The sequence below is a fragment of the Pseudomonas sp. MIL19 genome (genome assembly GCF_028680365.1).
Taxonomy (GTDB): Bacteria; Pseudomonadota; Gammaproteobacteria; order Pseudomonadales; family Pseudomonadaceae; genus Aquipseudomonas; species Aquipseudomonas spirodelae.
In genome coordinates this window covers 1-56,551 of record NZ_JAPPVG010000018.1, presented here as the reverse complement: position 1 = coordinate 56,551, position 56,551 = coordinate 1, and the positions used below count along the sequence as shown (strand labels likewise).

Genomic DNA, 56,551 nt, shown 5'->3' with positions numbered 1-56,551 from the left:
AGGGCAGGGCAATGAAGTTGTGGCTGCTGCGCCACGGTGAAGCCGAACCGACGGCGCGTACTGATGCCGAGCGCAACCTCACGGCCCATGGCCGGCGACAGGTGCACGATGCAGCTGGGCTTCTGCAAGGCCGCCCATTGCAAGCGGTACTGGTCAGCCCTTATCTCCGTGCTCAGCAAACGGCCGATGTACTGTGTGAGGCGCTGGGGTTTAGCGGCAGTCGAGTAACCGTGCCCTGGCTGACGCCAGACAGCGATCTGCGGCAAACCCTGCGTGAGCTTGATGGTTATGCGCTGCAGGAGTTGCTGCTGGTGACCCATCAACCGCTGGTAGGCGCCTTGGCGGGGCTGTTGCTGCACGGCCACCGTCAGCAGCCCCTGGCAATGAATACTGCCAGCCTGGCGCTGCTTGAGGGCGATGCGCTGCTCGCTGGGCTGATGAGGTTGTCTGTACACAAGCACACCGCGGTGTTCTGACGCGGTACTACACACCGAAACATTTCTCCTCTTGCGGCTCGCCTTTGTGCGTGGAATAGTCCAACCAAGCAATTGCTTGGTTGGCTCCACAAAAATAACAAAGGAGGAAGCCCTGTGGCTGAAGAAATCCGATTGCCGCTTGAAGTGTTCTATGAGCGTGAGGCTCGGCACCCGAATAAACCTTATATGGTGCAGCCGCTGCCGGGCGGTCAGCTGCTGGAGCTGAGCTGGGCTGATGTCGGCGAGCAGGCTCGGCGTGCGGCCAACTGGCTGCGTAGCCGCGAACTGCCGCAGGGCAGTCGCATTGCGATCATTTCCAAAAATTGTGCGCATTGGATCATTGCTGACCTGGCGATCTGGATGGCCGGCCACGTCTCGGTGCCGCTCTATCCCAACCTCACCGCGGAATCAGTCGGCCAGGTGCTGCGTCACTCCGAAGCGGCGCTGGTGTTCGTTGGTAAGCTCGATGACTGGCCGAGCATGGCACCGGGTGTGCCGGAGGATATTCCGACCATCGGCCTGCTACTGCGTCCGCAGGGTGAGTTCAGCTTTACCTGGGATGACCTGCAGGCTTGTACACCGATTCAGGATAACCCCGCGCCAGCCGCCAATCAGCTCGCCACCATCATCTATACATCCGGTACCACGGGCACGCCGAAAGGGGTGATGCACCACTTCAGCAATTTCGGCTTTGCCGCCAGCCGTGCCACTGAATTATTCGGTGTAGGTGAAAATGACCGGGTGTTGTCCTACCTGCCGCTTTGCCACGTGGCCGAGCGCATGTTTGTTGAGCTGGCGTCGATCTACGCCGGGCAGACGATCTTCTTCGCCGAGAGCCTGGACACCTTCCTCGAAGACCTCAAGCGCGCACGGCCAACGGTGATGTTCGGTGTGCCGCGTATCTGGACCAAATTCCAGATGGGTGTCTACAGCAAGATGCCGGCTGAGAAGCTGGATTTCCTGCTCAAGCTGCCAATCATCGGCCGTATCGTCGGCAAAAAAGTACTGGTCGGCCTGGGCCTGGATGCGGTGCGTTATGCGCTTTCTGGCGCCGCGCCGGTGCCTGAGGCGCTGCTCAACTGGTACAAACGCCTGGGCCTAGATGTGCTGGAGGTCTACGGCATGACCGAGAACTGTGGTTACTCACATGTCTGTCGGCCTGGTAAGTTCCAGCAGGGCTGGATCGGGCAGAACAGCCCAGGCGTTGAGGTGCGGATCGCTGAAGATGGCGAGGTGCTGGTGCGCAGTGGTGCGACCATGCAGGGCTATTACAAAGACCCGGAAAAAACCGCAGAAACCATGACCGCCGATGGCTACCTGCGCACCGGCGACAAAGGTGAACAGGATGCCCAGGGCAACCTGCGCCTGACCGGGCGCATCAAGGAAATCTTCAAAACCAGCAAAGGCAAGTACGTCGCCCCGGCACCGATCGAGAACCGCCTGGGTGAACATTCGCGCATTGAGCAGGTGTGTGTGGTGGGCGATGGCATGACTCAGCCCATGGCCTTGTGCGTGCTCTCCGATGTGGGGCGCAATGAAGCCGTCAATGGTGGTCGCGGCGAGCTGCAAAGCAGCCTGGAAGCGCTGCTGGTGCAGGTCAACCAGAACCTCGACAAGCATGAGCGGCTGCAGCGTCTGGTACTGGTTAAGGATGTCTGGGCGGTGGACAACGGCTTCCTTACGCCAACCCTGAAAATCAAACGCGCGGTAGTGGAAGGCGCCTACGCTGAACGCTTCGGCGAGTGGACCGAACGCAGCGAAGCCGTGCTCTGGCACGAGTGATCACGCGCGTGGCCGGCTTGTCTGCCGGCCACCTTCTCACGGCACCTACCGTTAAGGACTGTTTATGGCCCTCTGGCAGCAAACCCCCAACCTCGAACAGCTCAATGCGATTCTGAAAAACACCATCGGCGAGCAACTGGATATCCGTTTCGAAGCCTTCGATGATGAATCGCTGACCGCCAGCATGGTGGTCGATGCACGTACCCATCAGCCCTACGGCCTTCTGCATGGCGGCGCCTCCGTGGTGCTGGCGGAAACCCTCGGTTCCACCGCCAGCCACCTGTGCATCGACAGCAGCAAGTTCTACTGCGTCGGTCTGGAGGTGAATGCCAACCACCTGCGCGGCCTGCGCAGTGGTCGGGTCACCGCGGTGGCGCGGCCGGTGCATCTGGGGCGCACCACTCACGTCTGGGATATTCGCCTGAGTGGTGAAGATGGCAAAGCCAGCTGTATTTCTCGGCTGACCATGGCCATCGTGCCGCTGGGTGAAAATGCTCCTGCTCAACGCTAAGCACACACCCCGTCAGTGCGACTGCGGCTGACGGGCCTACCATCAGCGTTGGCGACAGTGCCGTCATTCACTGGCCGTTTTGTCATTGCTGCCTGGCGAACACTGCCGGACAATCAGTCCAATTTCCCTGATAAGCCCCTGCCATGACTCAGTCTGTGTTCTTCGCCCATGCCAATGGCTTCCCCTCTGCCACCTACGGCAAGTTGTTTAGCGCGCTGGCACCTGATTACCCGGTGCAGCACCTTGACCAGCATGGCCATGACCCGCGCTTTCCGGTGAATGACAACTGGAGCAATTTGGTTGATGAGCTGATTCATCATCTTGAGGCCAGTCAGCAACCGGTATGGGGCGTCGGGCATTCATTGGGCGGCGTGCTGCACTACCACGCCGCCTTGCTGCGACCTGAGTTGTACCGTGGGGTGGTGATGCTCGATTCCCCGGTGCTGACCCTGGCCGACAAACTCGTGATCCGCGCTGCCAAACGCTTTGGTTTTATTGACCGCATTACTCCCGCCGGACGCACTCTGGGTCGGCGGGAGGAGTTTGTCGACCTGGCCGAGGCGCGCGGCTATTTCGCCACCAAGAGTCTGTTCCGCCGCTTTGATCCCGAATGTCTGGATGCTTATGTTCAGCACGGCCTGCAGGCGAGCCCGAATAGCCTGCGTCTGCGCTTTGATCCCGCCACGGAAATCAGCATTTATCGCAGCGTGCCGCACACCAGCCCTGGGCGCCCGCAGCAGCTGCAAGTACCGCTGGCCATGGTGCGTGGACGGCACAGCCGGGTGGTCATGCCCCACCACACGCACCTAGTGCGGCGTGTACCGAAAGGTGAATACCTGACGCTGCCGGGCGGCCATATGTTTCCCCTTGAGCGCCCGCAGGACACCGCAGAGCTGCTGAAAAAACTCTTCCAGCGCTGGTCCGGCCAGCCCACAAACGAGCAAAGCGCATGAGCCTGAATTTCGAAGAGGTGCGCCTGCGCCTACCGCACATTGAATTAGCCGCCCATCTGTATGGCCCCGAAGATGGCCAGCCAGTGATCGCCTTGCACGGCTGGCTGGATAACGCCGCAAGCTTTGCCCGGCTGGCCCCTTTGTTGCCTGGGATGCGCATTGTGGCCCTGGACTTTGCCGGGCACGGCCATTCCGATCACCGGCCGCCCGGCGGCAGTTATGCCATCTGGGATTATGCCTACGACGTGCTGCAGGTCGCCGAGCAGTTCGGCTGGCAGCGCTTTGCTCTGCTGGGGCACTCGATGGGGGCGATTGTCTCGGTGCTGCTGGCGGCGGCCATGCCGGAGCGTATCGAGCGCCTGGCGCTAATTGACGGGCTGATTCCTTACACAGGTGAAGCAGAAAGCGCGCCGCACAAGCTCGGTGAAGCGCTTAAGGCGCAGCTGGCGCTGGCCGGTAAGCGTAAACCGGTATACGGCGAATTTTCCCGCGCAGTCGAAGCACGCATGCGTGGCGTTGGCGCGGTTAGCCGTGAGGCGGCCGAGCTGCTCGCCCAGCGTGGCCTGATGCCTGTGCCCGGCGGTTACACCTGGCGTACCGACAGCCGTTTGACCCTGCCATCGCCACTGCGCCTGACCCATGCTCACGCCCTGGCATTTGCGCGCAGCCTGCAGTGCCCGACTAAGTTGGTGATGGCGCAGCAAGGGATGTTGCTGGCGCAACCGGATATCAAAGTGTTGCTTGCGGGGCTGGCTGTCGAGGTGGCGCAATTGCCTGGCGGCCATCATCTGCACCTGGATGACGACGTAGGTGCGGGCTTGGTAGCAGACTGTTTCAAAGCTTTCCTGGGCGCGGCTTGACTTGCTGAAGGCAACTGGGGAAAGGTGTGGCGATAGCCACGGAGATTCGCATGATCGACCTGTATACCGCCGCCACCCCCAACGGCCATAAAGCGTCCATCGCACTGGAAGAGCTGCAGCTGCCGTATAACGTGCAGGCATTGAGTTTCGACAAGCAGGAGCAGAAGGCTGCGGCCTTCCTCAAGATCAATCCCAATGGTCGCATTCCGGCGATTGTTGACCGCGACAACGATGATTTCGCGGTGTTCGAGTCCGGCGCCATTCTGTTGTACCTGGCCGAGAAAACCGGTCAATTGCTGCCCAGCGATGCCAAAGGTCGCTCGCGGGTGATTCAGTGGTTGATGTTCCAGATGGGGGGCGTCGGCCCGATGCAGGGGCAGGCCAATGTGTTCTTCCGCTATTTCCCGGAAAAACTGCAAGGCCCCATCGACCGCTACCAGCGTGAGACACGTCGTCTGTATGAGGTGCTCGATACGCGCTTGAGTGAAGCGCAGTACCTCGCGGATGACTACAGCATCGCTGATATCGCCACCTATCCCTGGGTGCGGATCCACGACTGGGCTGGGGTCTCGGTCGACGGGCTGGCGCATTTGCAGCGCTGGATGGCTGAGCTGGCCGAACGCCCAGCGGTGCAGCGCGGCTTGTTGGTGCCGCCGCGCGAAGAAGATGGCGAGAAAATCGTCAAAGCCGCCCAGTCGATGTTGATCAAATGAGCCGGCTTAATTCTTATTGCCTCGGCCTAAGCCTGCTGCTGGCCAGTGCCGTTGCGAGCGCAGATGTGCCGGGCAGTCATGACCTTGAGGTGCTGCCGCGTTTTGCCGGGAGCACGATTGTCAGCTTCAAGGATGTGGCCGATCAGGAGCGCATCTACCCGCAAGGCTCGATACGGCGCATCAGTGGCACCTTGCGCTATGAGCGCGAAGTCGCCGCTCAAGGCCAGCTAACCGCTGTGACCTATGAGTTGCCGCGCACCCATTCGGCTAATGAGGTGTTCGCCAATGCTCGGGAAGCCCTGCAAGCGCAAGATGCTGAGCTGCTGTACTGGTGCGTGGGCCGTGAGTGCGGCTCAAGCAGCCTGTGGGCGAACGCGGTATTCGACAACACTAAGCTAACGGGTGCGGATGACGAGCAAACCTATGTCTTGATGCGCCTGGCTGAACCCCGCCAAGACAGCCTGTTGGCGCTGTACAGCATCACCCGCGGCAACAAACGCGCCTATCTGCATGCCGAGTTACTCACGGCCAATGCCGCACTGGGTGAGGTCTTGCCATCCCCTGCGACGCTGCAGCGCCAGCTGAAAAGCACCGGTGAACTGCGCCTGGCCAAACAGGTCGAACCCAGCGCGGCGTGGGCTGAATTGCTGGCGCGTAGCCTGCGGCTCGACAGCACTTTGCGTGTGAGCATCAGCGGTGCCCAGGCTGAAGCCTGGCGTGAAGCGCTCGTTGCGCAACGTGTACGTGCCAGCCGTCTGGAGTTGGGTGAGCCTGATGTCAGCGGTGTACAACTTAACGTGCTGCGTTAGAACCTGAGTGGCGTAGGCTTGTCGCACTAAAACCTTCCGGCTCTGCCCTTATGGCAGAGCCTTTTTTGTTGTGCAGGGAGCAGGGCGAATGGCCAATAACGATCGGCTGCTGGTGCAGATACTGCTGCTTTTCTTATTAGGCGCGAGCCTATGGGTGTTGGCGCCGTTCTGGTCGGCGCTGTTTTGGGCCGCGGTGCTGTCGTTTGCCAGCTGGCCGGTGATGCGCGTGCTGACGCGTTTGCTCGGCGGGCGTCAGGCGTTGGCGGCGGGGCTGCTGACGCTGGTTTGGACCGTGGTGGTTGCCGTACCGCTGGTCATGCTTGGGTTCAACCTGGCGGATCACATCAAGGATGTCACCGCCTTGCTCAAGGGCTTTCAGGTCGAAGGATTACCGCCGGCGCCTGTTTGGCTGGCCGGCGTACCGCTGGTGGGGGACCGCCTGGTGAGTTTCTGGCTGACCATCGACCAACAGGGCGCCGCGTTTTTCGCCACGCTACGGCCTTATCTCGGGCAGGTGGGTAACTGGCTACTGGCACGCAGTGCGCAGATTGGCGGTGGCATGTTGGAGCTGGCGCTGAGTTTGATTCTGGTGTTCTTTTTCTACCGTGATGGGCCGCGCCTTGCCGCATTTGCTCAAAGCCTGTTGCAGCGTTTGATTGGTGATCGCGCCGACCACTACTTGGAACTCGTGGCCGGCACGGTGCAGCGGGTGGTTAACGGGGTGATCGGTACGGCCACCGCGCAGGCCATTCTGGCTTGGGTTGGCTTTACCATTGCGGGAGTGCCCGGTGCGTTGGTGTTGGGGATGATGACCTTCGGCTTCAGCCTGATCATGGTGCCACCACTGATCTGGGGCCCCGCTGTGGCCTGGTTGTTCTGGCAGGGCGAAGTCGGCATGGGCATCTTCCTGCTGATTTGGGGCGTCTTTGTGATCAGCGGCGTCGACAACATCCTCAAACCTTACCTGATCAGCCGCGGCGGCAACTTGCCGTTGATTGTGGTGCTGCTTGGGGTGTTTGGCGGCATCCTGGCGTTTGGCTTTATGGGCCTGTTCCTTGGCCCAACGTTGCTGGCAGTGGCCTACAGCCTGCTGAGTGACTGGGTAGGAACTCCCGTTTCGAGCACCAGCAGTGCTGAGCCTGCCGAGCCGCCGCGCAGTTAGCTGCTCAGTGGCTAGCGCTCACCGCGCTCGTATTTATCCAGCGTGTCGCTGGCTATCTGCCGGCCGAGCATGATCAGCTCCGGGGCCTTGTAGAACTCAAAGAAACGGCAGACCCGCTTGGGCACGTTGATCAGGATGTCCGGCGGGTAGCCGGCAATCTTGTACTGTGCCAATGAAGTCTGCATGACCTCAAAACTTTGGTTGATCAACTCAAGCAGCGAGGCAGGGCCGCTGAGATCGGCAACTCGCGAGCCGCTGGCGGATTTTGGTGCGGCGGGCTTGTTCAAGCTGCTTCGGGCATTCTGCTGCCAAGGATTCATGGCTTCCGGTTGCACGCTGCTGTCGCGCTCTTCGAGCAAGAGCATTTCGTCATCTTCGCCGTGTTTGCGTTTGAACGAAGGCAGGTGCGAGCCCAATGAACTCATCAGCAGGTCGAAACGCCCTTTGAGTGCGGGTGTGCGCTCGATTATCGGCAGCTCGTACTGGCGCTGATTATTCGAGTTGAGGTTGACCGCGACAATCAAATCGCAGTGGCTCGACACCACCGGCACGATGGGCAGTGGGTTAAGCAGGCTGCCATCGACCAGCATCCGATTGCCCTGAATAACCGGGGTGAACAAGCTGGGAATTGCCGCCGAAGCCCGCATGGCCTGGTGCAGGCAGCCTTCCTGAAACCAGATTTCCTGCTGATTGGTGAGGTCGGTGGCCACTGCAGTAAAGGGGATCGACAGGTTTTCGATGTCGATCTCGCCGACCATTTCGCGAATCTTGCCGAAGACTTTTTCGCCGCGAATCGCACCCAGGCTAAAGCTCACATCGAGCAGGCGTAATACGTCCAGATAATCCAGGCTTTGCGTCCATTCACGGTATTCATTGAGCTTGCCGGCGGCGTAAATCCCGCCGACCACCGCCCCCATGGAGCAGCCGGCAATGCAGGCAATTTCATAGCCACGGGCTTCCAACTCTTCGATGACACCGATATGCGCATAACCACGCGCACCTCCGGAACCCAATACCAGCGCAATACGCTTACTCATCAGCCTGTCCTCCGTAACTCGTTATGCAGTGAACATACGCGCGGTAGAGCGCGCCGCCAAGGCGCGATTTGCTAGTATCCACGGCATTCACGCGTGAGTGCCGGTTGCATGAGGTGTGGGCACTTTTATCTGTTTTGTGCGTCTGAAAGGCTGTGTGAATGCGTGGCGATCAGGTGTGGCTACGCGTCCTGATACGCAAGCAAAGTATGTCTCTCTTCCTGGAGTTAGCTGATGAAACTGTGGATTGTGTTGCCTATGGTGTTGCTGGTGCTCAGCGGCTGCGCCGGAAAAACCGCTTATCGCGACAGCTGTGCCAACCAGTTAGATGCCGCCTGGCGTGAACTGGACCTGGCCAAGGCCGAGGGTTTTGCCGGCACCGTGAGTTATTCCAAAGCCTTGTCGCTGCTGACCGCGGCGAAAACCCAGCAACAATTTGAAGCCTACGAAGGCTGCACCGCGAAGTCTGAGCGTGCGCGTTTCTACATCCGTGAATCGCGAGCGGGGCGCTAATGCAGCTTAATTTCAGCACCCTTGAACCGCTTGACCGTTACCGCTGGTTAGCCTCGACCATCACGCCGCGCCCTATTGCCTGGGTCTCCAGCCTGTCGGCAGACGGGATCAGTAACCTGGCGCCGTTCAGCTTTTTTACCGTGATCAGTGATGACCCCGCGACCCTGCTGATCAACGTCAATCACCGGGGCGATGGCAGCCTGAAAGATACCTTGCTGAATGTGCAGGCAAGTGGCGAGCTGGTGATTCAACTGGTGTCTTTCGAGCAGGCCGAGGCGATGAACGCCAGCGCGGCGCTATTGCCTCACGCCATCAGCGAATTTGAACACTGTGGCATCGCCAGCCTGTCGTCGGTGCAGGTTAAGCCACCGCGCGTGGCCGGGGCGGCCGTGGCTTTCGAGTGCCGTTTGGTTGAGGCCATGCCTTACCCAAAGGCGGCACCTAACTGCCACCTGTTGTTTGCCGAAGTGCTGTTGGCGCATATCGATGAGCGCGTGCTCAACGAGCAGGGTCGCATTGATGCCGGCAAGCTCGACTTGATTGGTCGCCTCGGCGGTGCGGCCTACTCACGCACCACCGAGCGCTTTGATCTAAAACGGCCGTCCTGAGCTGTTCGTGTCACAAGTTCGTCAGTAAAGGTTTCCAGTGGCTATGCCCTGGCCGCATCGCGCAGTAGCATCGTCCGCTAGCCTTTAGGAGTGGTTCATGCGCGCCAAACTGGAAACTGTGCTGCAGACGGTCAATCACGTGCTCTTGGGCAAGGAGCCGCAGGTACGCCTGGCGCTGACTTGCCTGTTAGCCCAAGGCCATTTGTTGATTGAGGACTTGCCCGGTATGGGCAAAACCACCCTCAGCCATGCCCTGGCCAAAGTACTGGGGCTGAGTTTTCAGCGTATCCAGTTCACCTCTGACCTGCTGCCGGGGGACATCCTTGGCACCTCGGTGTTCGACAAGGACACTGGGCAGTTCATCTTCCATCCGGGGCCGATCTTTGCCGAGCTGGTGCTGGCCGATGAGATCAACCGCGCCACGCCGAAAAGCCAGAGCGCATTGCTTGAGGCTATGGAAGAGGGCCAGGTGACCATCGAGGGCGCGACCCGACCGTTGCCTGAACCGTTTTTTGTCATTGCCACGCAAAACCCGGTGAGCCAGGGCGGCACCTTTGCCTTGCCTGAGTCGCAGCTGGACCGCTTTCTCATGCGCTTGTCGCTCGGCTACCCCGGCAAAGCAGCGGAAAAAGCCCTGTTGCTCGGTGATTCGCGACGTTCCTTGTTACCCAGTTTGCCGGCGCTGCTGGATCATGCTGAATTGGCGCTGATTCAGGCTGAGGTGCCGAAGGTGCGCGCCAGCGATGCGTTGGTCGATTATGTGCTGCGTCTGGTCGATGCCACCCGCACCCAGCCGCAATTTGCCTGGGGCCTGTCCCCGCGGGCCAGCCTGGCACTGCTCGCCGCGGCGCGGGCTTGGGCGTTTCTCGCCGGGCGTGATTATGTAATTCCGGAAGATGTGCAGGCGGTGTTGCCTTCGGTGGTCGGCCATCGCCTGCGTGAACGTGCCGACCCGGCCGGGCATGGGGCGGGCAGTTTGGTGCAGTGGCTGCTGCGTGAGGTGCCGGCGCTTTGATTGCTCAGCTCAGGCCACGCTGGAATCGCTGGCTGACTCGGCGCATTCCGCCCGCCGCCAGTGTGCGGCTCAACCAACGGCGGATTTTTATCATCCCCAGCCGGGTCGGCGCGGCCTTTATCTCGGCGTTGCTGCTGATGTTGCTGGCCGCAATCAATTACCAGAACAGCCTGGCTTACGCCCTGACGTTTTTGTTGGGCTCGGTGTTTGTTGTCGCCATTCTGCACACCTACCGCAACCTGGCAGGGCTGATCATCAAGGCCGGCAGCACCCCGGCGGTGTTTGTCGGCGAGCCCGCCGGTTTTCGTGTACGCCTGGAAAGCAGTCAGCGGCCGCATCAGGCCGTCAGCCTGGGTTGGCCACCGGCCGAGTTGCAGACCCTAGACGTGCCGGCTCAAGGCGTGAGCGAGTGTCAGTTGAACCTGCCTGCGTTGCAGCGCGGCTGGCTGCGGCCAGGCCGTTTGCGGGTCGAAAGCCGCTTTCCGTTGGGGATTTTGGTGGCTTGGAGTTGGCTCGACCTGGACCAGCGCGTATTGGTCTATCCGCGGCCCTTGCCGGGTGAGTTGCCGCTGTCCGCCGGGGCCAGTGACGATCAGGACGAGGAGGGCAGTCGTGCACATGGCCAGGGTGTCGATGATTACCAAGGGCTGAAAAACTATCAGCCGGGTGATTCCAAGCGGCGTCTGCACTGGAAGGCCTATTCCAGAGGCCAGGGCCTGTTGGTCAAGGATTTTGCTTCGATCAGCGGGCGCGATCTGCATCTGGATTTCGACGCCATGCCCGGTGATGTTGAAACGCGCCTGTCATTACTCTGCCACTGGGTGCTGCAACTGGCCGAGCGCCAGCAGCCATTTGCCCTGAGCTTGCCGGGCCAGCTGTTGAGCGCCGACAGCGGCGAGCTGCATCGTGATGCCTGCTTGCGCGCGCTGGCGCTGTTTGGCCGTGCGTCATGAGCCGAGTCATGACAATTCCCCGGGTCAGCCTGACGTGGCTGCTGGTGGCGCAGCTGCTGGTAATTATTCCGCACCTAAGTCATTTGCCGTTTTGGATCATCGGCCTGTGGCTGGGCAGTGCGGCTTGGCGGATTCAGATATTCCGCATGCGCGCGCGCTACCCGAATGCCTGGGCCAAGGGCGCGTTGATGCTGGCGGCAGCCGTGGGGGTGCTTGTGTCCCGCGGCAGCCTGGTCGGACTGGATGCCGGGGTGGTGCTGCTGATCGCCGCGTTTGTGCTCAAGCTGCTGGAAATGCGCACGCGGCGTGATGCGCTGGTGCTGATCTTCCTCGGCTTCTTTGTGGTGGTCACCGCCTACCTGTTCGATGACAGCATGCTGATGGCCTTTTACAGCCTGTTGCCGGTGACCGCCTTGCTTGCCGCGCTGATTGGCCTGCAGCAGAGCAGCCTGGCCGCCCAACCGTGGCCAACCGCGCGCCTGGCTGGCAGCCTGATGCTGCAAGCGCTGCCGGTGATGCTGCTGCTGTTTATATTCTTCCCGCGCATGGGGCCGCTCTGGTCGTTGCCGGTGCCCAACGACAAGGCCACTACCGGCCTGTCAGACAGCATGGCGCCGGCGGATATTGCCGACCTCAGTCGCTCCGCCGCGTTGGCGTTTCGCGCCAGTTTCGACGGTGCAACGCCGCCACGCAGTGAGCTGTATTGGCGTGCCTTGACCCTGGATCGCTTCGATGGGCGGCGCTGGTCACAATCCGATTACGCCGAGTTTGCTCCCGGTGCGCAGTGGCAGAAGCGCGGTGAGGCGTTGAACTACAGCATCGTTATGCAACCGAGCGGGCAGCGCTGGCTGTTCGCCCTGGATGTGGCGCAAACCAATCTAGAACAGACGCGGCTGATGAGTGATTTTCGCCTGCAGCGTCGACAGCCGGTGGATCGCTCGTTGATCTATCAGGTCAGCTCCTGGCCGCAGGCGTTGCGGGAACCGCAATTGGCCGCTGGGTTCATGCACCGGGCCTTGCAGCTGCCGGCGCAAGGCGAACCGCGCAGTCGCGCCTGGGCTGAGCAACTCAAGCGCGACTATCCGCAGCCTGAGCAACTGGTGCAGGCGCTACTCAGCCACTTCAACCGTGAGCCCTATGCCTACACCCTGCGTCCGCCCGCGCTGGGGGTGAACAATATCGATGACTTTTTGTTCGAGACGCGCAGCGGCTTCTGTGCCCACTATGCCGGCGCGATGACCTTTGTGCTGCGCGCGGCTGGGATTCCGGCGCGGGTGGTGGCGGGCTATCAAGGCGGCGAGTTCAACCCGGCGGGCAACTACGTGCAGGTGCGGCAATTCGATGCCCATGCCTGGGTCGAGTATTGGCAGGCAGGACGTGGCTGGGTCAGTGTTGATCCGACCTTTCAGGTGGCGCCCGAGCGGATCGACCAAGGCCTGGAGGAAGCCCTGGCCGGTGAGCAGAGTTTTCTTGAGGACTCGCCCTTTTCGCCACTGCGCTATCGCAATCTCAGTTGGCTGAATGAGCTGCGCCTGGCTTGGGACAATGTGAATTACGGCTGGCAGCGTTGGGTACTGGGCTACCAGAGCCAGCAGCAGTTGGAGTTTCTGCAGCGCTGGTTGGGCCGGGTCGATGCCCAGTCACTGGTCATCGGCTTGGTCGGTGGTGGTGGCGTGCTGCTGGGTATGCTCGCGCTCTGGCTGTTCAAACCTTGGCAGCGTGAGCGTGACGTACAGCAGCGATTGTTCCGCCGTTTCGAGGCACTGCTGGCGCGTCATGGTGTACCGCGACATCCCGGCGAAGGCCCGCGAGACTATGCCGCTAGGGCAGGCTTACTGTTACCTGAGCAGGCGCAGGCGATTGCAGGGTTTGCGGCGGCATTCGAGGCGCAGCGCTATGCCGGTCAAATGCTCAGCGCCGTGCAACTGCGTCAGCGTCTAAAGGCACTGCGCCGGGCATTACCTTGGCGATTTACCCGTGTGCAGCCCTAGCGGTTGAGCACTTGTGGCAAATCAATAAGCGCATAAGCTGGGGGCACGATTTCACAGGAGTGAGGCGATGCAAGGCTTGATGGGTGAGATACAGCAGCACGTTGTGCGCACACAGGTTCGCCTGTTTGCCTGCCGTGAGCGGCTGCAGGCGGACACAGACAGTGAGGCGCTGCATGATCTGCGCATTGCCTTGCGTCAACTGCGCAGCCTGTTGCGGCCGCTAACGGCACTGACGGCCTGCGCGGACCTGCAACAGCGCGCAGCCGAGCTAGGCCGCGTGACGGGGCCGCTGCGTGACCTTGAGGTGCTGCACGGTTATTTGCATGAGCAAGGGCTCAGTATGGCCGCGCAGGCGCGCCAGCCATTGTTGCGTCAGGGCTATAGCGCGCTACTGAGCAGTGCAGCGCTGGCACAGCTATTGAGCGCCCTGGATGAGTGGCCGCAGCAGTGGCGAGAAGCGGCTGCCAGCGCAGAGCTGCGTGGCCTGCATAGGTTGATTGGTAAACGCTTGCGCAAGGATCGCCAACGTTTGCTGCAGGCGCTGCATGATCCGGCTCATGACCGTCACCGCCTGCGCTTGCTGGTCAAACGCCTGCGCTATGCGGCTGAGGCTTATCCGCAATTGAGCGATTTATCCGGGCGCACGCGTATGCGCTTAAAACAGGCCCAGTCCGCATTGGGTGATTGGCACGACCATTGGCAGTGGTTGCTACGCGCCGAGAGCGAGGCCGATTTACAGCCGTGCGTGGCCACTTGGCGCGCAGCCATGCAGCAAGCTGAGCAAGAGGCTGATCTGGCTTTAGTGCAATTGGCTAAGACCTTTGCCCGCGTGAAGGGCTGATCAGCCGATATACCTTCGGCTTATTTGGCTGAAATGGCGTGCCAATCCCCCCTGCCTTTGTCCTAAGATCACCGACATCTTTAGTGATTGAGGTGGTTATGGTTTTTTCCGAGTTACTTCAAGCCGTGCGCGACAACCCGCAGGCCGTGCATATTCCCGCGCAATGGGGGCAGGGCCGCGCCAGCTTTGGCGGGCTGGTGGCGGCGTTGGTGTACGAAGCCATGCGTGCTCAGGTGCCCGATGGGCGGCCGCCACGCTCCCTAGCGATCACTTTTGTCGGCCCTGCTGCGCCGGATGTACCCATCAGCTTTAGCGTGGAAGTACTGCGTGAAGGCAAGGCTGTCAGTCAGGTGCTGGGCCGGGCCGTACAAGATGGCCAGGTGGTGACCATCGTGCAGGGGAGTTTCGGCGCCGGGCGTGATTCACGCATTGCGGTCCAAGCCGAGCCGGCCCCGCAGGCCAAGCCGGTCGATGAGTGCCAAGAGCTGCCCTATATCCCCAACGTAACCCCAGAATTTACCCGTCACCTGGCCATGCGCTGGGCCTTTGGTGGCATGCCGTTTAGCGGTAACTCATCGCGGGAGATGGGCGGCTGGGTGCGTTTGCGCGATCAAACCCGCATCGAGGCGGCCGATGAGGCCCACCTGCTGGCCTTGGTTGATGCCTGGCCGCCTGCGGTGCTGCCGCATCTGACGGCACCAGCCCCTGGCAGCTCGCTGACGTGGACCATTGAGTTCGTGCAGCCCATGAGCACGTTGAGTATTGCGGACTGGTGCCTGTATCGCGCGCAGATCGAGCACGCTCGCGATGGTTATGGGCATGTGGCTGCAGCGTTATGGTCGCCAACAGGGGAGCTGTTGGCGATCAGTCGCCAGACCGTGGCGGTGTTTGCCTAGGCCGCGTTAAGCACGCTCTAGAGCTTGAGCTGGCGAATGGCGGTATTTAGCTCGCCGGCCAGGTTGGCCAGGTCGGCACTGGTGACAGCCGACTGGCCGGTACGGCTGACGGTCTGTTCGGTTACATCGCGAATGCGGATTACCGCGCGGCTCATCTCTTCGGCCACCTGGCTCTGTTGTTCAGCCGCGACGGCGATTTGCGTATTGCTTTCACGCATGTGCGCCACGGACTCGGTGATAGCGGCCAGCGCCTGACCGGCTTCATCGGCTTGTTTGACGCACTCATCGGCCTTGATCGAGCTGTCCTGCATAAAGTCCACGGCATCACGGGTGCCACTTTGCAGGGTGTTGATCATCTGGGTGATGAGGTCGGTGGAGTCCTGTACGCGCTTGGCCAGGTTGCGCACTTCATCGGCAACCACGGCAAAGCCTCGACCCATTTCGCCTGCGCGGGCCGCTTCGATTGCGGCGTTAAGGGCGAGCAGGTTGGTTTGTTCGGCGATGCCATGAATTTCACTGACCACGCCGCCGATCTTCTGGCTGTCGGCCGCCAGTTGTTCGATCATCTGTGCGGTTTGCTGCACGCCGCTGGACAGCCCGGAAATGGAAAGTGCCACGCGGTTGACCACCTGCTGACCGCTGCGGGTCAGTTGCTCGGCGGTTTTCGATTGATCGCGGGTGTCGGCGGTGTGTTCGGCAATATGGTGAACCGTGGCGGACATTTCGTTGATGGCCGTGGCGGCTTGTTCCGTTTCGCTTTGTTGCTCAAGCATGCCGTGGCGCACTTCACGCATATTCCCGGCCAGGCGTTCGGCGCCTTCATCCAACTGCGCCGCCGACTGCGCCACAATGCCCACCACGCGTTGATAACCGGCTTGCATGGCATTGAAGGCGCTGGCCATTTGGCCCACTTCGTCGCGGCAGTCGAGTGGTACGCGAGCGCTCAGGTCGCCGCTTTTCTCCACCTGCAGCATCACGTCCTTGAGGGTGTTGAGATGGCTAAGGAGGAAGCGAATCAATAATTGCGAAGCGGCCAGCAACAGCAGCATCAATAGCGCGACGACCCCGGCATAGCTGAGGGCACGGTTGAAAAATACATCGCTGAAGCTCGGCGCCACTGCGCTGACGGCCAGGCGCTGACCGTCATCCCGGACAATAACCTCAGCCCCGATCAGGCCCTCACTGCCGTTTAACTCGACCCAGCCGCGCGCGTTGAGCAGGGCGCTGCCCTGGTTGTCCGGCAGGCGCGGGGCCTGATCCGCGCTAAAGCTCAGCAGGTTGTTGGCGCTTGGCAAGGCCTGGTCTTGAGGCCATTGGCTTAACAGGCGGGCCTGTTGCTGCGCTGCCTGCTTGGCTGCGTCGTAATGCGATTGTTGTTCCAGATGTAGGGCGTAGAGCACCAGCAACAAGGTGGTGAAGAAAGCCACCGCGTTTACAGCCCAGAATTTGTATTTCAGGGAAAGATCGCTAATCCAGTGACTCATGCACATCTCTTCCTTGTGAAGGTTGGTTGCTGGTATTCAGATTTGCTGGGTAATCGAAGGCAGTTGTTCGACAAACCTTATATCGGCGAGGCGCCCATCGGGTTTAGGCCACTAGGTAAAAATCATTTTTGGCAAAGTGCCAGCAGTATCGGCTAAAGCCAATCATGGCCTATTGATCCTTATCAATAGGCCCACTCAACTGGCCGATTGAGCGCCATTCAGGCTTGGTAAATTGAAAAAGGCCTGTGCGCTGGCACTGCTGTGGGCGGCCACATCGTGCTCGGCTTCACCACGGTGCAGGGCCACTTCACGGAGCACCTCTACAAGGAAGGCTGGTTCGTTGCGGCCGCTCTTGGGTTTTGGCCGCAGGCTGCGTGGCAGCAGGAAGGGCGCATCACTTTCCAGCATCAGACGGCCGCGGGGGATCTCCCTGACCAGTGGATGCAAGTGGCTGCCGCGGCGTTCGTCACAGATCCAGCCCGTGATGCCGATATGCAGGTCCATATCCAGGTAGTTGAACAGCGCGCGTTTTTCCCCTGTGAAGCAGTGCACCACGGCTGCCGGTAGCTGGTCGCGGTAGTGGCGCAGGATTGCCAGCAGGCGCTCGTCGGCATCGCGTTCATGCAGGAACACGGGCAGCTGTAGCTCCACCGCCAGAGCCAGCTGCTGCTCGAGCACCAGTTCCTGCTGCGGGCGTGGCGAGAAATCACGGTTGAAGTCCAGGCCGCATTCGCCCACTGCACGCACCCTGGGGTCGGCCAGAAGGGCCTTGAGTTCGGCGTAGCTGTCGCTGTTCCAGCTGTTCGCATCGTGTGGGTGCACACCGGCGGTGCTGAACAAATGCTCGGCGCTATCATCCAACTGTCGGCAGAGTTCCAGGGCGTGCTGGCTTTCGCCTAGGCTGGTACCGGTGAGCAGCATTTGCTGGATGCCCGCCGCATAAGCGCGAGTGAGGAGTGCTTCGCGCTGTTCGGCAAAGCTTGGATGAGTCAAATTGACGCCGATATCGATGAGTTGCATGGTGCTACCTGCTGAATTGACAGGCCAGCATAGCAGAGCTTTTTGAATAGATTAAAAGTTAATAAATACAATGACTTAAAACGTTTATGTGATGTTGTGTGTGAGTGCTTGCTGGTATCCGCGGGCAGGCTGTGCCAACCTCCGCGCCCCGCGCGAGGGGCCGTTGCCCTGTACGTAGGTTGTTTCAATGGGCTGCTGCACTGAGCGATCGGCCGACTTTTCCCTGGAGCCTTGATGGTGCGAGTGCTGCTCACCTGCTGCCTGTTGCTGCTGTCATGCACGGCAATCGCGCGCGTGGCTGGGCCATTAGAGGTTGAACGGGCCAAGGCCGCCCGTGACCTGGCGAGCATCCGTAGCAGTGGTGAGTTGCGCGTGCTGGTTAACCAGAGCCGCAACAGTTCCGGTGAGGTCAAGGGGCAGAGTATTGGCGTTGAGTACCAGCGCATGCGCGCCTTCGAGCAGTACCTCAACCGTAACGCGCGTGATGGCCGTACGCTCAAGCTCAAAGTCATCCCTCGTGCCAAGGATCAGCTACTCGCGGCCTTGCAGCGTGGCGAAGGTGACTTGGTCGCCCCGGGTGAGCTGCTGAATATACCGCCGGGCAGCAAACTCAGTGCCAGCGTGGCGATCCGCAGCAATGTGCCGCTGATCATCGTTGCTAAGCAGGGTAACCGGCGTTATCAGAACCTTGAACAGTTGTCCGGACGCAGCCTGGCGTTGCCTGCGGGCAGCGTAGCGGGTGAGGCCATCCGGGCGCTTAACCAGCGGCTTATCGCCAGCAAGCGCTCCCCTATCATTGTCGAATGGGTCGACCCCAGTCTGGCCGTCGAGGATGTATTGGAAATGGTCCAGGCGGGCATCTTCAGCGTCACGGCGGTCGAGCAGCCGATTGCCGAGCGCTGGGCCAAGGTCATGCCCAAGCTGCGCCTGGATCGTCATTTGCCGCTGTCCAAGGACGGCGACATGCGTTGGTATGTGCGCCGCGATACGCCAATGCTTGGCGCGAGCATCGACCGTTTTCTCAAGGGCTACCGCGACCCAGCGGACCAGGACGCGGCGTTTCAGCGTGTTTACCGGCGCTTGTACAAGGTGCATTACCCGCTCGGTCGCACTGAGCGTCAGCGCCTGGAACGGGTGCGCTCGGTGCTGCAGCGCTATGCCAGCCAAAACAACTTCGACTGGCTGGCCTTGGCTGCCGTGGCCTTTAAGGAATCTACCCTTAACCCGGCTGCACGGGGGGCGGGTGGTGCCACGGGGCTGATGCAGATTACCCCGGCGGCGGCCCGCAGCGTGGGTGTCAGCAATATCAATGTGCTGGATAACAATGTGCAGGCCAGCGCCAAGTACCTGGCGATGATCCGCCGCAACTATTTCAATAGCCCACGGCTTAACGAGCGTGAACGCATGGCTTTTATCCTGGCCGGCTACAACATGGGCCCGCAACGGGTGCAAAGCCTGCGTGCGGAAGCGCGCAGGCGCGGCCTGAACCCTAACCAGTGGTTCTTTCAGGTGGAACGTGTGGCCATGGAGCAGATCGGCATGGGCGTCGTCAGCTATGTGAATAGCGTCAATAAGTACTACCTTGCTTATGATCGCGAGCGCTATTTACTGGAACCGTAGCGCCGGGTAGAAGTGTAAATATATTGATTTTTTTGATCGGTTGTAGCGATTTTATCCGCTTTAAGTATTGGTAAATTTGTTTAATCTGCACGCCATCAACTCCTCACTACAAGGACCGCTGCATATGAACACGCTGATTAAATCTGTTGTTGCTACTCAAGCGGGCTACGGCCTGACCGTGCTGCGCATTATCGCTGGCCTGACGTTTGCCGCTCACGGCTCACAGAAGCTGTTTGGCTGGTTTGGCGGTTATGGCCTGGAAGGTGTAGGCCAGTGGATGGAAAGTATCGGCTTGGCCCCAGGCTACCTGCTGGCGCTGATGGCGGGCAGTGCAGAGTTCTTCGGCGGCCTGGCTTTAGTCATCGGTCTATTAGCGCGCCCTGCGGCTGCTGTGTTGGCAGTGACCATGCTGGTGGCGATTGCTACCGTGCACCTGGCCAATGGCTTTTTTATGAGCAACAACGGCTATGAGTTCGCTCTGGCGCTGCTGGCCATTAGTGTGGCGATTCTGCTTGAAGGTGCTGGCAAGCTGTCGCTGGACAAGCGCATCGCCGGTTAAGCGTTAAACAATTCGGCAGCAGCCTGCTAAAAGCCCACTTCGGTGGGCTTTTAGCGTTTTAGCGTTTTAGCGTTTTAGGGTTGTGAGGTGTTCTGAGTCGCCAGCTGTTCGGCGGCTTCCAAACGCAGTTGTTCACGCTCGTTGAAGTTTTCTATGACCAGTTGGGCAATGGCACTGCGTTTGTCACTGTCGCTTAGGCCGGTATTGTTCTCGATAGTGGCTTTGTCGCGGCGGTACTGAGCGATGCGTTTTTTCCAGGTTTTGCGCTGTTGGTCGAGTGCTTCCAGGCGCTGAGTGGCTTCGGCCCCCACCAGCTGCTGACGCAGTTGGCGAATCTGTTCGGGTTTGGCACCGGCAGCCTTTAATTGAGCCGTCTGCTGGCGCAGCTCATTTTGCAGTTGTGGCAATACCGTGTCCTGCATCTCGGCAGGCAGGCTGTTGCGCAGTTGGTCGACAGCGGCGGCTTTACCGGCATCGTTCAACTTCTGGTTATGCAGGATGGCCAGGCGCTGCAGGGTGAACTGGTTGTAGGCCGTTTCCCGGGCAAAGAACGCTTGCTGGGTCTGAGCATCAAAGATACGTGCGCGTAGGGCCTGCACCGCGGCCTCGCGCTGGCGCAGGGCTTCCAGGTTGGCCGACTGTGGCAGGTCGCGCTCGAGCAGCACCAGTTCGCGTTTGTAGTCGAGGTATTGGTTGAGTAGGGCCAGCGCCTGCCCTCGGGCATTGGTCGGCAGCTGCGCGGCAATGTAGGCGCGCAATCGCTCGACACTGGTACGCAGCGGCTCTTCGCCTGCGGCGGCGAGGAAATAGTCGAATATCCGTCGAATGTCCTCGCTGATGAGCAGGTTGCCATCGGCATCCAAACGAAAGGTGCCATCCACCGTTGTGCCTCCGAACGAGGCAGGCAGGTTTTTCAAAGGGCCAGCTGTGTTATTCGGCTGTTTCTGCGTCGGCGTTGAGGGTTGTGTTACTGCTGGCTCTAAGGCGGATGATGTATTGCGGCTGAGCTGGCCAGGTGTTTCCAGCGGTTGCAGGTAAAGCGCCAACGCCAGGCATAAGGCGAACAGCAGCGGGGATAACAGCAGGATTTTTTTCACAGGCACTCTTTAGACGGTGGTTGTAGAAACGCCAAGGGCGGTTTGTAGCCCCTGGCACATCCATTACAGGCCGTCGTTTTTCAGGCGGTTGGCATGTTGCCGATAGACCGTGACCGGGTCGGTCTCGAACAGGCTGGTTAGCCCCAACGTCTGGTTGACCTCATCGAGGTGGTTCATCCGGTAGTTGTCGCGAATCACCTTACCCATGTGCGAGCTGCAGCGGCCGACCAGACCATCGTTGGCTTCGCCGTTGAAGGTCAGTGCGCTGGCACCCAGCAGCAGGTCACTCGGGTCGATGATGTTGGTCACCGGGCTGGTCCCGCTCCAGGAGTAGTAGCGCACGCCGCCTACGCTGTAGGCGCCTTCACCGCAGGCGGTGGTAGGAATACCTTGCGGGAACTTGGCATTGAAACGCGCGGCACCTTGGCTGTTGAGTGATTCCAATGAGCCCAAGGCGTTTTGCGGGCTGGTGCTAGAGCTGCCAGAAAGGAAGTTGATCAACGTGCCGAGGCCATTGACGATGCCCGCGAGCAAGGTTTCACCTGCCGAGCCGGGCTGCACCTGACGGATAAAGTCGGCAGTTGCTGAGCCCTTATGCGGTGCGCCGACACTGGTGGCTGAGGCAATCAGGTTAGGACTGACGGCGGCGACATAGCGAATGGTTGGCCCACCATGGCTGTGGCCGATCAGGTTGACCTTGGGCTTGCCGCTGATGGCGATAATCTCCTCCACCTGTGCCAGCAGTTCTTCGCCACGCGCTTCGGAGGTGTTTAGTTGGCTGACCTCGGTGATGTACACGCTGGCCCCGTCGCGACGCAGCGCGCCCGGAATGCCATACCAGTAGTCGATACCGAGCAGGCTGTCGAAGCCGAGCATGCCATGGGCCAGGACGACCGGGTATTTGGTTTGCGTGTAACCGGAGGAGCCAAACCAGAAGGCCTGAGTGTTGCCAGAGGCCAGTAAACCGGCGCCGAGGCAGAGGGCGAGCAGAGTCTTATTGTTGTTCATGAGTGCTCTCGCTAGGGTTGATCGGGCTGTTCAAGGCAATCCATGCAGGCAAAACGCCGATCCTGCGGCGTGTACATCAGCTGAGGGTTATTGGCAGAAAGCGTGCCAGTAGTAGGCGAAGTGACTTTTAGCGCTCTATTTCAGGTGTTTTATCTGATTTTTGCCGCTTTTAACCGCGTGTTAGTGGAGCGGTCTGTTACGCCGCGTAACGTTGCGAGGACGTCGTGAGGCCTCAATAACGTGCTGTGGGGCTGCGCGTTGCACGCCACTTCAAAGCCGCGCGAGGTGATTTTCCCACTAACTAAGCAGCTAGCTGGCGGCGCGTGCTTGATGCCGTGTATTGACAGCTTTACGCGGCCTTCTCTAGGATGCCAACCCATGCGCCGATTTAAACAGCTACTTGCGGGGCGCCGGGTTGCTTGCTCACAGCACAACCCTAAGAAGTACTCCACGGAGGCTTCGAAATACCGCTAAAGCGCTGGTTCGGTGTCGCCTCTCACCGCTGCCCAGCGGACCCAATGAGGCGGAGACACACCGATGACCTGTCCCCAACCGCTTATTCGCCTGGCCCCAATCACCTCAGGGCTGGTGCAACGCAATCCGAAAATCCTGCTTGGCGGCAGCCACCAGCCAACCTTACTGCGTTACCTCGACGGCTGGCCAAAGCGCTGGGCGGGGCCGCGTACCTTTCTTATCAATTTTGTTCACGATGGTGAATCCTTGGCGCGCTTTGCCAGCAATCACTTCGACATGGCGGTGATCCAGGCGCCGACGGCGGCGCAGCTGGAAGAGACTGTGCGCCAGCTGACGCGCGCGGCCAAGCAAGGGCTGATTACTCGGCGTTAGCCGCAAGGGGCACGTGTTTGGCCAGCCAAGGCACGGCTTATCCGCTAGGCTCAAGCGATATTGTCAGGGAGTGAAACATGTTCGAATCTGCCGAGATTGGTCGCTGCATCGATAAAGACACCTTCGACGCTGAGGCGCCAGCCCTGCGCGAGGCGCTGTTGGAGGCGCAGTACGAGCTGCAGCAGCAAGGACGCTTTGCCGTCCTCATCCTGATCAACGGGATTGAAGGGGCGGGCAAGGGTGAGACGGTCAAGCTGCTCAACGAGTGGATGGACCCTCGGCTGATTCAGGTCAGCACCTTCGACCAGCAGACCGATGAGGAGCTGGCGCGTCCGTCGGCCTGGCGCTACTGGCGACAACTGCCGCCCAAGGGGCGTATCGGCGTGTTTTTTGGTAACTGGTACAGCCAGATGTTGCAAGGGCGCGTGCATAAGCGCATCAAGAATGCGGTACTCGATCAAGCCATCGACACCACGCTGGGCATGGAGCGCATGCTCTGTGATGAAGGCACGCTGATCTTCAAGTTCTGGTTTCACCTCTCCAAGCAGCATATGAAGGCGCGCCTTAAAGCGCTGCAGGACGATCCGTTGCACAGCTGGCGGATCAGCCCGCTGGACTGGCAGCAATCGAAAACCTACGACAAATTTGTGCGCGTTGGTGAGCGCATCTTGCGCCGGACCAGCCGCGATTACGCACCCTGGTATGTGGTGGAGGGCGTGGATGAGTATTACCGCAGCCTGACTGTCGGGCGCATTCTGCTTGATGGCTTGCAAGCCGCGCTGAAGGCAAAGAGCAGGCCACTGCCTCATCCCCATTCGGCACCGCTGACCTCCAGTCTGGGGGAACACGGGCTGCTGGATAGCCTGGACATGACCCAGGCCTTGGACAAGGACGCGTACTCCGAGCAACTGATCAGTGAGCAGGCGCGGCTCTCTAGTTTGATGCGTGACAAGCGCATGCGTCGGCATTCGCTGATCGCGGTGTTTGAAGGCAACGATGCTGCCGGCAAGGGCGGGGCGATTCGCCGGGTGATTGGCGCGCTCGATCCACGCCAGTACCGTATCGTGCCGGTGGCCGCACCAACCGAGGAGGAGCGTGCACAGCCGTATCTCTGGCGTTTCTGGCGGCATATTCCTGCGCGCGGCAAGTTCACCCTGTTCGACCGCTCCTGGTACGGCCGGGTGCTGGTGGAACGGGTCGAAGGCTTCTGTGAACCAGGCGACTGGTTACGTGCCTATGGCGAGATCAATGACTTTGAAGAGCAGCTCAGCGAAGCCGGCGTGGTGCTGGTGAAGTTCTGGTTGTCGATTGATCAGCAAACCCAGTTAGAGCGCTTCAAAGCCCGCGAGCAGATCCCCTTCAAACGCTTCAAGATCACCGAAGATGATTGGCGCAACCGCGAGAAGTGGCCGCTGTACCGCGATGCAGTGGGCGATATGGTCGACCGCACCAGCACGGAAATTGCCCCGTGGACGCTGGTGGAGGCCAATGACAAGCGCTTTGCCCGGATCAAAGTGCTGCGCACCATTAACGAGGCGCTCGAGGCCGCGTTCGACAAGCACTGAGTGGCTGCGCGTCAGCGCTAGAGGATGGTTGCGCATACGCCTGATGAATGATCATCGCCCTGCGAGATTTTTCGGTCTTATTCTCATTGGCAACTTAACCCGATGACAATGAGGTGCAGCATGCGTGAAGTGGTGATCGTTGACAGCGTACGGACTGGTTTGGCTAAGTCTTTTCGCGGCAAGTTCAATCTGACCCGTCCAGACGACATGGCGGCCCATTGCGTCAATGCACTGCTGGCGCGCACTGGCATCGATCCAGCCTTAGTGGACGACTGCATCGTCGGCGCCGGCTCCAACGAAGGCGCGCAGGGCATGAACATCGGCCGTAACGTCGCCGTGCTGTCGGGGCTGGGCATCAATGTCGCCGGCATGACCCTCAACCGTTATTGCTCCTCGGGTCTGCAGGCCATTGCAATTGCGGCCAATCAGGTGGCGTCCGGTTGCAGCGATGTGATCGTGGCCGGTGGTGTCGAGTCGATCACCATGACCCTGAAAAGCATGAACACGCAGAACCTGTTCAACCCGGTGCTGCAAAAAGACGTGCCAGGTATCTATTACCCCATGGGCCAGACCGCCGAGATCGTCGCGCGCCGTTACAACGTCAGCCGTGAGGCGCAGGACGCCTACGCCTTGCAAAGTCAGCAGCGCACCGCGCGAGCTCAGGCTGAAGGTTTGTTTGACGATGAAATCGTGCCGATGCACGTCAAGTATCAGGTCGAGGACAAAGCCAGCGGTGAAAAGAGCATTGTTGATGGCATCGTCGCCCATGATGACTGCAATCGCGCCGACACCACTCTGGAAAGCCTGGCCGCGCTCAAGCCGGTGTTCGCCGATGACGGTTCGGTCACCGCGGGCAATGCCTCGCAGCTGTCCGACGGGGCGTCGATGACCCTGGTCATGAGCCTGGAAAAAGCCCTTGAACTGGGCCTCAAACCACTGGCGTTTTTCCGCGGCTTTGTTGCTGCGGGCTGTGAGCCGGATGAAATGGGCATTGGCCCGGTGTTCTCGGTGCCCAAGCTGCTCAAGGCCAAGGGGCTGAGCATTGCCGATATTGACCTGTGGGAACTCAATGAGGCGTTCGCCTCGCAGTGCCTGTACGCGCGCGACCGTCTGGGGATCGACAACGCCAAGTACAACGTTAATGGCGGTTCGATCTCCATTGGTCACCCGTTTGGCATGACTGGCTCGCGCCAAGTCGGCCATCTGGTGCGTGAGTTGCAGCGGCGCAACCTGCGTTACGGCATTGTCACCATGTGCGTGGGTGGCGGTATGGGGGCAACAGGGCTGTTTGAAGCAGTGCGCTGATCAGCATCTGCGTTGAACCCACAAAAAACCGCGAGTGATCGCGGTTTTTTTGTTCATAGGATGCGATGGCTCAGAACGCACGGCTCTCGATGATCTCGTTCGCCTGGATCATCCGGCGAATATAGAAAGCAATCTCACGCTCAGCATCCGATCGCGTGAAATAGGGCCCTTCCAATGACCCCTCGCGGGTGGAGAAAAAGTATTGGCCGTTGACCGCGCTGACGCGCTCGCTGCGATAGTGAGTGCCAGGGCTGTGATCGATAGCGCGTTGACCGAACATAGATGAACTCCCGCAAGAATAAGTTGCTAAAGGAAGTCTAAACCTCACCGGATCATCTATCTAAGTTAACGATGGATGGTCGTTTTTGCGGGTTATTTGCAGGGTTTTACGTGCTTTTGGTGAGTTTTGACGCCAATTCGCTGGCCTGATGTTTCGGCTATCAGTACAGTTGCGCTTTTTGCTGGCGCTTCGCTGTAGCTGTGCCGGTTAGAGTCGGCGCCTTAAACTGTGCGTTCGCCGCTGTAACCTGCACTGGGCAAAGGTTGAGGCGTTGATTGCGGAACCGGTATGCATATTTCTTCTGGTCGTTGGCTCTACGGTCTGTTTCTCGCCTTGCTGACCGCCGTGTTGTGGGGCGTTCTGCCGATCAAACTCAAGCAAGTGCTACAGGTCATGGACCCGGTTACGGTGACCTGGTTTCGCCTGCTGGTGTCCGGCTCGATTTTGCTGGCTTATTTGGCCGCCAGTAGGCGCTTGCCAGCGTTCCGCCCGCTGGGGAAAAAGGGTGTATGGTTGCTGTTGCTGGCGATCGCCGGCTTGACGGCCAACTATGTGCTTTACCTCGTTGGCCTTAATTTGCTCAGCCCTGGCACCACTCAGCTGGTGATTCAGGTGGCGCCGATTTTGTTGCTGATCAGCAGTTTGTTCGTCTTTCGCGAGCGCTTCAGTCTGGGCCAGGGGCTTGGCTTGCTGGTCCTGCTGGTTGGCTTTGCCTTGTTCTTTAATCAGCGTCTGGATGAACTGTTGAACTCGCTGACGGCTTACACCACCGGCGTATTGACTGTGTTGCTGGCCGCCTTTGTCTGGGCGTTTTATGGCCTGGCGCAAAAGCAGCTGCTGACGGTGTGGAACTCGCTGCAGGTGATGATGGTGATTTATCTGGCGTGCGCCTTGCTGTTAACCCCCTGGGCGCATCCACTGCAGGCGCTGGAGTTGAGCCCGCTGCAGGGTTGGCTGCTGTTGGCCTGCTGCCTGAATACCCTGGTGGCCTATGGCGCATTTGCCGAGGCGCTGGCTCACTGGGAGGCCTCGCGGGTTAGCGCGGCGCTGGCCATTACGCCGTTGGTGACGTTTATCTCGGTGGCGCTGGCAGCCAGTTGGTGGCCTGAATATGTGCAGCCGGAGCAGATCAACTGGTTGGCTTACGCTGGCGCGGTGCTGGTGGTAATGGGTTCGGCGCTGACTGCGCTCGGGCCTTCGCTACTGGCGGGTTGGCGCGCCCGGAAGGCGCGCTTGGCCGCGCTGGCTTGATAGGTTTAAGCGCGCACGCCCAGTGCTTCCGCACGGCGTAACCAGCTCTGGCGTTGTTCTTCGCTAGAGGGGCGTACCGGAGCAAATTCGGCCAGGCGGCGGGTTTTGATGCCGCTGAAACCAAGAATGGTACGGGTCATTTGTCGATGCCCGGGTGCGCCATAGATCCAGCGGAAGTACCAAGGCGGGGTGTCCATTGTCACCAGCAGATCCGCAGTGCGGCCGCTTAGCAGTTTGTCCCAGCGTTGTGAGCGGTTGCGGTACTTAAAGGCAAAGCCAGGCAGAAAGGTGCGGTCAAAAAAACCTTTGAGCAGCGCCGGAATCCCGCCCCACCAAACCGGGTAGACGAATACCAAGTGTTCGGCCCAATGAATCTGCCGCTGCGCTTCCAGCAGGTCGGGTTCCAGTTGTTGGCTTTGCTCGTAGCCATCGCGCAGTACAGGGTCATAGTTCATTTCCCCTAGTTTCAACTGGCGCACCACGTGGCCTTTGCTGCGAGCGCCCTGGGCATAGGCTTCACCTAATGCATGGCACAGGCTGCTGTTTTTCGGCGTGCCGAGAATCATCAGGATGCGCTTACCATCACCTTCCAATGGCGTTGCACCGCTCTTTGCTGCGTCACTCATGTTGACCGGCCTCCAGCATGTTTTCCGGGCGCACCCAGGCGTCGAATTGCTCATTGCTCAGGTAGCCCAGTTGCAGCGCCGCTTCACGCAGGGTGGTGCCTTCCTGGTAAGCCTGTTTGGCGATTTGCGCCGCTTTGTCGTAACCGATATGCGGGTTGAGCGCGGTGACCAGCATCAGGCCGCGTTCCAGGTGCTCGGCCATACGCGTGGCATCCGGCTGCAGACCAGCAATGCAATGCTGCTGGAAGTTATGGCAGCCGTCGGCCAGCAAGCGTACCGATTGCAGCAGGTTGTGAATGATCACCGGTTTAAACACGTTGAGCTGCAGATGCCCCTGGCTCGCGGCAAAGGTAATGCTGGTGTCGTTACCCAGCACCTGGCAGGCCAGCATCGACAGCGCCTCACACTGGGTTGGGTTGACCTTGCCCGGCATGATCGAGCTGCCAGGCTCATTGGCCGGCAGGCGGACTTCGGCAATCCCTGCGCGCGGTCCAGAGCCCAATAAACGTAAGTCGTTGGCCAGTTTCATCAGCACCACGGCGAGGGTTTTCAACGCGCCCGACAACGTTACCAGCGGCTCATGGCCCGCCAGGGCGGCAAATTTATTGGGTGCGCTGACCAGTGGCAGGCCGCTCAGTGGGCCCAGTTCGGCGGCCATGGCTTCGGCAAAGCCTTGCGGCGAATTCAGCCCGGTGCCCACGGCCGTGCCGCCTTGGGCCAGCTCGCAGACGGCGGGCAGGGCGACCTGAATGGCCCGTTCGGCGTAACCCAGTTGGGCGACAAAGGCCGACAGCTCCTGGCCGAAGGTCATCGGCGTGGCGTCCATCATGTGCGTACGCCCGGTTTTGAGCAGATGGGCATGGCGCTCGGCCTGTTCCTGCAGGCCTTCACGCAACTCACGGATGGCCGGCAACAGTTGCTGCTGCACGGCCTGCGCAGCGGCGATATGCATGGCGGTAGGGAAGCTATCGTTGGAGCTTTGTGCACGATTGACATGGTCGTTGGGGTGCACGGGTGACTTGCCGCCACGGCCATTACCGGCCAGCTCATTGGCCCGCCCGGCGATGACTTCATTGACGTTCATATTGCTCTGCGTGCCGCTGCCGGTCTGCCAGACCATCAGCGGGAATTGCCCATCGTGTTGGCCGGCTAGCACCTCGTCGGCGGCTTGCTCGATCAGCCTGGCCAGGTCGGCGGGTAACTCGCCAATACGTTGGTTGACGCGTGCCGCAGCCTTTTTGATCAGCGCCAGGGCATGCACCACCGGCAACGGCATGCGCTCCTGACTGATTGCAAAGTTGATCAATGAACGCTGGGTCTGTGCGCCCCAGTAAGCCTCATCCGGTACTTCAATCGGGCCCAGGCTGTCGGTTTCAGTGCGGCTCATGGCGGCTCTCCTGATTGTGGCGCATGCAGCATTAAGGATGGCCGGGCCATTGCCTGGCACGGCCTTATCTCAGCTTAGGTCGCTCACTAGGCGCAGAGGTTCAACATTGAGGCTCTTCTACCAGCGTGCGCGAGTGTCGCCAAGCCAGCCAAGGGCATTTTGGACGGGCACGCGCTCGCCTTGCGGGCCATGCAAGACCCCGTCGAAATGGCCGAACCACTGCCGCGTATCGGCATAAAACGGTCCTAGCCGGCGGTAGGCCTTATGGCGTTGGCGTGGGGTAAAGGTCAAGTTAACGCTGTTACCCGGGCTACGCAGCTGCCAGGGCGCCAGCGAGCTATGCGGTGACTGGGTGATGGTGATGGTGATGGGAATATCCAGATGTTGCAGTTCGCCGCCAAACCACAGGGTGTTTTCCGACAGGCCGCTGTAGTCCGTCCAGCCCGAACCAAAGTTGCCGGCAATGCCGCCTGGCGCAGCGAAGGCGGCGCGGGTCCAGTGGCTGTTGAACGGCCAGACGCCACGACCGAAGTCCAGCGAGGCAAAACTTTGCCCGGTGGGACAGCTGTACTGCTGTTTACCCAAGCGCACGCTGCCGCTGCAGGGCAGGCCAAGATGACGGCTGGTGGCATGGAAGCACTTCGGGCCCAGCGGGGCGACCAGGTTGACTGAGTCGAGGTGAGCCGGACGTTGGACATCCAGATCAACCTGCAACGGCTGACCGCCAATGCTCGAGGCATTGATGGTAATGCAGCTGCGACCCGCTTGTTCAGCGACACGTAATTGCAGGTGAGGGTGGTTGAACGCGTGGCTTTTCTGCGGTTGGTCTGGCAGATCATGGCCGCGACCGAGCAGGTGGAATTGGCTGAAAGCGGCGGCCTGACCGGTTTCCAGGTCAAGAAAATAGGCAGCGGCATAACCCAGATAGTCGAGGTCGGCCTGGGTAAAAGACAGCATCCAGTGCGGTGTGGTGATGCACCAGTGGTTCCAGCGCTTGCGCCGACCAAAATGGCCGGGGATGGCGCAATCAACCATGGGCCGGGGTGACCAACCAATCGCTTGAGGGTTGAGCTGACCGCGGCTGTCGCATAGCGCGAGGGCGGCGAAAGGCTCAGGCAGGGTGAGGCTGTTCATTGGGCACGTCCATGTGTGTGCGAATGCTTGGCCTTTACGGGCGTGGGCATGTTGAATCTTGCGGGACAATCCACCGAGCATGCGCCGGTGCGTGTCAGCGCGACAATTACTGGCATTTTGGCCTTTAAGCAGGCTGTGCGCCAGTGCACAGTTGCAGCGTGAATTGCTTGGGCCGCCGTCCATGCTTGAGTAGGACAAGCGCTTGGGCACAAAATGCCGTCAATTGAGTCAAACAGGGCTCTTCATGTTCAGGAGTAGTACATGTCACGTTTACCCGCCTTTTGTGCTGCCTTATTACTGACGTGCGGTAGCGCACAGGTTTTCGCCGATGCCAAGAGCCATGCCGCGGATGCCGAGCGCTTCCTGTTATTGGCGCGTGCCGACAAGCTGGCGGTGCCGGTGTATGCGCAGGTGCAGCAGATGTTTGCCCAGCGTTTTGCCGAGAGCAATGCCCCGCAAAGTGAAAAGGCCGTACTGGAAACCTATCAGGCTCAGGCCAATACGGCCCTTGAACAGGCCGTGGGCTGGGACAAACTCAAGCCGGACATGGTCAAGCTCTACACCCGCACGTTCAACGAGCAGGAAATGCAAGACCTGATCCGCTTCTACGAATCGCCGCTGGGCAAGAAAGTGCTGGAGCAGATGCCTACGTTGACGGCGCAGTCGGCGCAATTGACTCAGAGCAAGCTGGAAGCAGCAGTGCCCAAGGTCAATCAATTGCTGGCAGAAATGACCACAAAACTAACCCCTAAGAAGCCCTGAGTGAGCCCCGTGATGCCGAAGATCGATCTGTTGCAGGAAGCTTTACAGGCTCTGCAGCCCCAACACCTTGAAGTGCTGGATGAAAGCCACATGCACAGCCGTGGCCTGGAAACCCACTACAAAGCCGTGGTCGTCAGCGAGCAGTTTGCGGGGCTGAATGCGGTTAAACGCCACCAGAAGACGTATGCCTGCCTGGGTGAGTTGATGGGGCAGATTCATGCTCTGGCGCTGCACACCTACACCCCGGATGAATGGTCGCAGCAGGGCGTGGCACCTGCCTCTCCCACCTGCAAAGGCGGCCACTGAGGCAATTCGCCTCTACACGGCGTTACTCAAGGACAGTAAACTGTCGCCCCCGCCGGCCTAGCGCCGGCGTATTTGTTTGTGCACCGCTGGACCTGGCGGTCACGTTGTAACTCGCCGCAAGCAACGTGAACAATTGCTTGCGGTAATTTTATTTATCCCAGTCCGCCCTTTACGTGGGCGACTACTGAAGGACATACCCATGACTGACAAGATCGTTGTCGCCGCGCTGTATAAATTCGTTTCCCTGCCAGATTTTCATGAGCTGCGTGAGCCGCTGCTGCAAGCCATGCTGGATAACGGTATCAAAGGCACGTTGCTGATTGCCGAAGAGGGCATAAACGGCACCGTGTCTGGCAGCCGCGCCGGTATTGATGGCCTGCTGGCCTGGTTTGGCCAGGATGCGCGCCTGGCCGATATCGATCACAAAGAGTCCTACTGCGATGAACAGCCGTTCTACCGCACCAAGGTCAAGCTGAAGAAGGAAATCGTCACCCTCGGTGTGCCCGGCGTCGACCCGAATCAGAAGGTTGGCACCTACGTTGAGCCCAAAGATTGGAACGCGCTGATCAGCGACCCTGAAGTACTGCTGATTGATACGCGCAACGACTACGAGGTGTCGATTGGCACTTTTGAAGGCGCGGTAGACCCAAAAACCAGGTCGTTCCGCGAGTTTCCCGAGTACATCAAGGCGCACTTCGACCCGGCCAAGCATAAGAAAGTCGCGATGTTCTGCACCGGTGGCATCCGCTGCGAGAAAGCCTCCAGCTACATGCTTGGCGAAGGCTTTGAGGAGGTCTTTCACCTCAAGGGCGGCATCCTCAAGTACCTGGAAGAAGTGCCGCAGGAACAAACCAAATGGCAGGGTGACTGCTTTGTGTTTGATAACCGCGTGACCGTGCGTCATGACCTAACGGAAGGCGACTACGACCAGTGCCACGCCTGCCGCACACCGGTCTCCGTGGCGGATCGTCAGTCCGAGCTGTACACCCCAGGTGTCAGCTGCCCGCATTGCTGGGATTCGCTGCCAGAGAAAACCCGCGCCGGCGCCCGTGAGCGCCAGCGTCAGATCGAACTGGCCAAGGCGCGTAATCAACCGCACCCCTTGGGCTACAACCATCGCCAAGCGCGCGAGGCCTGAGCATGCACGCACGCCTGCTGTATGTGATGGACCCGATGTGTTCGTGGTGCTGGGGGTTTGCTCCGGTGCTGGAGTCCCTCGCCGAGCAGGCCGCTGCGTCCGGGGTTGGCCTGCAACTGGTACTCGGTGGTTTGCGTCGCGACAGCGTGGCCATTGATGCTGCCGCGCGGGTGCGTTATCTGGGTTACTGGCAGGCGGTGAATGCCAGCACCGGCCAGCTGTTCAACTTTAATGAGGGTTTGCCCGAAGGCTTGGTGTACGACACCGAGCCGGCTTGCCGCGCCCTGGTTACGGCCCGCCACCTTGACCCGCAACTGACTTGGCCGTTGGCTCAGTTGATTCAGCGCGCGTTCTATAAAGAGGGCGTAGATGTCACCCGCGCCAGTGTATTGGTGGAGTTGGCTGAGCGTGCTGGGCTTGCACGTAGCGAGTTCGCCGAGGCATTCGACAGCGCCGCGCAGCGTGCAGCCACCGCTGCCGACTTTAGCTGGAGCCAGGATTTGGGCATTGCCGGTTTCCCCACCCTGTTGGCTGAGCGCAATGGCCAACTGGCGCTGCTGACCAACGGCTACCAGCCGCTTGATGTGTTGCAGCCCTTGCTGGCGCGCTGGCTGGAGCGTGTTGAACATGCTTGATCGCCTGAGCTGGGCAGAAATACGCCGGCTGGCCTTGCAGCATAAAAAAGCCTTGGTCTGGGCCAATTGTGTCGCGGTCTTGGCCACGCTGTGCAGCGTGCCGATCCCGCTGCTGCTGCCTTTATTGGTCGACGAAGTACTGCTCAACGACGGCGATGCCGCGCTCAAGGTGATGGATAACTTCCTGCCGAGCGACTGGGAAACCGCAGCCGGCTATATCGGCCTGATGCTGGTGCTGACCTTGTTCCTGCGCGGCGGCGCATTGGTGTTTAACGTGCTGCAGGCGCGGTTGTTCGCGCGCCTCTCCAAAGACATCGTTTACCGCATCCGTATTCGCCTGATCGAGCGCCTCAAGCGGATTTCCCTGGCTGAATATGAAAGCCTCGGTGGCGGCACCGTGACCACGCACCTGGTCACGGACCTGGACACCCTCGACAAGTTCGTTGGCGAAACCCTCAGCCGTTTCCTAGTGGCCATGCTGACCCTGGCTGGAACCTCGGCGATTCTGATCTGGATGCACTGGCAATTGGCGTTGCTGATTCTGCTGTTCAATCCGTTGGTGATCTACGCCACGGTGCAGTTGGGCAAGCGGGTCAAACACCTTAAAAAACTGGAAAACGACAGCACCTCGCGCTTTACCCAGGCGTTGACGGAAACCTTGGAAGCCATTCAGGAAATCCGCGCCGGCAACCGTCAGGGCTTTTTCCTCGGTCGTCTCGGTGGCCGGGCCAAAGAAGTGCGCGACTTTGCGGTGAACTCGCAGTGGAAGACCGATGCTTCCAACCGCGCCAGTGGCTTGCTGTTCCAGTTTGGTATCGATGTGTTCCGTGCCGCGGCCATGCTTACTGTGCTGTTTTCCGACCTGTCGATCGGCCAGATGCTCGCGGTGTTCAGTTACCTGTGGTTTATGATCGGCCCGGTCGAGCAGTTGCTTAGCCTGCAATACGCCTATTATGCCGCCGGCGGCGCCTTAAGCCGGATCAATGAACTGCTGGCGCGCCAGGATGAGCCGCAGTATCCCGGCCAGGTTGACCCGTTCAAGGGGCGCGATACCGTGGGTATCGAAGTTAGCGGCCTGACCTTTGCCTACAACGATGAGCCGGTGCTGAATAACCTCAACCTGAGCATCGCACCAGGGGAGAAGGTCGCCATTGTTGGCGCCAGCGGCGGTGGCAAAAGCACCTTGGTGCAACTGCTGCTCGGGCTCTATACGCCGCAGGCCGGGACCATTCGCTTTGGTGGCAGCAGCCAGCAAGAGATCGGCCTAGAAACGGTGCGTGAGCATGTCGCGGTGGTGCTGCAGCACCCCGCGCTGTTCAACGATACGGTGCGCGCCAATCTGTGCATGGGCCGTGAACGCAGTGATGAGTTCTGCTGGCGTGCACTGGAAATTGCCCAGCTGGCCGGCACCATTCGCGCCTTACCGCAGGGGCTGGACAGCATTGTCGGCCGCTCCGGCGTACGCCTCTCTGGCGGTCAGCGTCAGCGCTTGGCCATTGCGCGGATGGTGCTGGCCGAGCCGAAAGTGGTGATTCTCGATGAAGCCACCTCGGCTCTGGATGCCGCGACTGAATATGCCCTGCACCAAGCCCTCAACCAATTCCTACGCGGCCGCACCACGCTGATCATCGCCCACCGCCTGAGCGCGGTGAAACAGGCCGATCGGGTGCTGGTATTCGACGGCGGCAGCATCGCCGAAGACGGCGGCCACCAAGAATTGATTGCCGAAGGTGGTCTCTACGCCAAACTCTACGGCCATCTGCAGCACTGATAGCTGCGCTGGGCAAAACCCTGAGGTGGATGACGCTATTTTTATCCACCGTGAGGTCGCATTGGTGAATGGGTGAAGCGTCATCCACCCTACGGCTCCTGGCGAAAACAACACTTTCTCGCGGGCATTGCCCGCTCCTACGGACACACCCTAATCGTAGGTGCGGGCCATGCCCGCGATTTGTTGTGGGTTTCAACTAGGTTAGAAGCGCTGCTGTCCTGCGCTTGGCAGTTAAATCGACCGCTTTGTAAATTTATCGTTACGCATGGTGGGTGCTTTCGGTCAGCATTCCCGCTGTTTTTCTGGCTGTATTAAAAACTTGCCGAAAGCTATGACCAAGCCTGGGGCAGGGTGCTCTGGGCCGGCTTGTGAGCAGGGCTGCGCTCGGTTGTTATGAGTTCAATCCACGCCGTGCGACGGGACGTCGCAGCGGTTGATCAAAACAACAACGAGGAGGCGCAATGAACGCCGTGAACAAGATCGAACAGCACAACCCGATTGGCACCGACGGCTTTGAGTTCGTCGAGTACACCGCACCGACCCCGGAAGGCATTCAACAGCTGCGTGAGCTGTTCACCGCCATGGGCTTTACCGAAACCGCCAAGCACCGCTCGAAAGAGGTCTGGCTGTTCCAGCAGAACGACATCAACTTCGTCCTCAACGGCAGCCCGACTGGGCATGTGCGCGAGTTCGGTCTGAAGCATGGCCCAAGCGCCTGCGCCATGGCCTTCCGCGTGCAGAACGCCGCCCAGGCGGCGGCCTATGTGGAGTCCCAGGGCGCCAAACTGGTCGGCAGCCATGCCAACTTCGGCGAGCTGAATATCCCCTGCGTTGAGGGTATCGGCGGCTCCTTGCTGTACCTGGTCGATCGTTACGGCGACAAGAGCATTTACGACGTCGACTTTGAATACATCGAAGGCCGCACGCCAAACGACAACTCGGTCGGCCTGAAAGAGCTGGACCACCTGACCCACAACGTTAAACGCGGGCAGATGGATGTGTGGTCGAGCTTCTACGAGCGCATCGCCAACTTCCGCGAGATTCGCTACTTCGATATTGAAGGAAAACTCACCGGTCTGCTGTCGCGGGCGATGACCGCACCGTGCGGCAAGATCCGCATCCCGATCAATGAGTCAGCCGACGACAAGTCGCAGATCGAGGAATTTATCCGCGAATACCAGGGTGAAGGCATCCAGCACATCGCCCTCTCCACCGAAGATATCTACGCCACCGTGCGCCAGCTGCGCGCCAATGGCGTGGATTTTATGGTCACCCCAGGCACCTATTACGACAAGGTCGACACCCGCGTGGCCGGGCATGGCGAGCCGACCGATGTGCTGCGTGAATTGAGCATTTTGATCGATGGCGCGCCAGGTGATGACGGCATCCTTCTGCAGATTTTCACCAACACGGTGATTGGGCCGATCTTCTTCGAAATCATCCAGCGCAAGGGTAATCAGGGCTTTGGCGAGGGTAATTTCAAGGCGTTGTTCGAGTCGATTGAAGAAGACCAGATCAAGCGCGGCGTGATCAAAGCCGATTGATCGGTAAACCGTAGGGTGGGTTACGGCGCACCGGCATCCTGGTTGATTTTGAACATCGTGCCTGCGCCTAACCCACCCTACGAAACGCCGTATTTAGGAGATACCGGCCATGAGCCGTAACTGGATCAGTTTTCCCCTGCGTGAAGGCGAGTACTCGCGTCAGGCGCACTGTGACTTTCCCGAAGGCACCTATGAACGCGAGATGGGCCGCGAGGGCTTCTTCGGCCCCACGGCGCATCTGCACCATAAACACCCGCCGACTGGTTGGATCGACTGGGAAGGGCCGCTGCGCCCGCATGCGTTCAACTTCAATGATATTTCCAGCGAGCGTGATTGCCCGCTGGCTGCGCCGCTGACTCTGCATAACAGCGATGTGAAGCTGCGCGTGTGGAAAACCCACGGCGCCATGCGCCATTTGGTACGCAACGCCGACGGCGATGACCTGCTGTTTATTCATGAGGGCGCAGGGCACTTCTACTGCGATTTCGGCCATCTGACCTATCGCGACGGTGATTACTTGCTGATTCCTCGCGGTACAGCTTGGCGCATCGAGGCCGATGAGCCGACCTTTATGCTGCTGATCGAAAGCACCGACGGCGCCTATCAGCTGCCGGACAAAGGCCTGGTTGGCCCGCAAGCGATCTTCGACCCGGCGGTGCTCGATCATCCGCGTATCGATGACGCCTTCAAGGCCCAGCAGGACGAGAACACCTGGCAGATCCGCATCAAGCGCCGTGGTCAGATCAGCACAGTGACCTATCCCTACAACCCGCTGGATGTGGTCGGCTGGCATGGTGACAACACCGTGGTACGGCTCAATTGGCGCGATATTCGCCCCTTGATGAGCCACCGCTACCACCTGCCGCCTTCGGCGCACACCACTTTTGTCGCCAATGGCTTTGTGATCTGCACCTTTACTCCGCGACCGGTGGAAAGCGACCCCGGCGCGCTGAAGGTGCCGTTCTATCACAACAACGACGACTACGACGAAGTGCTGTTCTATCACCGTGGCAACTTCTTCAGCCGCGACAACATCGAGCAGGGCATGGTCACCTTGCACCCGTGTGGCTTCCCTCATGGCCCGCACCCCAAGGCGCTGAAAAAGGCGCAGACCGATCCGGCGACCTTTATCGATGAAGTGGCGGTGATGATCGATACCCGCCGTGCCTTGGATGTCGGCGAAGCCGCCGCTGGTGTGGATGTCCCCGAATATGTGAACTCCTGGCGTGCGCCGGGCAAGGAATCCTGATGAAACTCGCATCACTGAAGCAAGGCCGCGACGGCGTGCTCGTTGTGGTATCGCGCGATCTAAGCCGCGCCACCGAAGTCCCGGCGATTGCCGCCACCCTGCAGGCCGCGCTGGATAACTGGGCGGTGGCCAAGCCCAAGCTGGAGGCGGTCTACCAGCATTTGAATGATGGTCTGGAAGAAGGTGCATTTGCCTTCGATCAGGCGGCCTGCCACAGTCCGTTGCCGCGCGCCTATCACTGGGCCGACGGCAGCGCCTACGTCAATCATGTGGAGCTGGTACGTAAGGCGCGTGGTGCCGAAATTCCGGAAAGCTTCTGGCATGACCCGCTGATGTACCAGGGCGGCGCCGACTGCTTTATCCCGCCGCACAGCCCGATTCAGATGGCCGACGAGGCTTGGGGCATCGACCTGGAGGCCGAAATCGCGGTGATCACCGACGACGTGCCGATGGGCGCAACCACTGCCGAGGCCGCCGGGCATATCCAGTTGCTGATGCTGGTTAACGATGTGTCGCTGCGTAACCTGATTCCCGGTGAGTTGGCCAAGGGCTTCGGTTTTTACCAGAGCAAGCCGTCGTCGAGCTTCTCGCCGGTGGCGATTACCCCGGATGAGCTGGGCGACACCTGGCGCGATGGCAAGGTGCATCGGCCGCTGGTCTCGCATATCAATGGCGCGTTGTTCGGCCAGCCGAATGCCGGCGTTGACATGACTTTCAACTTCCCGACCCTGGTGGCTCACGCGGCCAAGACCCGCCCGCTGGGCAGTGGCACCATCATCGGTTCCGGCACCGTATCGAACTACGACCGCAGCGCCGGCTCCAGCTGCCTGGCAGAAAAACGCATGCTGGAAATCATCGAAAGTGGCGAGGCGAAAACCCCGTTCCTCAAGTTCGGTGATCGGGTACGCATCGAGATGTTCGACGCTGCCGGGCACAGCCTGTTCGGCGCAATCGATCAGGCGGTGGAAAAGTATGAGCTTTGAATCCGTAGGATGGGTTGAGCGCAGCGATACCCATCAATCCGGGACGATGGGTATCGCAGGCTCAACCCATCCTACGCTTTGGCTCGGAGGCTATTTGCCATGTTGACGCTCTATGGCTATTGGCGCTCCAGCGCCGCCTACCGGGTGCGCATTGCGCTCAACCTCAAAGGTTTGGCCTATGAGCAAGTGCCGGTGCATCTGGTTAAGGATGGCGGTCAGCAGCACAGCACTGACTATCAAGCGCTGAACCCGCAGGAACTGTTACCGCTGCTGGTCGATCACGGCAACGGCGGGGTGCGCATTGCCCAGTCGCTGGCCATCCTTGAATACCTCGATGAGATGTTCCCCGATACGCCGCTACTCCCCCGCGCCCCGGCGCAACGCGCTCAGGTGCGCGCTCTGGCGCTGCATATCGCCTGCGACCTGCACCCGCTAAACAACCTGCGGGTGTTGCAATACCTGACTGGCGAACTGGCCGTGGGGGAGCAAGCCAAGGATGCCTGGTACCGCCATTGGCTGCACAAAGGCCTGGCCGCGGTCGAAGCCGGCCTGGTGGTCTTCAATGATCGCCTGTCACTCGGCGAACAACCCGGATATCTGGAAGCGTGTCTGATCCCGCAGTTGTATAATGCGCGCCGTTTTAACTGTGACCTTGATGCGTACCCACGCATCCTCGCCATGGCGGCGCGTTGTGAGTCTCTGGATGCCTTTAAGCAGGCTGCGCCGGAGGTGCAATCCGACGCCCAGTGATCCCAGCCGGCTTCGCCGCCACTGGGGTCTGGCGAATCCGGTTTTGCAGAGCGTGTTCGGTGGCCAGATCGGCTGCCTTACACCCTCTGGATGCCTTGCCACTCCGCCGCGCCACAAGCGCAGCGGGTTCTATTTCGTCACAGATAAAAACAAACAGGTGACGCATGACTCGTGAAAAACCCAAGAACCTCTGGCTCTCGCGCTGGGGCTTTATCCTTGCTGCTACTGGCTCCGCTGTGGGGCTGGGCAATATCTGGAAGTTTCCTTACATCACCGGCGAATACGGCGGTGGTGCGTTTGTGCTGATGTACCTGGCCTGCATTCTGGCCATTGGTATTCCGGTGATGATGACCGAGATCGCCATTGGCCGGCGCGGCCGTGGCAGCCCGATTGATGCGATCGGCCGGGTGGTTAAAGAGAATGGCGGCAACCCATTGTGGAAGGCCGTGGGCGGCATGGCCATGCTCGCCGGCTTTATGATCCTGTGTTTCTACGTGGTGGTGGCGGGTTGGGCGTTTGCCTATACGGTGAAAATGCTCGACGGTTCCTTGGCGGCGACCAGTGTTGATGCGCTGGCCGGGGTGTTTGAGGCGCACAACGCCAACCCCTGGCAGCTCGGCGGCTGGAGCGTGCTGGTGGCGCTGCTGACCCTGTGGATCGTGGCCAAAGGCGTACAAAAGGGCATCGAAAATGCCGTGCGCTGGATGATGCCGGGGCTGGCCGTCATGCTCGTGGTGTTGGTGGGCTACGCCTTCACCAGTGGCGGCTTCAGTGCGGGCTTCGACTTCCTGTTCAGCTTCGATGCCTCGAAAATCACCGGTGAAGCGCTGCTGGCTGCCTTGGGTCATGCCTTCTTCACCCTGAGCCTGGCCTCTGGGGCGATTCTCACCTACGGCTCCTACTTGCCGGATGGCCAGTCGGTGGCGCGCACCACCTTTGTTGTGGCCATCTGTGACACCTGTGTGGCGCTGTTGGCTGGCTTGGCGATCTTCCCGATTATCTTTGCCAACGGCATGAGCCCAAGCGCGGGCCCGGGGCTGATCTTTATGAGCCTGCCGCTGGCCTTCCAGCAGATGCCGTTTGGTACCGCCTTTGGTGCGCTGTTCTTCGCCATGGTGTCGATTGCAGCGTTGACTTCAGCCATCTCGATGATCGAAGCGACCGTGGCTTACCTGAATGAGAAGTACGGCGTAAGCCGCTTCAAGGCCGCGGCGGCTGCCGGTGCGGTGCTACTGGTTATTAGCCTGCTGGCCATGCTGTCGTTCAACCTGATGGCGGGCTGGACCCCCATGGGCAAGAACTTCTTCGATTGGCTGGATTACCTGACCTCACGCTGGATGATGCCGCTGGGCGGGATCTTTATCGTCTTGCTGGCCGGTTATGCACTGCGCAGCGAGATCATGCGTGACGAGCTGGGCCTGCCGCCGCTGGGCTACGCCTTGTGGCTGTTTATGGTGCGCTACGTCAGCCCGGTGCTGATCATGGTGGTGTTCCTGCATGCCCTGGGCTGGTTGATGTTTGACCCGGTTGCTCATTGGTACTGGATCGCCGGTGCCATTGGTGTGCTGGCAATATTGGGCGAAGTGCTGCGCCCTCGGGTCGTGCCGGCGCTCGCGGGGCGATAAGCCAGACGCACTGAGCAGCAAAAGCAGCAGAGGGCGCATGGGCGAAAGCCGTGCGCCCTTTTTCTTGCCGGTGGATTAGGGGGTTTCGCCATCACATTGGCGAATATTTTTTGGCGGCTACTCGCCACTGTTGCCGGGCGATCAGCGGAAACTTGCCGATGCGTCCGGCGAAAGGCGGTTTCTAGCCAGCTGCTCAACGCCGCTGCGTGACCAAAAAAACCGTGGGCTCTGGCGTTGGCGAGGCCTTTGATGTTTTGCCGAGGCACAGCAGCGAGCTGGCGCAAGGGTTGCAGTAAAGCCGGGCTAAGCTGCTAGCTGGTGTGCGTGCGCTGACCATACCGTCATTGCCATGTCGGGCTGCACTCGATAATAAAAACGGAGCTGTCGTTATGTCTTCTTCTGTCCCCCGCCTGTTGGCCGACTTGTCTGTCAGTAAAAAGCTTATGTGCGGCTTCGGCCTGGTGCTGTTGCTCACCGTTGCCGTGACCGGCAGTGGCTTTCTCGCGGTTCAAGCCGTGCTGGAAGGCAATGCCAGGACCCGTGGCCTGTCAGCAATCGATGCCGAGGTGTTGCAAGCGCGCCGTGCTGAGCGTGATTACGCCCTGCGCCAGAGCAGCGAGGCGGCGGCTCAAATGCATGCGCAGTTGGACCGTGCCAGCTCGGCATTGGCTCAACAACTGGCAGCCGCTGCCCGTGCTGACCAAGCAGGCTTGAACGGCATGCAGCAGGCACTCGACGCCTATCGCCAGCAGTTCGACAGTTTTGTTGAGCAGCAAAACAATGCCCGCGCGGCACGTACGCAGATGCGTGAGGCGGCGGGTGAAGCGCGTGATCAGTTCGATGTGATTGAGCTGGATATGTATGACGCCGTGCGTGAATTACGCCTAGAGGGCGACAAGCTGCGCGGCAGCGACCCGCTGACCCTGGCGGAAACTGCCTCGGGTCTGAGCAAACGCATGCTTGACCTGCGCGGCTATGAAAGCCAGTACATCATCGAGGGTTCAAGCGACGCCTTAGATGAGTGGACCTACATCAACGATGACCTGCAAAGCGTGGCGCGTAGCCTGATGGTCTGGCTGGATGATGAGCAAAAGCGCTCAATCGAGACCGCCTTGCAAGCCCTGACGCTGTATCAACAGGCATTTACCAATTACCGCCAGGTGCGCGAACAGAGTCAGCAGAGCGAAGCGCAGATGCTTGAGCAGGCCCGCGCGTTGCTCGCCTTGGTGGAACAACGCAAAACGCAGCAAGAGCAAGCCATGGCTGCAGACAGCCGTCAGGCCTTAATGATGCTCGGTGCCATGGGCATTGCTGCTGTGATCTTGGGCATGCTGGCGGCGCTGGTCATTTCCCGTTTGATTGTCGCGCCGTTGCAGCAAACCGTGCTGTTTGCCCAGCGTATTGCCGCCGGCGACCTGAGCCATGATCTGCCCGAAGATCGACGTGATGAGCCTGGTCAGTTAATGGCCGCCATGCAGGTGATGAGTGTCAGCCTGCGTAGCCTGGTTGGGCGTATTGGTGGTGGGGTGAGCCAGATTGCCGCGGCCGCCGAGCAGCTTTCGGCGATTACGGCACAAACCAGTGCCGGCGTGCTGAGCCAAAAAATGGAAACCGAACAAACCGCCACCGCTATGCACCAAATGGCCGCCACCGTGCAGGAAGTGGCGCAGAACGCCGAGCAAGCATCGCTGGCCGCCCGCGTGGCCGACAACCAAGCGCAGCAGGGTAATCAGGTGGTGCAGCAAACGGTCAGTCAGATCGGCCAACTGGCCACCGAGGTGGAAGAGTCCGCCGAAGCCATTGCGGCGTTGAACCAAGAGAGCGCGCGCATCGGCGGCGTATTGGAAGTCATCCGCAATGTGGCTGAGCAGACCAACCTGCTCGCACTGAATGCGGCCATCGAGGCTGCACGGGCTGGCGAACAGGGCCGTGGCTTTGCCGTGGTTGCCGATGAGGTGCGCGCTTTGGCCAAGCGTGCGCAGGACTCCACCGAGGAAATCGAAGGGTTGATCGCCAGTCTGCAGCGCCTGGCCAAGGGCGCCGTGGAGAAAATGGACAGCAGCCGCACCTTGACTCAGCGCACGGTGACTCTCGCGGGTGAAGCGGGGGACGCGCTGGGGCGGATCACCCAGGCGGTGAGCACTATTGAACAGATGAACCAGCAAATTGCGGCCGCCGCCGAAGAGCAGAGTGCGGTGGCCGAGACCATCAGTGAAAGCGTGACGCGGGTGCGCGATATCGGCGAGCAAAGCGCCAGCGCCAGTCAGCAGACTGCTGCTTCCAGCGCCGAGCTGGCGCGCCTGGGCGTTGAACTACAGGGCCTGGTGGCGCAGTTCCGCAGCTGAGTTGGCGGTTCTTAGGCTGGGCTCACTCAATGCCGGCGCACCAGACGCTATTGGCCATCGCGGCGGGCCAGCGGCGTTCTGCGTAGCTCATCGGCCCAGGCCAGCAGTGGCACTTGCACCTCAGGTTGCCAGGTGCGTGCCCACAGCAGTTTTAGCCGCGATAAATCACCGCGTTCAGTCGGCAGGCGCTGAATCTCGTCAGCGACGCGCCATTGGCCGTTTTCCCGGTTAGCGAAGGCGAAGCGGAACGGGTGAAAGCCGGTCATGCCCAGGCGAATATCGGTGACCACCAGCTGTTCGCCCAACTGGTCGTAACGCAGTACGCCATTAGTAAACCAGGCGAGACGCGCATGCGCCGGCGAGTCGGCCAGCGCGGCTGCCAGGTGCGTGCCACGCGGGATGCGCTGCAGCTGCGGTGGGGCCGCGTCGAACCAGCTGACCAGCGCCTCGTGGTAATCCTCACCGTCCAGCACAATCACCCGCCACAACAGGCTGTTGAACGGCGTCGGCGTGCTGAACAGTTGCTGCGCCTGTATGCCTTGGCGCGCCAGTTCGGCTTCTACGCGCTGTTCGGCCATGTATTTGCCGCCCAAGGTCGAGGCCAGGTACAGCGATGAAACCAGCAACGCCAGTGCCGGGGCTTTGACCGCTTTATCGCGCAAGCCAAACAGCAGCCCCAGTGCCACGGCAATCAGCAGCGGCACGGTGTAGAGCGGGTCGATGATAAAGATGCTCGACCAGGCCGTAGGAATCGGCGTTAGCGGCCAGAACAATTGCGTGCCATAGCTGGTGAAACTGTCGAGCAGCGGGTGGGTAATCAACACCAGCCATGTTGTTAGAAACAGCCGTTGTGAGGAGTAACCGGGGTTATGTCGAAAGCGCCGGGTTAGCCAGGTCAACAGCAGGGCCACGCCGGTGAGGACAAACAGCGAGTGGCTGAAACCTCGGTGATAAGTCATGTCGGCCACGGCGTCGCCGTAATCAATCACCACATCCAGATCCGGCAGGGTGCCGAGCATAGCGCCATACAGCAGCGCCTTGCGGCCTTGCCAGCGGCCGAGCAGTGCGCCCTGAATGCTGGCGCCAAGTACCGCCTGGGTTATCGAGTCCATGCCTGATGCCTGAATTGAACAGAGGAGTAAATTAGCCGACTGACCTGATTTTGGCTGCGGCTAATGTTCAAGCAAAGGTTTCAGCTGCGCCGCAGCCAGGTGTTAGGGGCACCGCCAGTGCGCCTGGCCTGGCGGCCCAGATAGAGCGGGTGCTACAGCTTGAAGAAGCTGACCTTGTCGGTCAGACGGTTCGCCAGGGTGGTCAGTTCACGGCTGGACGCCGCCACTTGCTCGGAGCCGGCTGAGGTTTCCAGGGTGGCGTTGTGGATGCGGTTGATGTTCTGGTTGACCTCTTCGGCCACCGCGCTTTGCTCTTCCGAGGCGCTAGCAATCTGCGCGTTCATGTCGTTGATGGCCGTGACTTCACTGCGGATTTTGTTCAGCGCGGTTTCTGCCTGACCGGTTTGCTCGACGGTTTGCTGCGCCAGTTGGCGGCTGTTGCGCATCACTTCAGCGGCCTTGCCGGCACCTTCCTGCAGCTTGCCGATCATGCCGCGGATTTCCCGCGTGGAGTCCTGAGTGCGGGTCGCCAGGGAGCGCACTTCATCGGCCACCACGGCAAAGCCGCGGCCATGTTCGCCGGCCCGAGCGGCCTCAATGGCGGCATTCAGGGCGAGCAGGTTGGTTTGCTCGGCGATGGCAGTGATCACCTCGATGATTTTTTCGATGTTTTCGCTGTCGCTGGACACCTGCTGCACACTTTCGGCGGCGCTCTCCAGGGTGCGTGCGAGGTTCTGAATGGCACTGGCAGTGGCGCTAACCACCTGATTGCCGGTGGCCACCTCACTGTCAGCGTTGCGTGTCGCCGATGCCGCGCTGGCCGCATAGTTGGCCACTTCATTAACGGTCGCGGCCATTTGATTGATGGCGGTGGCCATCTGTTCGGCCTCGCTGGACTGCAGGCGGATTTGCTGATTGTTGCTGTCAGAGGTGGTGAGCAGTTGGTCTGAGGCCAGGGTCAGTTCACGGGCAGCGCTGCGCACCTGAGTGATGGTTTCGGCCAGGTGTTTGACCGTGTCCTGCAGGGCGCCCATGACGCTCTGCGGGTAACGGGTCTGGATACGCTGGTTAAGGTCGCCATTGGCCAGGCGCTGAATTGCCTGGGCGACTTCATAGGGTTCGGCCCCAAGGGTGGATTTCAGCTTGTTGATGATGATCAGTGATACGCCAACGCTCAGCAGCACAGCTGCGGCGGTGACCAGCAAAATCAGTAGGCGAAAACCGCCGGCGGCCTCGCGCACCGCGCCAATATCCTGCCCTACACCTTGTTCCTCAAGGTCGATAAAAGCATTGATACGCTTGAGCCATTCGCTGTAAGCCGGTGAGGCTTGTTCAAGCAGCAGGCTTTTCGCCGCGTCCTTATCACCCTGGCGGCGCAGATTGATCAGCTGTTCCGTCAAGACCAGGGTGCTGCGCTCGATATTCTGAATATCGCCCAGCAGGCGCTGTTCGGTGGCCGTTGGCGCTTCTTCGCGCAGCAGGCTGTCCATGGCCTGGGCCGACTCTTGATAGAAGTCTTTAAGCCGCTGAATTTCGCCTAGTTGACGGTTCAACGCGGCATCGTCATCCACCAGCACCGCATCGCGTATCGCAATGGCGCGGTCATGCACGCTGCCACGGAAGTTAATGGCATAGCGCTGCTTAAGCGAAGCCCCTTCACTCACCGACGTCAGGGTCTCGTCGATAAAGCCAACCCGCTGCACACCGATCAGGGTCACCAGGATCATTAGCGACAGAATCAAGCCAAACCCGAGGCTCAGGCGTTGCGCAATGCTCAGTTGTGATTGCATGAAATCAATTCCTCTTGCCCTGTAGGGCGGCGACGGTGTGTTGCGATTTGAAAAGAAGGGCTATACCAGCTGAACCTTTGAGTTGTGCAAATCTTATACATGAATCTTGATTTGTAGAATTATGTTTTGCGGGGTGATGAGGGTGAATGCCGTAATTATCCTGAGCATCCACCCACGCAGAACAACGTAAACCCTTAATAATTAGGTTTGCGTTGCTGTGTAGGCGATGTGGTGGCGGCTTTGGTAGCGGGACGATACGCGGCGTAACCTGTACCTGGGTTGTACAAGTTACAGCGCTAGGCAGAAACGTCTGGACGTTGCCAAATGCATGGGCTAGTGGCGTTTCAATGGGCCTGCTGGCCGGGGATTAGAAGGAGTTGATGATGCGCCCGAGCACGATCATGGCGTCTTCGCTCTGCGCATTCCACGGATGGCCGTAGTTGAGGCGGGCGCAGTTGCCGAAGCGTCGGGTGGCCGAGAAGATCGGCCCCGGGGCGAGGCTGATGCCCTGGGCCAGGGCTAATTGAAACAGGCGCAGTGCGTCGACCTGCTCGGGGAACTCGAACCAGAGAAAGTAGCCACCGCTGGGCCGGGTGACTTTACTGCTGGCCGGGAAGTGCCGCGCTGCCGAGGCCAGCATCGAGGCTTGTTGCGCTTCCAGGGCATGGCGCAGTTTGCGCAGGTGGCGATCATAGCCGCCGTGTTGCAGGTAATCCGCCAGCGCGGCCTGCGCCGGAACAGAGGGTGAGATGGTGGTCATCAGTTTGAGCCGGCTGATTTGCTCGGCATAACGCCCGCCAGCCACCCAGCCGACCCGGTAACCGGGCGCCAGGCACTTGGAAAACGAGCCGCAATGCATCACCAGGCCATCGCGGTCGAAGCTCTTGACCGGTTTGGGCGGCTGGCTGCCGAAGTACAGCTCGGCGTACACGTCGTCTTCAATCAATGGCACTTGATGACGGTGCAGCAGCTCATACAAGCCGCGCTTTTTGTCGTCACTCATGCTCGCGCCCAGCGGGTTCTGCAGGCTGCTCATAAACCAGCATGCTTTGATCGGCAGGCTGCTCAAGCGCTCGGCCAATACGTCCAGGTCGATACCTTCACGCGGGTGAACCGGGATCTCCACGGCCTTGAGCTTTAAGCGTTCCAGCACCTGCAACGTGGCGTAAAACGCCGGCGCCTCAATCGCCACCAGATCGCCGGGTTGGGTCACCGTTTGCAAGCACAGGTTCAGCGCCTCCATGGCGCCGCTGGTGATCACCAGTTCTTCCAGCGGCAGCATCACGCCGCTGACCATATAACGCAGGGCGATCTGCCGGCGCAGGTTGGGGTTGCCCTCGGTCATGTCGGCGATCACCGCGTGCGGTGACAGGTCGCGAACGGCATGGGCCATGGAGCGGGCCAGGCGTGGCAGAGGGAACAGGTCGGGGCTGGGGAAGGCCGAGCCGAACGGCACGGTGCCGGGGTCTTTCAGCGAAGCCAGCACCGAAAACACCAGCTCGCTGACATCCACCTCGGTGGTTTGCGTCGGCTGTTGGCTGGTTTCGGGTTCGGCCAGCGAATGCCGCGCCAGTTCTCTAACGAAATAGCCGGAGCGCGCCCGGGCCTGAATCAGGCCACGGTCTTCCAGCAGGTAATAGGCCTGGAACACCGTGGACGGGCTGACCCCGTAAGTGCGGCTGGCGTGGCGCACCGAGGGTACTTTCTCGCCAGGGGCGAGCACGCCAGTGCGGATCAGTTCGGCAATCTGGTCGGCAAATTTCTCGTAGCGTTTCATCGTGTCCGTCGGTGCGCTCAGCAGATCAGCGCACTCTACGGGGAGTTGCCTTGCCATGCGACTGTCAGCGCCCGCGTGGCGAGAGAAAAATGCTCTGCGTTTGCGCCTGCTCGCTGGCATCGGCCAGGTTATGGATCACAAACTTCACCGGCATCGTGCTGGCGCTGGCCGTTTCGCTCTCCAGCACCAGGGTGACCGGTACATCGAGAATTTCCCCAGGGTTCAACTGCAACTGTTGCGGAGCATCCAGGCGTAGGCCGGGGCTGTCGCGCAACGCCAGGGCATACAGCTGCGGTTGCTGAGTCTTGTTGATGACCTTGAGCAGGTAGGTGTTCTCGATCTGCCCCAACTGGTTCTCGCGGAACATGCTGCGGTCTTTGGCCGAGTCGATGGACAACATCGAGCGCGCGCTCAGCGCCCAGACAAACGCCGCGAGCATCAACACCAGGGCGATGCTGTAGCCGATCAGCCTTGGCCGCAGCCAGTGCGTCTTGCCGCCTTGCAGTTCACGCTCGGAGTGGTAGCCGACCAGCCCTTTGGCGTAGCCCATTTTGTCCATGACCGAGTCGCAGGCATCAATGCAGGCGCCGCAGCTGATGCAGTCGATCTGCAGGCCGTCGCGGATATCGATCCCGGTCGGGCAAACCTGCACGCACATAGTGCAGTCGATGCAGTCACCCAGGCCTTCGGCCTTGTGGTCGCTGTCCTTCTTACGCGGGCCACGGCCTTCGCCGCGCTTGGCGTCGTAGGCCACCAGCAGGGTGTCATCGTCAAACATCGCACTCTGGAAGCGCGAATACGGGCACATGTGCACGCAGACTTTCTCTCGCAGCCAGCCCGCGTTGAGATAGGTGGCAGCCATAAAGAACAGCACCCAGACCAGCGTGCCGCCGTCCAGTTGCAGGCGCAGCAGGTCGCTGGTGAGCTCGCGGATCGGCGTGAAGTAACCAATAAAGGTCAGCGCTGTGAGCAGGCTGACAGCCAGCCAAATGGCATGCTTGGCACTGCGCCGCAGCAGCTTGTCCAGCGACCAGGGCGCGGCATCCAGCTTGATGCGCTGATTACGCTCGCCTTCGGTGATTTTCTCGGCCCACATAAACACCCAGGTCCACACGCTTTGCGGGCAGGTGTAACCACACCACACGCGCCCAGCCACCACGGTGATGGTGAACAGGCCAAAGGCTGCGATGATCAGCAGCGCCGACAGCAGGGTGAAATCCTGCGGCCAGAAGGTCGCGCCGAAGATGTAGTAACGGTGCTCGGCGAGGTTCCACAGCACGGCTTGGCGGCCGTCCCAGTCGAGCCAGGCGGTGCCGAAGAAGATCAGAAACAACAAGCCTGCACCGTACAGGCGCAGGTTGCGATACAGGCCAGTGAAGCTGCGTGTGTGGATCGGGCCACCGGCCTGCGAAGGCGTCAGGCGGATAGGCTTGCTCGGATCGATAGTTTCGATGATCTGCGCGGGAATACGTTCGCTCATTGCGGGCCTCGTGGGCTTTATCAGGCTGCGCGAATGATGCGGCTGGAACTGATCCTGTAACAGACTCAGGTTTTCAAATAAAAAGCGGATCAGATGGCCAGGCAGGCCATGTGGCGGCGAGTGCTAGCCGGCTTAAAACGCGTGGGTGACCAACAGTCGTGTTTATGTACCGTGTTCCGGGTACTCAGGGCTGACTCTGCTAAAACGCCTCACTGGCCGGTCGGCTCGGCAGCACTAAGTTCACCCGCAGGCCGTTGGCGCTGCTGACAAACTCAAGCGCGCCACCGCAGCGCTGAACGATGGCGTTGACGATGGACAGGCCGAGGCCGCTGCCGTCACCAGCTGAGTTGCGCCAGAAGCGCTCGGTTAGCTGGGGCAGTTTTTCAGGTGCCACGCCAGGCCCGGCGTCTTGCACGCTAAAGCACACGTGCTCCCCACGCGATTGCACACTCAAACTCACGGCGGTATCGGCTGAGTTATGCCGCTGGGCGTTGTCCAGCAGGTTGCGCAGCGCGGCAATGGCCAGGGTCGGTGGCATTGCCAGGAGGCGTTGGGCGCTGGCATCGAGCAGGTGCAGTTCGATAGGGCGGCCGCCCGGTTGCTGAGCATCACTGATGGCCATGTGGGCCACTTGCGCGGCGCTGTATTGCAGGGGCTCGTCAAACGGCAGGCGGCCTTCCACGCGGGCCAGTAGCAGCAGTTGTTCCAGGGTTTGGTGCAGGCGGTCAGTGCCGGCTTCGGCATGGGCCAAGGCCTGACGGGCAGTCGCGCCTTCAGTCATGCTGGCCACTTGCAGGTGGGTTTTGATCGCCGTGAGCGGGCTGCGCAACTCATGGGCGGCGTCATCAGTTAGCCGGCGTTCGCGCTCAATCGCCTGGCCAATGCGTTGAAACAGCTGATTCTGGGTAGCCACCAAGGGTTGCAGCTCTTGCGGCAGGCCGTCGACATGTAAGGGTTCGATGCTGTCGGCGCTGCGCTCGGCCAACGCCTGGCGAATGCGCCGTAAGGGCGACAGCTCGCGGCTTAGGCCAACCCATAGCACCAGTAAACTGCCGAGCAACGCGAGCACTACAGGCGCAGCAGCTGCCAGCAAAATCGAGTGGTTGAGGGTGTCGCGCTCGTCTAGACGGTCTGCTGTGGTCACGCGCATGTCGCCTTCAATCAAGGTGAAGGTGCGCCAGGTGACGCCGTCAATGTTGCGCTCATGGAAGCCTTTTTCATCCACGCCCAGGGCGCTCCCAGGTGCGGCGCGGCTGCTGGCGAGAATCTCGCCGCGCACCGAACTGATCTGGCAGGCAATGCCTTCCGGCATACCCAGTTGTTCGGTACTGAGCGGCGCGCTGCCCTCGGTTTGCTGCAATTGCGGCAGTTGCAGGAGCAAGCCCGAGACCATCCGCGCCGACGACGCCAGGCGTTGGTCGAGGGTCAACATCAGCTGGTTACGCAGGTCGAACAGCATCCACACGGCGGCCAGCGACCAGAGCAGGACAAAGGCAGAGCCGAGAATCAGGCTGAGGCGCAAGCGTAGGCTCATGGCGTGTGTTCCTCGTTATGTCCGGCGGGGCCGAGGCGGTAACCCAGGCCGCGTACGGTCTCTACGATGGCGCTGCCTAACTTGCGCCGCAAATGGTGAATATGCACGTTGAGGGCATTGCTCTCGACCTCGCCGTCAAGGCCGTAGACCGCATCCTTGAGCTGTTCGCCGCTGAGCACCCGGCGAGGATTGTGCAGCAGCGCTTGCAGCAGGACCTGCTCGCGGCGCGACAGATCGATGGGCTGCCCATGCAGAAATGCCTGGCAGGCCACCGGGTCGTAGCGCAGCGGGCCGTGTTCGATCACTGAACTGGCGCGACCAGCGGCGCGGCGTAGCAGGGCATGCAAGCGGGCGGCAAGTTCACGCAAATCGAACGGTTTGACCAAGTAGTCATCTGCCCCCTCCTGCAGGCCAGACACGCGGTCGGCCACTGAATCGCGGGCTGTCAGCAGCAAAACCGGTATGGCCACGCCGCGTTGGCGCAGGCGCCGCAGCAGGCTCAAACCGTCTTCATCCGGCAGGCCCAGATCCAGCACCCAGGCATCGAACTGTAGCGTGCGCAGCAGGGCTTCAGCTTCAGCGGCGCTGGCCGCATGCATAACGCGAAAGCCCTGGGCGGTGAGCCCGGCCACAACGCCGCTGGCAATCAGGGCATTGTCTTCAGTCAGCAATATGTTCATGACGCCGATCCGTGGAGGGGAGGTGAAGTATCCATCAGCAGGATTAAGCCAGGGTTATCGCTGGGCCACGAATGATAACGGGCTGCGGGTATTTACGCGGATTAACCCGGGTTTAATCCTGACTTAACCGCCAACTGCGATGCTCGCCGCCTGGCTATTTATCGGTGTGGTTTTGCATGCGTTGGTTTCTGCTGTTTTCGTTATTCTGGGCTTGGTTGCTGCCCGTCCAGGCCGCCAGTTTTTCCGCCAGCCCGTTGCAGGCGGGCAACACCCAGCAGGCTGAGTTTCTCCCCGTTGAGCAGGCATTCAACCTCAGTGTTGAGCCGCAGGCCAGCGGTGAAACCCGGCTGCGCTGGGACATTGCCCCCGGCTACTACCTCTATCAGCAACGCTTGCAGTTCAGTGGCTTGTCGGCAGATGCCGTCCCTGAGCTGCCGGCGGGCTTGCCTTATAGCGATGAGTTCTTCGGTGATTCGCAGATTTATCGCGAGCACTTAACGCTGACGCTCCCCGCTGGGGTTGCCGGCAGCATTCTGGTTGGCTGGCAAGGCTGCGCCGATGCCGGGCTGTGCTACCCGCCACAGACCCAACAGGTTGATGTGTCGAGCGCCGGTGCGCCAAGCGAGCCGGGCACCAACCTGGCTGAGGACCAAGCCCTGGCTGGTGGTTTGCAAAACCAACACCTGATGTTGAACGTATTGCTGTTCTTTGGGCTGGGTCTGTTGCTGGCCTTTGCCCCGTGTTCCTTGCCGATGCTGCCGATTCTGGCGGGTATTGTGGTGGGCAGTGGGGCCTCGCCACGACGCGGCTGGGCGCTGGCGGCCAGCTATGTGGTGAGCATGGCCCTGGTGTATGCCGCGCTGGGCGTGGTCGCTGCGTTGCTGGGCGCAAACCTGCAGGGGCTGCTACAACAGCCCTGGTTGCTGGCCAGCTTCGCCGCGTTGTTTGTGCTGCTGGCCTTGCCGATGTTCGGGTTGTTTGAGCTGCAGTTGCCCGCGGCCCTGCGTGACCGCTTAGCGCATGCGGGGCGCAAGCAGCAAGGCGGCAGCCTAGTCGGTGCGGGCATGCTCGGTGTGTTCTCCGGCCTGCTGGTGGGGCCGTGCATGACCGCACCGCTGGCCGCCGCGTTGCTGTATATCGGGCAAAGTGGCGACGCCCTGCACGGCGGTCTGGTGTTGTTTGCCTTGGGCCTGGGCATTGGTACGCCGCTGGTGTTGTTGGTGACGCTCGGCAATCGCTTCCTGCCGAAACCCGGCGCGTGGATGAATCGGGTCAAGGTGCTGTTCGGCTTTCTGTTTCTACTCGCCGCGCTTTTGGTGATCCGCCCGCTGCTCGCGGAGCCGACCTGGCTGGGATTGTGGGGCGCGCTATTAATTGTGCTGGCCAGTGCGCTGCTGCACCTGTCGCGGCAAGTGCTGCAACACGCCAGCGTGGCCAAGGCGATTGGCGCGTTGCTGGGTATTTGGGGCATGGCGATGGTGCTGGGGGCTGCAGGGGGTGCCAGCGATCCGCTGCAGCCACTCAAGGTGTATGCCGGCACGGGCATTGCGGCCGCGCCGAATGCACAGCACGTTATCGGCATGAGCGAGCCGGCCACGCTTGAGCGTGAGCTGGCGGTGGCCAAAGCTGAGGGCCAATGGGTGCTGATTGATTACTACGCCGACTGGTGCGTGTCGTGCAAAGTCATGGAGAAAACCGTGTTCGCTAACCCCGACGTGCAGGCTAGCCTGCAAGGCGTTCGCGTCTTACGCCCCGACGTGACTCAAAGCAACGCGGCAAGCCGTGCGTTGTTGGAACGCTTTAAAGTGCTGGGCCCGCCCACGTTGTTATGGATCGGCCCGGACGGTGAGGAGCGCCGTTCGCAGCGCATAACGGGCGCGGTGAATGCCGAGCAGTTCTTAGATATTTGGACGACTACCCAGGAGCGCGGTTGATGCTGACGGTGAATATTGGTCCCCTGGCCCTTAGCACCGCCCACGTGCTGTTGATGATCAGCCTGCTTCTGGCGACTGTTACCGGCTGGTACGTCGGGCGGCGCAGTGCGGTCAACCCGGAAAAACAGCTGTTTCGTTTGTTGTTGCTGGCCTTGCTGGTCGCACGGCTGGCGTTTGTTGCCGTGTACCTCGAGCACTACCGCGCGCAACCCTGGCAGGCGCTGGATATCCGTGACGGTGGCTTTATCGCCTGGCCTGGCGTGCTGGCCGCGCTACTGTTGGGGGCCTGGCAGGCCTGGCGTACCCCAGCCATCAGAACATCCTTAGCCAGCGCATTGGCCGTCGGCGTGTTCAGCTGGGGTTTGGGTAGCCTGACGTTGTATGGGCTTGAGCAGGGCACCCGGCTGCCGGCGTTGTCCTTCAGAGACAGCAACGGCGCCTCAGTGGCGCTGCACGACTATGTCGGCAAACCGCTGGTGGTTAACCTCTGGGCCACGTGGTGCCCACCGTGCCGTCGGGAAATGCCGGTGTTAGCCGACGCGCAGCGCAACCATCCCGAGCTGACCATCCTGTTCGTCAATCAAGGCGAAGGCCAGGGCGAGGTTAACCAATACCTGGCCGCCGAAGCCCTCGGTTTGGACAACGTATTGCTCGACAGCGGCGGCCGCCTGGGCCAGCACGTTGGCTCCATGGCGTTGCCCAGCACGCTGTTTTACGACGCCGAGGGTCGCCAGGTTGGCAGCCACTTGGGTGAATTGTCGCGCGCCAGCCTGGCTCGCGCGCTTGAAGTACTGAAGAAGGATCAATAACCATGCTGCGACTTACCCACCTGTCGGCACTGCTCTCGACGCTCTTGGTCATGCCTCTGGCGCAGGCCGAGGAATGGCCGGCCCCGATCAAGGCGATCGAGGCGCGTGGTGCCGAAATTATCCAGCGGTTTGACGCGCCCAGCGGTTTGCAGGGCTATGCCGCGCGCTTCAACGGCCAGGGCGTTGCCCTGTACCTGACGGCCGATGGTCAGCACGTGTTGGTCGGCAGCCTGCTTGATGCCCAAGGCGAAGACCTTAGCCGTGAGCCGCTGGATAAACTGGTGTACGGGCCGCAGGGCAAGGCAATGCTGAGCAAGCTGGAAAAAAGCAGCTGGATCACCGATGGCAAGGCCAGCGCACCGCGCATCGTCTATGTGTTTTCCGATCCCAACTGCCCGTACTGCAACCTGTTCTGGAAACAAGTGCGGCCTTGGGTCGAGGGCGGTGCTGTGCAGGTTCGTCATGTCATGGTCGGCATGCTGCGCCAAGACAGCGCCGCCAAAGCCGCCGCATTACTCAGCGCCAGTGATCCCCAGGCGGCCCTGCATGAACATGAGGCAGCCGGCAAAGTCAGCACCTTGCAAGGGCTGAAAAAGATCCCCGACGCCATCCAGCAGCAGCTCGACCACAACCTTGGCCTGATGGCTGAAATGGGCGCCTCGGCTACGCCGGCGATTTTCTATCAGGATGAAGCGGGCCAGTTGCAGCAACAGCTCGGCGCACCGAGCCCCGAGCTGCTGACACAAATCCTGGGGCCGCGCCCCTGAATCCAGGGCGAAGAGCGGGGCAGGGCATAAGGACGCGCATGGCCGACGGCTTAAACGCAGGCCGCGCACTGCGCGAAGTTGTAACCCGGAAAACAGCCTGACCGTCCAGCCGCTCGCCTGGCTTCTCGCGGCGCTTTTCTTTATTCTGGCGGCCCGCAAAAAAGCTTGAGTAATCAATATGTTGGAAAATAATCTGAGTCAGTTGGAACAACTTGTCAGCGAGTTGGTGCAAGAGAACAAAGCGCTGCAAGAGGCGAACCAGCAGATTCGCAACGAATTGGCTCAACTCAAGGAAGAAAATGACGCGCTGCAAATGAGCGCACTGGAGCAAGAAGAGCTGAACAGCACCACCGCCGCACGTATTCAGGCACTGGTTCAGCTGGCTAGCGGCACTGCCAACGCGGCGCCGAGTCCTGCCCAGGCATGAGCCTCGAAGGGGATACGGTTACGGTCATTTCCATCCTCGGCAATGACTACAGCATCAAGGCGCCTGCCGGAAAACAGCAGGCCCTGAGCGACTCGGTGCGGCTGCTCAAAGAGCGCCTGGCTGAAAGCAAGGCGACCTCACCAACCCTGCTTGGCGACCGCCTGCTGGTGCTCACGGCGTTAAAACTGTGCGCCGAACAGGCCGAGCAAGAGCAGCGCCACCGTCAAGATATGCAACGCCTTGAAGAACACGTGAGTCAGCGCCTCACCAGCATCGCCAGCCTGATCCCGCGCTAACCCTCTTGCTCCGCTCTCGCCGGCTATAGCCATAAGGCTGGGCCGGCTGGCGGCGGTGTGGGTGATGCTCGCCTTGGTTGTCAGCAGGGCGAGGGTGCTGGAGAGGGTTGTATAGGCTGCCGCTGCCTTGGTTTAGGGGCGGGGTTTAGTACGTCCCAGTGAGCTAGGCCAAGGATTCAAGTCACTTGTTAGGTTTGGCCTACACAAACCATGTGACCGCACCGACAACGCAAATGATCGGGACGGACGCAATAACCAAAAATAGACCAAGGCAACCTGACTTTGATGAAGCATAAGCGCTTCGGCTTTCTTGTTGGTCTTTAGGTTGTTCGCGCAGCCATGCCTGGTGACAAGCTTTGCAATACAACCTATTAAATCCTCTATTCCAGGCAAGCACAGTTCTCTCGTCGTGACTGGAGACTGCACGGCATTTTGAACATGAAAATAATTTGTTTTCAGGCGGCGGCCGCGAAAACTGAGTGCAACACCTGACCTTTCCGGTACGGTGCTGCCCCTATGTCCTATTCCGAACTCAGCG

52 protein-coding genes and 2 pseudogenes are annotated in these 56,551 nt (G+C 60.4%); 38 read left to right on the top strand and 16 right to left on the bottom strand.

All coding sequences use genetic code 11. The annotated features are described in order from the left end of the window. The first annotated feature begins 11 nt into the window (after window positions 1-11). The 8 genes from sixA (at window position 12) to N1078_RS13040 (ending at window position 7,266) form a co-directional block, all read left to right on the top strand. Window positions 12-476: a phosphohistidine phosphatase SixA gene (sixA, locus tag N1078_RS13075; RefSeq protein ID WP_274088610.1), complete on the top strand. Its 465-nt coding sequence runs from the start codon at window positions 12-14 to the stop codon at window positions 474-476. 114 nt (window positions 477-590) lie between these two features. Next, entirely contained in the window at window positions 591-2,258 is a 1,668-nt protein-coding gene (locus N1078_RS13070; RefSeq protein ID WP_274088609.1) for an AMP-binding protein, read from the top strand. A gap of 64 nt (window positions 2,259-2,322) precedes the next feature. Then, window positions 2,323-2,769, top strand: coding sequence for a hotdog fold thioesterase (locus tag N1078_RS13065; protein WP_274088608.1), 447 nt, complete (start codon window positions 2,323-2,325; stop codon window positions 2,767-2,769). A gap of 143 nt (window positions 2,770-2,912) precedes the next feature. Continuing rightward, window positions 2,913-3,722 (top strand): alpha/beta fold hydrolase, encoded by an 810-nt coding sequence (locus N1078_RS13060; RefSeq protein ID WP_274088607.1) that lies wholly within the window; start codon window positions 2,913-2,915, stop codon window positions 3,720-3,722. Then, window positions 3,719-4,582 (top strand): alpha/beta hydrolase, encoded by an 864-nt coding sequence (locus tag N1078_RS13055; RefSeq protein ID WP_274088606.1) that lies wholly within the window; start codon window positions 3,719-3,721, stop codon window positions 4,580-4,582. Before N1078_RS13060 ends, N1078_RS13055 begins: the two co-directional genes overlap by 4 nt. Window positions 4,583-4,632: 50 nt before the next feature. Continuing rightward, window positions 4,633-5,295 carry a glutathione S-transferase family protein gene (locus N1078_RS13050; RefSeq protein WP_274088605.1) on the top strand — a complete coding sequence of 221 codons (663 nt, stop codon included), beginning with the start codon at window positions 4,633-4,635 and terminating at the stop codon, window positions 5,293-5,295. Beyond that, entirely contained in the window at window positions 5,292-6,104 is an 813-nt protein-coding gene (locus tag N1078_RS13045) for a DUF4892 domain-containing protein (protein WP_274088604.1), read from the top strand. Before N1078_RS13050 ends, N1078_RS13045 begins: the two co-directional genes overlap by 4 nt. Window positions 6,105-6,192: 88 nt before the next feature. Continuing rightward, window positions 6,193-7,266 (top strand): AI-2E family transporter, encoded by a 1,074-nt coding sequence (locus N1078_RS13040; RefSeq protein WP_274088603.1) that lies wholly within the window; start codon window positions 6,193-6,195, stop codon window positions 7,264-7,266. A gap of 11 nt (window positions 7,267-7,277) precedes the next feature. On the opposite strand, the gene N1078_RS13035 is transcribed toward N1078_RS13040, so the two are convergent. Beyond that, complete coding sequence (locus N1078_RS13035; protein WP_274088602.1) at window positions 7,278-8,303, bottom strand: patatin-like phospholipase family protein; 1,026 nt, start codon at window positions 8,301-8,303, stop codon at window positions 7,278-7,280. A 231-nt stretch (window positions 8,304-8,534) separates the two neighbouring features. Here N1078_RS13035 and N1078_RS13030 point away from each other — a divergent pair, with 231 nt between their 5' ends. The 7 genes from N1078_RS13030 (at window position 8,535) to N1078_RS13000 (ending at window position 15,117) form a co-directional block, all read left to right on the top strand. Then, window positions 8,535-8,813 carry a hypothetical protein gene (locus N1078_RS13030; protein ID WP_274088601.1) on the top strand — a complete coding sequence of 93 codons (279 nt, stop codon included), beginning with the start codon at window positions 8,535-8,537 and terminating at the stop codon, window positions 8,811-8,813. Further along, window positions 8,813-9,421, top strand: coding sequence for a flavin reductase family protein (locus N1078_RS13025; RefSeq protein ID WP_274088600.1), 609 nt, complete (start codon window positions 8,813-8,815; stop codon window positions 9,419-9,421). The genes N1078_RS13030 and N1078_RS13025 overlap by 1 nt, the downstream gene beginning before the upstream one ends. 97 nt (window positions 9,422-9,518) lie before the next feature. Further along, the gene (locus N1078_RS13020) at window positions 9,519-10,436 is read left to right on the top strand and encodes an AAA family ATPase (protein ID WP_274088599.1); all 918 of its coding nucleotides are present in this window, start codon (window positions 9,519-9,521) and stop codon (window positions 10,434-10,436) included. After that, a complete protein-coding gene (locus N1078_RS13015) occupies window positions 10,433-11,389 on the top strand; it encodes a DUF58 domain-containing protein (RefSeq protein WP_274088598.1) in 957 nt (318 codons plus the stop codon). Before N1078_RS13020 ends, N1078_RS13015 begins: the two co-directional genes overlap by 4 nt. Further along, entirely contained in the window at window positions 11,386-13,380 is a 1,995-nt protein-coding gene (locus N1078_RS13010) for a transglutaminase TgpA family protein (RefSeq protein ID WP_274088597.1), read from the top strand. Before N1078_RS13015 ends, N1078_RS13010 begins: the two co-directional genes overlap by 4 nt. A gap of 67 nt (window positions 13,381-13,447) precedes the next feature. Next, window positions 13,448-14,221, top strand: coding sequence for a CHAD domain-containing protein (locus N1078_RS13005; protein WP_274088596.1), 774 nt, complete (start codon window positions 13,448-13,450; stop codon window positions 14,219-14,221). 98 nt (window positions 14,222-14,319) lie between these two features. After that, the gene (locus tag N1078_RS13000) at window positions 14,320-15,117 is read left to right on the top strand and encodes an acyl-CoA thioesterase (RefSeq protein WP_274088595.1); all 798 of its coding nucleotides are present in this window, start codon (window positions 14,320-14,322) and stop codon (window positions 15,115-15,117) included. Window positions 15,118-15,134: 17 nt separating this feature from the next. Here the strand turns inward: N1078_RS13000 and N1078_RS12995 are convergent, their stop codons facing one another. After that, window positions 15,135-16,601 (bottom strand): methyl-accepting chemotaxis protein, encoded by a 1,467-nt coding sequence (locus N1078_RS12995; RefSeq protein WP_274088594.1) that lies wholly within the window; start codon window positions 16,599-16,601, stop codon window positions 15,135-15,137. Window positions 16,602-16,796: 195 nt separating this feature from the next. Further along, window positions 16,797-17,621, bottom strand: a complete 825-nt coding sequence (locus N1078_RS12990; RefSeq protein WP_274088593.1) for a TatD family hydrolase — start codon at window positions 17,619-17,621, stop codon at window positions 16,797-16,799. Window positions 17,622-17,855: 234 nt separating this feature from the next. Here N1078_RS12990 and N1078_RS12985 point away from each other — a divergent pair, with 234 nt between their 5' ends. Beyond that, window positions 17,856-19,241 carry a transglycosylase SLT domain-containing protein gene (locus tag N1078_RS12985; RefSeq protein ID WP_274088592.1) on the top strand — a complete coding sequence of 462 codons (1,386 nt, stop codon included), beginning with the start codon at window positions 17,856-17,858 and terminating at the stop codon, window positions 19,239-19,241. Between the two features lie 124 nt (window positions 19,242-19,365). Beyond that, window positions 19,366-19,800 carry a DoxX family protein gene (locus tag N1078_RS12980; protein WP_274088591.1) on the top strand — a complete coding sequence of 145 codons (435 nt, stop codon included), beginning with the start codon at window positions 19,366-19,368 and terminating at the stop codon, window positions 19,798-19,800. Window positions 19,801-19,874: 74 nt separating this feature from the next. On the opposite strand, the gene N1078_RS12975 is transcribed toward N1078_RS12980, so the two are convergent. Further along, on the bottom strand, window positions 19,875-20,897 hold the full coding sequence (locus tag N1078_RS12975) for a lipase secretion chaperone (protein WP_274088590.1): 1,023 nt from the start codon (window positions 20,895-20,897) through the stop codon (window positions 19,875-19,877). 63 nt (window positions 20,898-20,960) lie between these two features. Then, window positions 20,961-21,905 carry a triacylglycerol lipase gene (locus N1078_RS12970; RefSeq protein WP_274088589.1) on the bottom strand — a complete coding sequence of 315 codons (945 nt, stop codon included), beginning with the start codon at window positions 21,903-21,905 and terminating at the stop codon, window positions 20,961-20,963. Between the two features lie 537 nt (window positions 21,906-22,442). Between N1078_RS12970 and N1078_RS12965 the strand changes: the two genes are divergently transcribed. The 3 genes from N1078_RS12965 (at window position 22,443) to N1078_RS12955 (ending at window position 25,621) form a co-directional block, all read left to right on the top strand. Then, the gene (locus N1078_RS12965) at window positions 22,443-22,751 is read left to right on the top strand and encodes a class I SAM-dependent methyltransferase (protein WP_274088588.1); all 309 of its coding nucleotides are present in this window, start codon (window positions 22,443-22,445) and stop codon (window positions 22,749-22,751) included. Window positions 22,752-22,828: 77 nt separating this feature from the next. After that, on the top strand, window positions 22,829-24,316 hold the full coding sequence (gene pap / locus N1078_RS12960) for a polyphosphate:AMP phosphotransferase (RefSeq protein WP_274088587.1): 1,488 nt from the start codon (window positions 22,829-22,831) through the stop codon (window positions 24,314-24,316). Between the two features lie 120 nt (window positions 24,317-24,436). Beyond that, complete coding sequence (locus N1078_RS12955) at window positions 24,437-25,621, top strand: thiolase family protein (protein WP_274088586.1); 1,185 nt, start codon at window positions 24,437-24,439, stop codon at window positions 25,619-25,621. 70 nt (window positions 25,622-25,691) lie between these two features. On the opposite strand, the gene N1078_RS12950 is transcribed toward N1078_RS12955, so the two are convergent. Next, entirely contained in the window at window positions 25,692-25,901 is a 210-nt protein-coding gene (locus N1078_RS12950) for a DUF6316 family protein (RefSeq protein ID WP_274088585.1), read from the bottom strand. A 288-nt stretch (window positions 25,902-26,189) separates the two neighbouring features. Here N1078_RS12950 and N1078_RS12945 point away from each other — a divergent pair, with 288 nt between their 5' ends. Beyond that, window positions 26,190-27,152 (top strand): DMT family transporter, encoded by a 963-nt coding sequence (locus N1078_RS12945; protein ID WP_274088584.1) that lies wholly within the window; start codon window positions 26,190-26,192, stop codon window positions 27,150-27,152. A gap of 5 nt (window positions 27,153-27,157) precedes the next feature. Here N1078_RS12945 and N1078_RS12940 read toward each other — a convergent pair whose 3' ends face one another. The 3 genes from N1078_RS12940 to N1078_RS12930 form a co-directional block, all read right to left on the bottom strand. Then, window positions 27,158-27,778 carry an NAD(P)H-dependent oxidoreductase gene (locus N1078_RS12940; RefSeq protein ID WP_274088583.1) on the bottom strand — a complete coding sequence of 207 codons (621 nt, stop codon included), beginning with the start codon at window positions 27,776-27,778 and terminating at the stop codon, window positions 27,158-27,160. Continuing rightward, on the bottom strand, window positions 27,771-29,165 hold the full coding sequence (locus N1078_RS12935) for a class II fumarate hydratase (RefSeq protein ID WP_274088582.1): 1,395 nt from the start codon (window positions 29,163-29,165) through the stop codon (window positions 27,771-27,773). The genes N1078_RS12940 and N1078_RS12935 overlap by 8 nt, the downstream gene beginning before the upstream one ends. A 117-nt stretch (window positions 29,166-29,282) precedes the next feature. Continuing rightward, entirely contained in the window at window positions 29,283-30,299 is a 1,017-nt protein-coding gene (locus N1078_RS12930; protein ID WP_274088581.1) for a DUF2804 domain-containing protein, read from the bottom strand. A 261-nt stretch (window positions 30,300-30,560) separates the two neighbouring features. On the opposite strand from N1078_RS12930, the gene N1078_RS12925 reads away from it, so the two are divergent. The 12 genes and pseudogenes from N1078_RS12925 to N1078_RS19695 all read left to right on the top strand — a co-directional run bounded on the left by N1078_RS12925 (window position 30,561) and on the right by N1078_RS19695 (window position 43,407). Further along, window positions 30,561-31,061, top strand: a complete 501-nt coding sequence (locus tag N1078_RS12925; protein ID WP_274088580.1) for a DUF2059 domain-containing protein — start codon at window positions 30,561-30,563, stop codon at window positions 31,059-31,061. Window positions 31,062-31,073: 12 nt separating this feature from the next. Beyond that, window positions 31,074-31,367 carry a BolA family protein gene (locus N1078_RS12920; RefSeq protein ID WP_274088579.1) on the top strand — a complete coding sequence of 98 codons (294 nt, stop codon included), beginning with the start codon at window positions 31,074-31,076 and terminating at the stop codon, window positions 31,365-31,367. 199 nt (window positions 31,368-31,566) lie between these two features. Further along, entirely contained in the window at window positions 31,567-32,505 is a 939-nt protein-coding gene (trhO, locus tag N1078_RS12915; RefSeq protein WP_274088578.1) for an oxygen-dependent tRNA uridine(34) hydroxylase TrhO, read from the top strand. A 2-nt stretch (window positions 32,506-32,507) separates the two neighbouring features. Next, window positions 32,508-33,140 (top strand): DsbA family protein, encoded by a 633-nt coding sequence (locus N1078_RS12910; protein WP_274088577.1) that lies wholly within the window; start codon window positions 32,508-32,510, stop codon window positions 33,138-33,140. Beyond that, entirely contained in the window at window positions 33,133-34,911 is a 1,779-nt protein-coding gene (locus N1078_RS12905; RefSeq protein WP_274088576.1) for an ABC transporter ATP-binding protein, read from the top strand. The genes N1078_RS12910 and N1078_RS12905 overlap by 8 nt, the downstream gene beginning before the upstream one ends. A 461-nt stretch (window positions 34,912-35,372) precedes the next feature. Then, entirely contained in the window at window positions 35,373-36,455 is a 1,083-nt protein-coding gene (gene hppD / locus N1078_RS12900; RefSeq protein WP_274088575.1) for a 4-hydroxyphenylpyruvate dioxygenase, read from the top strand. 109 nt (window positions 36,456-36,564) lie between these two features. Further along, window positions 36,565-37,704, top strand: coding sequence for a homogentisate 1,2-dioxygenase (locus tag N1078_RS12895; protein WP_274088574.1), 1,140 nt, complete (start codon window positions 36,565-36,567; stop codon window positions 37,702-37,704). Next, the gene (locus N1078_RS12890) at window positions 37,704-38,687 is read left to right on the top strand and encodes a fumarylacetoacetate hydrolase family protein (RefSeq protein WP_274088573.1); all 984 of its coding nucleotides are present in this window, start codon (window positions 37,704-37,706) and stop codon (window positions 38,685-38,687) included. The genes N1078_RS12895 and N1078_RS12890 overlap by 1 nt, the downstream gene beginning before the upstream one ends. Window positions 38,688-38,786: 99 nt before the next feature. Next, on the top strand, window positions 38,787-39,437 hold the full coding sequence (maiA, locus tag N1078_RS12885) for a maleylacetoacetate isomerase (protein ID WP_274088572.1): 651 nt from the start codon (window positions 38,787-38,789) through the stop codon (window positions 39,435-39,437). A gap of 164 nt (window positions 39,438-39,601) precedes the next feature. Continuing rightward, window positions 39,602-41,062 carry a sodium-dependent transporter gene (locus N1078_RS12880; protein WP_274088571.1) on the top strand — a complete coding sequence of 487 codons (1,461 nt, stop codon included), beginning with the start codon at window positions 39,602-39,604 and terminating at the stop codon, window positions 41,060-41,062. Window positions 41,063-41,451: 389 nt separating this feature from the next. Then, window positions 41,452-42,549 (top strand): annotated as a pseudogene (locus tag N1078_RS19700) (methyl-accepting chemotaxis protein); the annotation flags it as partial. Then, window positions 42,526-43,407 carry a methyl-accepting chemotaxis protein gene (locus N1078_RS19695; protein ID WP_443218112.1) on the top strand — a complete coding sequence of 294 codons (882 nt, stop codon included), beginning with the start codon at window positions 42,526-42,528 and terminating at the stop codon, window positions 43,405-43,407. The pseudogene N1078_RS19700 and the gene N1078_RS19695, both read left to right, overlap by 24 nt. Before the next feature lie 47 nt (window positions 43,408-43,454). On the opposite strand, the gene N1078_RS12870 is transcribed toward N1078_RS19695, so the two are convergent. The 7 genes and pseudogenes from N1078_RS12870 to N1078_RS12845 form a co-directional block, all read right to left on the bottom strand. Continuing rightward, window positions 43,455-44,519 carry a metal-dependent hydrolase gene (locus tag N1078_RS12870; RefSeq protein WP_274088569.1) on the bottom strand — a complete coding sequence of 355 codons (1,065 nt, stop codon included), beginning with the start codon at window positions 44,517-44,519 and terminating at the stop codon, window positions 43,455-43,457. 152 nt (window positions 44,520-44,671) lie between these two features. After that, window positions 44,672-45,376, bottom strand: coding sequence for a methyl-accepting chemotaxis protein (locus N1078_RS19690; protein ID WP_411912037.1), 705 nt, complete (start codon window positions 45,374-45,376; stop codon window positions 44,672-44,674). Between the two features lie 417 nt (window positions 45,377-45,793). Then, window positions 45,794-46,309: pseudogene (locus N1078_RS19685) on the bottom strand (MCP four helix bundle domain-containing protein); the annotation flags it as partial. A gap of 367 nt (window positions 46,310-46,676) precedes the next feature. After that, window positions 46,677-48,086 carry a GntR family transcriptional regulator MpaR gene (gene mapR, locus N1078_RS12860; protein WP_274088567.1) on the bottom strand — a complete coding sequence of 470 codons (1,410 nt, stop codon included), beginning with the start codon at window positions 48,084-48,086 and terminating at the stop codon, window positions 46,677-46,679. 64 nt (window positions 48,087-48,150) lie between these two features. After that, complete coding sequence (gene ccoG / locus N1078_RS12855; RefSeq protein WP_274088566.1) at window positions 48,151-49,566, bottom strand: cytochrome c oxidase accessory protein CcoG; 1,416 nt, start codon at window positions 49,564-49,566, stop codon at window positions 48,151-48,153. A gap of 199 nt (window positions 49,567-49,765) precedes the next feature. Next, a complete protein-coding gene (locus N1078_RS12850; RefSeq protein WP_274088565.1) occupies window positions 49,766-51,100 on the bottom strand; it encodes an ATP-binding protein in 1,335 nt (444 codons plus the stop codon). After that, complete coding sequence (locus tag N1078_RS12845; protein ID WP_274088564.1) at window positions 51,097-51,780, bottom strand: response regulator transcription factor; 684 nt, start codon at window positions 51,778-51,780, stop codon at window positions 51,097-51,099. Before N1078_RS12845 ends, N1078_RS12850 begins: the two co-directional genes overlap by 4 nt. Before the next feature lie 176 nt (window positions 51,781-51,956). On the opposite strand from N1078_RS12845, the gene dsbD reads away from it, so the two are divergent. From dsbD to N1078_RS12820, 5 genes are all read left to right on the top strand, one after another. Continuing rightward, window positions 51,957-53,714 (top strand): protein-disulfide reductase DsbD, encoded by a 1,758-nt coding sequence (gene dsbD, locus N1078_RS12840; RefSeq protein ID WP_274088563.1) that lies wholly within the window; start codon window positions 51,957-51,959, stop codon window positions 53,712-53,714. Further along, entirely contained in the window at window positions 53,714-54,523 is an 810-nt protein-coding gene (locus N1078_RS12835) for a TlpA family protein disulfide reductase (RefSeq protein WP_274088562.1), read from the top strand. Before dsbD ends, N1078_RS12835 begins: the two co-directional genes overlap by 1 nt. Window positions 54,524-54,525: 2 nt before the next feature. Next, the gene (gene dsbG / locus N1078_RS12830; protein ID WP_274088561.1) at window positions 54,526-55,290 is read left to right on the top strand and encodes a thiol:disulfide interchange protein DsbG; all 765 of its coding nucleotides are present in this window, start codon (window positions 54,526-54,528) and stop codon (window positions 55,288-55,290) included. A 178-nt stretch (window positions 55,291-55,468) separates the two neighbouring features. Further along, window positions 55,469-55,717, top strand: a complete 249-nt coding sequence (locus N1078_RS12825) for a hypothetical protein (protein WP_274088560.1) — start codon at window positions 55,469-55,471, stop codon at window positions 55,715-55,717. Then, window positions 55,714-56,013 (top strand): cell division protein ZapA, encoded by a 300-nt coding sequence (locus tag N1078_RS12820; RefSeq protein ID WP_274088559.1) that lies wholly within the window; start codon window positions 55,714-55,716, stop codon window positions 56,011-56,013. Before N1078_RS12825 ends, N1078_RS12820 begins: the two co-directional genes overlap by 4 nt. Window positions 56,014-56,551: the final 538 nt, after the last annotated feature.

Coding starts and splice junctions, on each gene's coding strand:
- sixA (WP_274088610.1), top strand. CDS start 12: ATGAAGTTGTGGCTGCTGCGCCACGGTGAAGCCGAACCGACGGCGCGT.
- N1078_RS13065 (WP_274088608.1), top strand. CDS start 2,323: ATGGCCCTCTGGCAGCAAACCCCCAACCTCGAACAGCTCAATGCGATT.
- N1078_RS13060 (WP_274088607.1), top strand. CDS start 2,913: ATGACTCAGTCTGTGTTCTTCGCCCATGCCAATGGCTTCCCCTCTGCC.
- N1078_RS13055 (WP_274088606.1), top strand. CDS start 3,719: ATGAGCCTGAATTTCGAAGAGGTGCGCCTGCGCCTACCGCACATTGAA.
- N1078_RS13050 (WP_274088605.1), top strand. CDS start 4,633: ATGATCGACCTGTATACCGCCGCCACCCCCAACGGCCATAAAGCGTCC.
- N1078_RS13045 (WP_274088604.1), top strand. CDS start 5,292: ATGAGCCGGCTTAATTCTTATTGCCTCGGCCTAAGCCTGCTGCTGGCC.
- N1078_RS13040 (WP_274088603.1), top strand. CDS start 6,193: ATGGCCAATAACGATCGGCTGCTGGTGCAGATACTGCTGCTTTTCTTA.
- N1078_RS13035 (WP_274088602.1), bottom strand. CDS start 8,303: ATGAGTAAGCGTATTGCGCTGGTATTGGGTTCCGGAGGTGCGCGTGGT.
- N1078_RS13030 (WP_274088601.1), top strand. CDS start 8,535: ATGAAACTGTGGATTGTGTTGCCTATGGTGTTGCTGGTGCTCAGCGGC.
- N1078_RS13025 (WP_274088600.1), top strand. CDS start 8,813: ATGCAGCTTAATTTCAGCACCCTTGAACCGCTTGACCGTTACCGCTGG.
- N1078_RS13020 (WP_274088599.1), top strand. CDS start 9,519: ATGCGCGCCAAACTGGAAACTGTGCTGCAGACGGTCAATCACGTGCTC.
- N1078_RS13010 (WP_274088597.1), top strand. CDS start 11,386: ATGAGCCGAGTCATGACAATTCCCCGGGTCAGCCTGACGTGGCTGCTG.
- N1078_RS13005 (WP_274088596.1), top strand. CDS start 13,448: ATGCAAGGCTTGATGGGTGAGATACAGCAGCACGTTGTGCGCACACAG.
- N1078_RS13000 (WP_274088595.1), top strand. CDS start 14,320: ATGGTTTTTTCCGAGTTACTTCAAGCCGTGCGCGACAACCCGCAGGCC.
- N1078_RS12995 (WP_274088594.1), bottom strand. CDS start 16,601: ATGAGTCACTGGATTAGCGATCTTTCCCTGAAATACAAATTCTGGGCT.
- N1078_RS12990 (WP_274088593.1), bottom strand. CDS start 17,621: ATGCAACTCATCGATATCGGCGTCAATTTGACTCATCCAAGCTTTGCC.
- N1078_RS12985 (WP_274088592.1), top strand. CDS start 17,856: ATGGTGCGAGTGCTGCTCACCTGCTGCCTGTTGCTGCTGTCATGCACG.
- N1078_RS12980 (WP_274088591.1), top strand. CDS start 19,366: ATGAACACGCTGATTAAATCTGTTGTTGCTACTCAAGCGGGCTACGGC.
- N1078_RS12970 (WP_274088589.1), bottom strand. CDS start 21,905: ATGAACAACAATAAGACTCTGCTCGCCCTCTGCCTCGGCGCCGGTTTA.
- N1078_RS12965 (WP_274088588.1), top strand. CDS start 22,443: ATGACCTGTCCCCAACCGCTTATTCGCCTGGCCCCAATCACCTCAGGG.
- pap (WP_274088587.1), top strand. CDS start 22,829: ATGTTCGAATCTGCCGAGATTGGTCGCTGCATCGATAAAGACACCTTC.
- N1078_RS12955 (WP_274088586.1), top strand. CDS start 24,437: ATGCGTGAAGTGGTGATCGTTGACAGCGTACGGACTGGTTTGGCTAAG.
- N1078_RS12950 (WP_274088585.1), bottom strand. CDS start 25,901: ATGTTCGGTCAACGCGCTATCGATCACAGCCCTGGCACTCACTATCGC.
- N1078_RS12945 (WP_274088584.1), top strand. CDS start 26,190: ATGCATATTTCTTCTGGTCGTTGGCTCTACGGTCTGTTTCTCGCCTTG.
- N1078_RS12940 (WP_274088583.1), bottom strand. CDS start 27,778: ATGAGTGACGCAGCAAAGAGCGGTGCAACGCCATTGGAAGGTGATGGT.
- N1078_RS12935 (WP_274088582.1), bottom strand. CDS start 29,165: ATGAGCCGCACTGAAACCGACAGCCTGGGCCCGATTGAAGTACCGGAT.
- N1078_RS12930 (WP_274088581.1), bottom strand. CDS start 30,299: ATGAACAGCCTCACCCTGCCTGAGCCTTTCGCCGCCCTCGCGCTATGC.
- N1078_RS12925 (WP_274088580.1), top strand. CDS start 30,561: ATGTCACGTTTACCCGCCTTTTGTGCTGCCTTATTACTGACGTGCGGT.
- N1078_RS12920 (WP_274088579.1), top strand. CDS start 31,074: ATGCCGAAGATCGATCTGTTGCAGGAAGCTTTACAGGCTCTGCAGCCC.
- trhO (WP_274088578.1), top strand. CDS start 31,567: ATGACTGACAAGATCGTTGTCGCCGCGCTGTATAAATTCGTTTCCCTG.
- N1078_RS12910 (WP_274088577.1), top strand. CDS start 32,508: ATGCACGCACGCCTGCTGTATGTGATGGACCCGATGTGTTCGTGGTGC.
- N1078_RS12905 (WP_274088576.1), top strand. CDS start 33,133: ATGCTTGATCGCCTGAGCTGGGCAGAAATACGCCGGCTGGCCTTGCAG.
- hppD (WP_274088575.1), top strand. CDS start 35,373: ATGAACGCCGTGAACAAGATCGAACAGCACAACCCGATTGGCACCGAC.
- N1078_RS12895 (WP_274088574.1), top strand. CDS start 36,565: ATGAGCCGTAACTGGATCAGTTTTCCCCTGCGTGAAGGCGAGTACTCG.
- N1078_RS12890 (WP_274088573.1), top strand. CDS start 37,704: ATGAAACTCGCATCACTGAAGCAAGGCCGCGACGGCGTGCTCGTTGTG.
- maiA (WP_274088572.1), top strand. CDS start 38,787: ATGTTGACGCTCTATGGCTATTGGCGCTCCAGCGCCGCCTACCGGGTG.
- N1078_RS12880 (WP_274088571.1), top strand. CDS start 39,602: ATGACTCGTGAAAAACCCAAGAACCTCTGGCTCTCGCGCTGGGGCTTT.
- N1078_RS19695 (WP_443218112.1), top strand. CDS start 42,526: ATGGCCGCCATGCAGGTGATGAGTGTCAGCCTGCGTAGCCTGGTTGGG.
- N1078_RS12870 (WP_274088569.1), bottom strand. CDS start 44,519: ATGGACTCGATAACCCAGGCGGTACTTGGCGCCAGCATTCAGGGCGCA.
- N1078_RS19690 (WP_411912037.1), bottom strand. CDS start 45,376: ATGGCCGCGACCGTTAATGAAGTGGCCAACTATGCGGCCAGCGCGGCA.
- mapR (WP_274088567.1), bottom strand. CDS start 48,086: ATGAAACGCTACGAGAAATTTGCCGACCAGATTGCCGAACTGATCCGC.
- ccoG (WP_274088566.1), bottom strand. CDS start 49,566: ATGAGCGAACGTATTCCCGCGCAGATCATCGAAACTATCGATCCGAGC.
- N1078_RS12850 (WP_274088565.1), bottom strand. CDS start 51,100: ATGAGCCTACGCTTGCGCCTCAGCCTGATTCTCGGCTCTGCCTTTGTC.
- N1078_RS12845 (WP_274088564.1), bottom strand. CDS start 51,780: ATGAACATATTGCTGACTGAAGACAATGCCCTGATTGCCAGCGGCGTT.
- dsbD (WP_274088563.1), top strand. CDS start 51,957: ATGCGTTGGTTTCTGCTGTTTTCGTTATTCTGGGCTTGGTTGCTGCCC.
- N1078_RS12835 (WP_274088562.1), top strand. CDS start 53,714: ATGCTGACGGTGAATATTGGTCCCCTGGCCCTTAGCACCGCCCACGTG.
- dsbG (WP_274088561.1), top strand. CDS start 54,526: ATGCTGCGACTTACCCACCTGTCGGCACTGCTCTCGACGCTCTTGGTC.
- N1078_RS12825 (WP_274088560.1), top strand. CDS start 55,469: ATGTTGGAAAATAATCTGAGTCAGTTGGAACAACTTGTCAGCGAGTTG.
- N1078_RS12820 (WP_274088559.1), top strand. CDS start 55,714: ATGAGCCTCGAAGGGGATACGGTTACGGTCATTTCCATCCTCGGCAAT.